52 protein-coding genes, 1 pseudogene and 1 riboswitch (2 of these 54 only partly in view) are annotated in these 57671 nt (G+C 40.8%); of the genes and pseudogenes, 26 read left to right on the top strand and 27 right to left on the bottom strand.

The genetic code is table 11. From position 1 onward, the window contains the following. Positions 1-577: the 3' portion of a DMT family transporter gene (locus R2Q94_RS08330; RefSeq protein WP_316820988.1), read on the top strand. The gene continues 284 nt to the left of window position 1, outside the view; only the last 577 of its 861 coding nucleotides appear in the window; the start codon falls outside the window, past its left edge; it ends in the stop codon at positions 575-577. 73 nt (positions 578-650) lie between these two features. On the opposite strand, the gene R2Q94_RS08325 is transcribed toward R2Q94_RS08330, so the two are convergent. Next, entirely contained in the window at positions 651-1922 is a 1272-nt protein-coding gene (locus tag R2Q94_RS08325; RefSeq protein WP_316820987.1) for an ATP-binding protein, read from the bottom strand. Positions 1923-1984: 62 nt separating this feature from the next. Here R2Q94_RS08325 and R2Q94_RS08320 point away from each other — a divergent pair, with 62 nt between their 5' ends. Next, on the top strand, positions 1985-2116 hold the full coding sequence (locus tag R2Q94_RS08320; protein WP_316820986.1) for a hypothetical protein: 132 nt from the start codon (positions 1985-1987) through the stop codon (positions 2114-2116). 116 nt (positions 2117-2232) lie between these two features. Further along, positions 2233-2772, top strand: a complete 540-nt coding sequence (locus tag R2Q94_RS08315) for a GIN domain-containing protein (protein WP_316820985.1) — start codon at positions 2233-2235, stop codon at positions 2770-2772. 169 nt (positions 2773-2941) lie between these two features. Here the strand turns inward: R2Q94_RS08315 and R2Q94_RS08310 are convergent, their stop codons facing one another. The 7 genes from R2Q94_RS08310 to rpiB all read right to left on the bottom strand — a co-directional run bounded on the left by R2Q94_RS08310 (position 2942) and on the right by rpiB (position 14091). Continuing rightward, positions 2942-4294, bottom strand: coding sequence for a PhoH family protein (locus tag R2Q94_RS08310; RefSeq protein WP_316820984.1), 1353 nt, complete (start codon positions 4292-4294; stop codon positions 2942-2944). Positions 4295-4418: 124 nt separating this feature from the next. Further along, the gene (locus tag R2Q94_RS08305; protein ID WP_316820983.1) at positions 4419-6302 is read right to left on the bottom strand and encodes an alkaline phosphatase; all 1884 of its coding nucleotides are present in this window, start codon (positions 6300-6302) and stop codon (positions 4419-4421) included. Then, positions 6302-7825, bottom strand: coding sequence for a RagB/SusD family nutrient uptake outer membrane protein (locus tag R2Q94_RS08300; protein ID WP_316820982.1), 1524 nt, complete (start codon positions 7823-7825; stop codon positions 6302-6304). The genes R2Q94_RS08305 and R2Q94_RS08300 overlap by 1 nt, the downstream gene beginning before the upstream one ends. A gap of 18 nt (positions 7826-7843) precedes the next feature. Next, positions 7844-11158: a TonB-dependent receptor gene (locus R2Q94_RS08295; protein WP_316820981.1), complete on the bottom strand. Its 3315-nt coding sequence runs from the start codon at positions 11156-11158 to the stop codon at positions 7844-7846. A gap of 176 nt (positions 11159-11334) precedes the next feature. After that, positions 11335-12291, bottom strand: coding sequence for a FecR family protein (locus R2Q94_RS08290; protein WP_316820980.1), 957 nt, complete (start codon positions 12289-12291; stop codon positions 11335-11337). Between the two features lie 78 nt (positions 12292-12369). Beyond that, positions 12370-12924: an RNA polymerase sigma-70 factor gene (locus R2Q94_RS08285; protein ID WP_316820979.1), complete on the bottom strand. Its 555-nt coding sequence runs from the start codon at positions 12922-12924 to the stop codon at positions 12370-12372. Positions 12925-13632: 708 nt separating this feature from the next. After that, positions 13633-14091: a ribose 5-phosphate isomerase B gene (gene rpiB / locus R2Q94_RS08280; protein ID WP_316820978.1), complete on the bottom strand. Its 459-nt coding sequence runs from the start codon at positions 14089-14091 to the stop codon at positions 13633-13635. A gap of 114 nt (positions 14092-14205) precedes the next feature. Between rpiB and R2Q94_RS08275 the strand changes: the two genes are divergently transcribed. Then, positions 14206-14913: a DUF4397 domain-containing protein gene (locus R2Q94_RS08275; RefSeq protein ID WP_316820977.1), complete on the top strand. Its 708-nt coding sequence runs from the start codon at positions 14206-14208 to the stop codon at positions 14911-14913. An 81-nt stretch (positions 14914-14994) separates the two neighbouring features. Here the strand turns inward: R2Q94_RS08275 and R2Q94_RS08270 are convergent, their stop codons facing one another. Beyond that, on the bottom strand, positions 14995-15558 hold the full coding sequence (locus R2Q94_RS08270; RefSeq protein ID WP_316820976.1) for a hypothetical protein: 564 nt from the start codon (positions 15556-15558) through the stop codon (positions 14995-14997). Positions 15559-15584: 26 nt separating this feature from the next. Further along, the gene (locus R2Q94_RS08265; RefSeq protein WP_316820975.1) at positions 15585-16181 is read right to left on the bottom strand and encodes a hypothetical protein; all 597 of its coding nucleotides are present in this window, start codon (positions 16179-16181) and stop codon (positions 15585-15587) included. Between the two features lie 242 nt (positions 16182-16423). On the opposite strand from R2Q94_RS08265, the gene R2Q94_RS08260 reads away from it, so the two are divergent. The 5 genes from R2Q94_RS08260 to R2Q94_RS08240 all read left to right on the top strand — a co-directional run bounded on the left by R2Q94_RS08260 (position 16424) and on the right by R2Q94_RS08240 (position 20661). After that, complete coding sequence (locus R2Q94_RS08260; RefSeq protein WP_316820974.1) at positions 16424-16732, top strand: hypothetical protein; 309 nt, start codon at positions 16424-16426, stop codon at positions 16730-16732. Positions 16733-16741: 9 nt separating this feature from the next. Continuing rightward, entirely contained in the window at positions 16742-17416 is a 675-nt protein-coding gene (locus R2Q94_RS08255; RefSeq protein ID WP_316820973.1) for a response regulator transcription factor, read from the top strand. Continuing rightward, the gene (locus tag R2Q94_RS08250) at positions 17417-18733 is read left to right on the top strand and encodes a HAMP domain-containing sensor histidine kinase (protein ID WP_316820972.1); all 1317 of its coding nucleotides are present in this window, start codon (positions 17417-17419) and stop codon (positions 18731-18733) included. Positions 18734-18979: 246 nt separating this feature from the next. After that, positions 18980-19348 (top strand): BlaI/MecI/CopY family transcriptional regulator, encoded by a 369-nt coding sequence (locus R2Q94_RS08245; protein WP_316820971.1) that lies wholly within the window; start codon positions 18980-18982, stop codon positions 19346-19348. Continuing rightward, positions 19345-20661: a M56 family metallopeptidase gene (locus R2Q94_RS08240; protein ID WP_316820970.1), complete on the top strand. Its 1317-nt coding sequence runs from the start codon at positions 19345-19347 to the stop codon at positions 20659-20661. Before R2Q94_RS08245 ends, R2Q94_RS08240 begins: the two co-directional genes overlap by 4 nt. A gap of 75 nt (positions 20662-20736) precedes the next feature. On the opposite strand, the gene R2Q94_RS08235 is transcribed toward R2Q94_RS08240, so the two are convergent. Together R2Q94_RS08235 and lspA are read right to left on the bottom strand one after the other, a co-directional pair. Then, on the bottom strand, positions 20737-21171 hold the full coding sequence (locus tag R2Q94_RS08235) for a PepSY-like domain-containing protein (protein WP_316820969.1): 435 nt from the start codon (positions 21169-21171) through the stop codon (positions 20737-20739). 173 nt (positions 21172-21344) lie between these two features. After that, on the bottom strand, positions 21345-21869 hold the full coding sequence (lspA, locus tag R2Q94_RS08230; protein WP_316820968.1) for a signal peptidase II: 525 nt from the start codon (positions 21867-21869) through the stop codon (positions 21345-21347). 107 nt (positions 21870-21976) lie between these two features. On the opposite strand from lspA, the gene R2Q94_RS08225 reads away from it, so the two are divergent. Continuing rightward, entirely contained in the window at positions 21977-22459 is a 483-nt protein-coding gene (locus R2Q94_RS08225) for a peroxiredoxin family protein (protein WP_316820967.1), read from the top strand. Between the two features lie 71 nt (positions 22460-22530). On the opposite strand, the gene R2Q94_RS08220 is transcribed toward R2Q94_RS08225, so the two are convergent. Continuing rightward, complete coding sequence (locus tag R2Q94_RS08220; protein WP_410478531.1) at positions 22531-24666, bottom strand: prolyl oligopeptidase family serine peptidase; 2136 nt, start codon at positions 24664-24666, stop codon at positions 22531-22533. A gap of 5 nt (positions 24667-24671) precedes the next feature. Then, positions 24672-25085 (bottom strand): (deoxy)nucleoside triphosphate pyrophosphohydrolase, encoded by a 414-nt coding sequence (locus tag R2Q94_RS08215; protein ID WP_316820966.1) that lies wholly within the window; start codon positions 25083-25085, stop codon positions 24672-24674. 380 nt (positions 25086-25465) lie between these two features. On the opposite strand from R2Q94_RS08215, the gene R2Q94_RS08210 reads away from it, so the two are divergent. Continuing rightward, on the top strand, positions 25466-26299 hold the full coding sequence (locus R2Q94_RS08210) for a DUF6266 family protein (RefSeq protein ID WP_316820965.1): 834 nt from the start codon (positions 25466-25468) through the stop codon (positions 26297-26299). A 108-nt stretch (positions 26300-26407) separates the two neighbouring features. On the opposite strand, the gene R2Q94_RS08205 is transcribed toward R2Q94_RS08210, so the two are convergent. The 6 genes and pseudogenes from R2Q94_RS08205 to R2Q94_RS08180 all read right to left on the bottom strand — a co-directional run bounded on the left by R2Q94_RS08205 (position 26408) and on the right by R2Q94_RS08180 (position 33191). Beyond that, positions 26408-26794 (bottom strand): nuclear transport factor 2 family protein, encoded by a 387-nt coding sequence (locus R2Q94_RS08205; protein WP_316820964.1) that lies wholly within the window; start codon positions 26792-26794, stop codon positions 26408-26410. A 49-nt stretch (positions 26795-26843) separates the two neighbouring features. After that, a pseudogene (locus tag R2Q94_RS08200) lies at positions 26844-29342 on the bottom strand (outer membrane beta-barrel protein). Between the two features lie 67 nt (positions 29343-29409). Next, positions 29410-30963 (bottom strand): M56 family metallopeptidase, encoded by a 1554-nt coding sequence (locus tag R2Q94_RS08195; protein WP_316820963.1) that lies wholly within the window; start codon positions 30961-30963, stop codon positions 29410-29412. A 52-nt stretch (positions 30964-31015) separates the two neighbouring features. Beyond that, positions 31016-31417 (bottom strand): BlaI/MecI/CopY family transcriptional regulator, encoded by a 402-nt coding sequence (locus R2Q94_RS08190; protein ID WP_316820962.1) that lies wholly within the window; start codon positions 31415-31417, stop codon positions 31016-31018. A gap of 189 nt (positions 31418-31606) precedes the next feature. Further along, positions 31607-32410, bottom strand: coding sequence for a DUF3050 domain-containing protein (locus tag R2Q94_RS08185; RefSeq protein ID WP_316820961.1), 804 nt, complete (start codon positions 32408-32410; stop codon positions 31607-31609). A 115-nt stretch (positions 32411-32525) separates the two neighbouring features. Next, positions 32526-33191, bottom strand: coding sequence for a class I SAM-dependent methyltransferase (locus R2Q94_RS08180; protein ID WP_316820960.1), 666 nt, complete (start codon positions 33189-33191; stop codon positions 32526-32528). A gap of 49 nt (positions 33192-33240) precedes the next feature. On the opposite strand from R2Q94_RS08180, the gene R2Q94_RS08175 reads away from it, so the two are divergent. Continuing rightward, entirely contained in the window at positions 33241-33828 is a 588-nt protein-coding gene (locus tag R2Q94_RS08175; RefSeq protein WP_316820959.1) for a DUF3995 domain-containing protein, read from the top strand. On the opposite strand, the gene R2Q94_RS08170 is transcribed toward R2Q94_RS08175, so the two are convergent. Next, positions 33822-35288, bottom strand: coding sequence for a PLP-dependent aminotransferase family protein (locus tag R2Q94_RS08170; protein ID WP_316820958.1), 1467 nt, complete (start codon positions 35286-35288; stop codon positions 33822-33824). The genes R2Q94_RS08175 and R2Q94_RS08170 overlap by 7 nt on opposite strands. A gap of 131 nt (positions 35289-35419) precedes the next feature. Between R2Q94_RS08170 and R2Q94_RS08165 the strand changes: the two genes are divergently transcribed. Next, positions 35420-35908, top strand: a complete 489-nt coding sequence (locus R2Q94_RS08165; RefSeq protein ID WP_316820957.1) for a cupin domain-containing protein — start codon at positions 35420-35422, stop codon at positions 35906-35908. 3 nt (positions 35909-35911) lie between these two features. Next, positions 35912-36793: a dihydrodipicolinate synthase family protein gene (locus tag R2Q94_RS08160; protein ID WP_316820956.1), complete on the top strand. Its 882-nt coding sequence runs from the start codon at positions 35912-35914 to the stop codon at positions 36791-36793. Positions 36794-36802: 9 nt separating this feature from the next. Here R2Q94_RS08160 and R2Q94_RS08155 read toward each other — a convergent pair whose 3' ends face one another. From R2Q94_RS08155 to R2Q94_RS08145, 3 genes are all read right to left on the bottom strand, one after another. Beyond that, complete coding sequence (locus tag R2Q94_RS08155; RefSeq protein WP_316820955.1) at positions 36803-37024, bottom strand: hypothetical protein; 222 nt, start codon at positions 37022-37024, stop codon at positions 36803-36805. Between the two features lie 81 nt (positions 37025-37105). After that, complete coding sequence (locus tag R2Q94_RS08150; RefSeq protein WP_316820954.1) at positions 37106-39478, bottom strand: ABC transporter permease; 2373 nt, start codon at positions 39476-39478, stop codon at positions 37106-37108. A 146-nt stretch (positions 39479-39624) separates the two neighbouring features. Continuing rightward, positions 39625-40785, bottom strand: coding sequence for an MFS transporter (locus R2Q94_RS08145; RefSeq protein WP_316820953.1), 1161 nt, complete (start codon positions 40783-40785; stop codon positions 39625-39627). A 185-nt stretch (positions 40786-40970) separates the two neighbouring features. Here R2Q94_RS08145 and R2Q94_RS08140 point away from each other — a divergent pair, with 185 nt between their 5' ends. Continuing rightward, the gene (locus R2Q94_RS08140; protein WP_316820952.1) at positions 40971-41369 is read left to right on the top strand and encodes a YtxH domain-containing protein; all 399 of its coding nucleotides are present in this window, start codon (positions 40971-40973) and stop codon (positions 41367-41369) included. A gap of 91 nt (positions 41370-41460) precedes the next feature. Here the strand turns inward: R2Q94_RS08140 and R2Q94_RS08135 are convergent, their stop codons facing one another. Continuing rightward, complete coding sequence (locus R2Q94_RS08135; RefSeq protein ID WP_316820951.1) at positions 41461-42615, bottom strand: MFS transporter; 1155 nt, start codon at positions 42613-42615, stop codon at positions 41461-41463. A 197-nt stretch (positions 42616-42812) separates the two neighbouring features. Here R2Q94_RS08135 and R2Q94_RS08130 point away from each other — a divergent pair, with 197 nt between their 5' ends. From R2Q94_RS08130 to R2Q94_RS08080, 11 genes are all read left to right on the top strand, one after another. Then, entirely contained in the window at positions 42813-45566 is a 2754-nt protein-coding gene (locus tag R2Q94_RS08130) for a TonB-dependent receptor (protein WP_316820950.1), read from the top strand. Positions 45567-45577: 11 nt separating this feature from the next. Continuing rightward, entirely contained in the window at positions 45578-46897 is a 1320-nt protein-coding gene (locus tag R2Q94_RS08125) for a DUF4876 domain-containing protein (RefSeq protein ID WP_316820949.1), read from the top strand. A gap of 89 nt (positions 46898-46986) precedes the next feature. Next, positions 46987-48543 (top strand): DUF6850 family outer membrane beta-barrel protein, encoded by a 1557-nt coding sequence (locus R2Q94_RS08120; RefSeq protein WP_316820948.1) that lies wholly within the window; start codon positions 46987-46989, stop codon positions 48541-48543. A gap of 127 nt (positions 48544-48670) precedes the next feature. Further along, positions 48671-48758, top strand: a riboswitch (TPP riboswitch). Between the two features lie 63 nt (positions 48759-48821). Beyond that, on the top strand, positions 48822-49025 hold the full coding sequence (gene thiS, locus R2Q94_RS08115; protein ID WP_316820947.1) for a sulfur carrier protein ThiS: 204 nt from the start codon (positions 48822-48824) through the stop codon (positions 49023-49025). A gap of 51 nt (positions 49026-49076) precedes the next feature. Further along, positions 49077-50960, top strand: coding sequence for a phosphomethylpyrimidine synthase ThiC (gene thiC, locus R2Q94_RS08110; RefSeq protein ID WP_316820946.1), 1884 nt, complete (start codon positions 49077-49079; stop codon positions 50958-50960). Then, positions 50961-51557 (top strand): thiamine phosphate synthase, encoded by a 597-nt coding sequence (locus R2Q94_RS08105; RefSeq protein ID WP_316820945.1) that lies wholly within the window; start codon positions 50961-50963, stop codon positions 51555-51557. It begins immediately after the preceding gene. Beyond that, positions 51539-52318, top strand: a complete 780-nt coding sequence (locus tag R2Q94_RS08100; RefSeq protein ID WP_316820944.1) for a hydroxymethylpyrimidine/phosphomethylpyrimidine kinase — start codon at positions 51539-51541, stop codon at positions 52316-52318. The genes R2Q94_RS08105 and R2Q94_RS08100 overlap by 19 nt, the downstream gene beginning before the upstream one ends. Beyond that, positions 52315-52959 carry a thiamine phosphate synthase gene (locus R2Q94_RS08095; RefSeq protein WP_316820943.1) on the top strand — a complete coding sequence of 215 codons (645 nt, stop codon included), beginning with the start codon at positions 52315-52317 and terminating at the stop codon, positions 52957-52959. Before R2Q94_RS08100 ends, R2Q94_RS08095 begins: the two co-directional genes overlap by 4 nt. A gap of 14 nt (positions 52960-52973) precedes the next feature. Further along, positions 52974-53756 carry a thiazole synthase gene (locus R2Q94_RS08090; protein WP_316820942.1) on the top strand — a complete coding sequence of 261 codons (783 nt, stop codon included), beginning with the start codon at positions 52974-52976 and terminating at the stop codon, positions 53754-53756. Beyond that, positions 53746-54858: a 2-iminoacetate synthase ThiH gene (gene thiH / locus R2Q94_RS08085; RefSeq protein ID WP_316820941.1), complete on the top strand. Its 1113-nt coding sequence runs from the start codon at positions 53746-53748 to the stop codon at positions 54856-54858. Before R2Q94_RS08090 ends, thiH begins: the two co-directional genes overlap by 11 nt. 1 nt (position 54859) lies before the next feature. Next, on the top strand, positions 54860-55906 hold the full coding sequence (locus R2Q94_RS08080) for a HesA/MoeB/ThiF family protein (protein WP_316820940.1): 1047 nt from the start codon (positions 54860-54862) through the stop codon (positions 55904-55906). 56 nt (positions 55907-55962) lie between these two features. Here the strand turns inward: R2Q94_RS08080 and R2Q94_RS08075 are convergent, their stop codons facing one another. Further along, positions 55963-57063, bottom strand: coding sequence for a hypothetical protein (locus R2Q94_RS08075; protein ID WP_316820939.1), 1101 nt, complete (start codon positions 57061-57063; stop codon positions 55963-55965). After that, positions 57057-57671, bottom strand: the 3' portion of a protein-coding gene (locus tag R2Q94_RS08070) for an ABC transporter ATP-binding protein (protein WP_316820938.1). It continues 18 nt past the right edge of the window; the window shows 615 of its 633 coding nt (coding positions 19-633); its start codon lies off the right edge, out of view; its stop codon occupies positions 57057-57059. Before R2Q94_RS08070 ends, R2Q94_RS08075 begins: the two co-directional genes overlap by 7 nt.

Genomic DNA, 57671 nt, shown 5'->3' with positions numbered 1-57671 from the left:
TCTGGGATTGGGAGTAACCCTGGAGTTTATCGGCCCTTTACTACTGGCAGTATTTAACTCCAAACGCGGACTGGATTACCTATGGGTATTGCTGGCTGCTGTTGGTATTGCCTTGATTGCACCCTGGTCCAATCAGGGATTAGACCTTATCGGAGTACTATTGGCCTTATTGGCCGGAGGATTCTGGGCTACCTACATTGTACTGGGCAGCCGGATTTCCAAGATCATGAAAGGTGGAGATGCCGTTTCCGTAGGTATGGTATTTGCCACACTACTTGTAGTTCCTTTCGGTTTTTTCGGCGGTGGATTTCATGAATTAACACCAACCTTGTTATTAATGGGTGGAGCATTGGCCCTTTTATCAAGTGCCATCCCATTCACTTTAGAAATGAGCGCCCTCGGACAAATGCCAGCCCGTACTTTCAGTATCCTGATGAGCATGGAACCAGCAGTCGCTTCTCTCTGCGGATTGATATTCCTACATGAACATCTTTCTCTTTTTGAATACCTTGCCGTTGCTTTGGTGGTTATTGCCAGCGCAGGTGCAACATTAACTTCTAAAAAAGAAGTTTTATAGCTTCTTTCCAATAGCACTTTCCCGGAAAATGTTACTGATCAGCATTTCCGGAAAAGTATCTATCAATCGACGCTTAGGCAAGGCTCAGAAAACTCAGCAATTCCTGTTTTTCTTCTGCTTCCAATTCTACAATTCCTTCTATAATATAAAACAATTGTGCTCTTTCATTGGAGTTCAGCAAGACATGAGTAAGTCTCACAAAAGCTTTCTTTTGATCAATACTTAAGCCGCTAAACAGTTTAGGCTGGAGCTCATACATGAGTTTTAAAGTTTCTACCAACTCCCTTCTCTGGGCAGCTTCTGCTTCCTGAAAAACAGGCAACACCCCCTCCGATTCATACTTTTCTATCAGTTTATTTGAGAATTCTTTCAGGAAAGGCTTCCTTTTATTCCTTAATAACTCGTTGACCTTTTTAATCAGGAACTTATACTCCGGTGCTGATTTTGTACGGGCATATAGTTTTACCTGAGCCTCATGATCTTTACTGCTAAAATCAAAATCGTCAAAAAATTCGCTCTCAATGAAAACACTGTGATAATATTCATCGGCTTTCTTATTCAATGTGGTATAATCCTTATAGACTTCCTCGCCTTTATGATTGATAAAATAGTTTTTCGACAGTTCCTTATGCAAGGATTCTTTCCATTGTATAAATTTAACGGTAAACACGGTATTAGTTTCCGGATATCTAAACACAAGCTGATCTTCCAGATCAACAATATTTTCCTGATAAGTCAGGGCTTCTCCATTGATAATAATAGAAAAACCTCTTTTTCGATGTAATTCCAAAAACCAGCAAAATTCAGCCTGTAAATAAGGAATAATACTTTGCTCCATGGCTTCTTTTGAAAACAATACATGAGCAAATGAAACTGTAGTCCCAGTAGCTTTGCCCTTTACATCCTCATCTAGCATCCTGGCTTCATAATGATTCAATCCACCCGCAGCAACCTGAATACTGGCATTTTTGAACTGGCCGTTTTCTTCATAAATGGTATTCCATTCTGCCGCATGTGCGAAAGTAAAAAAGGTAAGCCTCCCTACCCCATTTTTTCCATGCATGGTTGATTTATGCAAATGAATCCTTTGTTCCATGGCTTTTTCAGATTCATAAAATGGATTGAACTTATCTTTCAATAGAGAAAAATTGATCCCATACCCGTTATCCGAAATCTTCAGACTTTCTATACTTCCTAAGGCGTTATAGGTGTAATCAATCAAAATCGTATCTGCTTTCGCATCAAAACCATTCCATATGTATTCTGCAAGCGCTTGTTTTTCATTGTAGGGCTGCAGCACTTTTTTTATCCCTTTGGAAGTGATGTTTACATTATTGTTGGCCATAACGAGCTAATTAGGTTGAAAATACTTGAAATTCAAATTTAGCAAAAGGATCGTCATCTTCCATGGAAAAAGCTTCAACACAGTACTACAGCAATCCTGATAGAATGAACCAGCTACTCATCGGTTCCAAACAACATGACGAAAGCCTGAAAATCATCGACGAAAATATTTTCATCGATTGGTCGAGAAGTTAAAAGGGTTGGTCGACTGTTCTTTTAAACTGGTCTAAAGCGGCAAAAACCGCCGTAACCTTTCTCATTTGAACTGGTCTTAACTACAAAAAACCTTAAAAAACTTAAAAACAAAAGACATGAAAACTTCCATCAAAACCTTATTCGCTTCAGCTTTAACAGCCATCGTTTTAACCTCTTCAGCTTTTACTACAATAGCTAAAGAAAAATCACCAGCAAGCATTAACGCCACAGTAAAATTCAACAAAGTAGTCGTAACCGGAAATGCCAATGTAATTTTGGTTCAGGGAAATACTGAAGGAATCAATAGTTACAATGAAGTTCAAAACGGAAACACCAGCGTTAAACAAATGGGCTATACCTTGTACATCAACTCTACGGATAAAAGCACAATTTATGTTCATGTGAAAGACTTACAAAGAATCGATGCCGCAGAAACTGCAACCGTAAAAACCCGTGGTAATTTTAACTTAGCCGTACTTCAGATCTTCCTTAAAGACAATGCTAAAGCAAAAGTAACTGCAAATGTGGGTAGCCTTTACACAGAAATAAGCGGACAATCAGACTTAAAATTAAGCGGATCATCCACTGAACACCACCTGGTTAAAAATGATGTATCTAAATTAAACCAAACAGATTTTGTGATCGCAAAACTCTAGAATAAAAGCAATTGAAGCATCCGGAAAATGCCGGATCCAGTAACACAGGGATCATTCGACCAGCCCATAAAACGAAAAACCGTTCTGGAGAAGAGCGGTTTTTTTTATTAAAAAAGAGCTGCAGCAGACCTGCAAAGCAGTCAAAAAAACTAAACATGTGGTGACCTTACTACAATAAATCATTAGCCAAATTAGCCAGTTCACTACGTTCTCCTTTATCCAGGGTGATGTGCGCATATAGCGGATGATTTTTTGCACTTTCAATCAGGTAAGATAATCCATTGCTTTCCGCATCCAGATAGGGTGTGTCAATCTGATAAATATCACCTGTAAATACTATTTTGGTTTCTTCTCCCGCACGTGAAATAATTGTCTTGATTTCATGTGGAGTCAGGTTTTGCGCTTCATCAACAATGAAAAAAATCCGGGTCAGCGTTCTTCCCCTGATGTAAGCCAGGGGCGCAATCAAAATCTTTTCATTATTTACAAATTCGTCTATCCTCGCCTGAGTTTTAGGATCATGATGATACTGTTCCTTAATAAATCGCAGGTTATCCCAAATGGGTGCCATATAGGGATCAATCTTCGATTTTGCATCACCTGGCAAAAATCCGATATCCTTATTGCTTAAAGCTACAATTGGCCGCGTAACATAGATCTGCCGATAATCCTTACGCATTTCCAATGCCGAGGCAATCGCCAGCAAAGTCTTTCCTGTCCCTGCTTTTCCCTGGATGGTCAGCAATTTAACTGCAGGATTCATTAAAGCGTTTATAGCCATGCTCTGTTCTTCATTTCTGGGAGAAATATTGAACACTTTTTGAGGTTTTACTTTAATGAGCTGATCACTTTGAACGTCATGGTAAGCCGCCTGGGTTTTTCTTTTACTTTTCAGCATATAGAAATGATTCCCGGCATCAGCGCTTAAACCAAAGGCTGCTGCCGGAACACTTCCCTCATTTTTCAAAGTATCAAAAAGCTGGGCATCTACATTTGAAAGCGTCGTTTTCCCGGTATATAAAGCTTCTACATTTTTGACCTTACCAGTTTCATAATCTTCAGCATGAAGATCCAGTGATTTCGCTTTTAAGCGCAAACAGATATCCTTAGACACCAACACCACCTTCTTTTCCGGAAATTCTTCCTGTAAACTCAATGCAGCATTCAAAATCCGATGGTCAAATTTACCAGCACCAAAAACAGCCTCAGCATCCTGGCTCGAAGGTTTATGATCCAATACCACTTTAAAATGTCCTTGTTTTATTCCTTTTAATGGAATCCAATGGTTCATGATTTTGTCGCCGGAAGCCTGATCCATCAAGCGGATAAAACTTCTGGCTTCTGCATTTCTGGTTTCATTCCCATTTTTCATATTGTCCAACTCTTCCAATACCTGTATGGGAATCGCTACATCATGCTCCTGAAAGTTATTGAAAGCATTATGATCATACAATATGACCGAAGTATCTAATACAAAGATCTTTTTTTTCGCGGAATTACGTTTTGGGGAAGCTTTAGTCATGATATATAAATTTACCGATTTTTAAAATATCTTCCACAGCTTTCCATTTAAAAAAAACGCCCCAAAAAAGCATTTCACTTTTTGGGGCGTTGCAGTTAAGCTCCTGTTGCTGAGTTTTCCTGGATTATTTTTTAACGTTTATTTTTTTAGCTTTCAGGTCCATTGCTTTGAGGATTTTATGGAACAGCTCATGATTTTGGTAAGTCCCCATAAATGCCCCTGATCCCGGACCATAGGCAAATACCGGCACCATAATATTCGTATGGTCATTGGTACTAAATGATCCTGTAATCATTCCCTTTTCTGAGGAAGCATCCAATAAAGTTAAGCCTCCAGTTTCATGATCAGCGGTTATGATTACCAATGTTTCTTTATTCTCATCAGCAAACTGTAATGCTGCAGCCACCGCTTTATCAAAGTCATGCAGTTCGGTAACCACATAAGGCAAATCATTTACATGACCCCCATAATCTATTTGTGCACCCTCCGCCATGATGAAAAAACCCGGTTTATTTGCCGATAAAATTGTCAGGGTATGCTGTAAGCTGCTCTTGAGTAAGTCACCACGCCCATCCTTTACAGGTCTGGTTGCACTATCCGGTAATAAAACCAATTGTCTGCCTTGTGTTGCTTTAAAGAAATCCCCAACCTGAGTACTCAATTGAAAACCCTGAGCTTTCAATTTGTCCATCAGCTGAGTATCCTGATTTTTCAGAAAACTCTTTTGATTAGAGCCCAATAGAATCTCCGCTTTACTTTGTAATAAATCCGCAGCAATCTCCCCAGACATTGACCGATCCGGCTGATGCGCATAAAAAGCAGCCGGCGTGGCATCCGTTAAATCTCCAACACTGAGAATTCCGCTTTTTATTCCATAACCAGCTAGTGTATCCACCAGATTGGTCAACTTCCTGCCATCAGCTGCAACACCGATATAACGGTTATTCGTTTTCTCTCCAATAGCCATTGCGGAAGCACCAGCTGCAGAATCTGTATTCCCAGCATCCGCGGCAGCAGTTTGTGAAAAACCAATATGAGGAATATTGCTCATGTTTAGCTGTCCGTGGTTGGCAATGTAGCCCGCATGAATCTGCGCCAGCCCCATCCCATCACCAATCAACAGGATCACGTTTTTCACTGGTTTTTGTAAGCCGTCCACTTTATATTCCGGGCTATACACCGGATAAGCCTTAGGATTGGTATAAGTCAGTTTATCTTTATGAAGGTAAAAATCCTTTAATTTCCCCGGCTGATCGGTGTTGATCCAGTCTGCTCCAAGTCTTTCCAACACAATCCAGGTATTTGGACTGTCCTGCGTGCCCCAAAAACGGAAAGGTTTACCCTGAGCATGTGCAGCGTCAATCAGTTTTTTTAAGGTGGAAAGGTCCCCGGGACTGGGGTTTCCTTTTCCATTCCATGGGGTATAGTGCTTCAAATCATCACTGATCATGGCAATTCTTTTCAATTGATCAGGAGCGTAATTCACATTCGGCCTGCCGTCAAATGAAAAGTAAGCTGGATAATTGCCGAAATCCTGGGCTTGAGGCATATCCCCGCTAATGACCAAACGAATGGCATTGGAACTTAAGCTGGCATTGAACACTTCCGGATAGGCAGCAAGGTCTTTGATCAGCTGTGTCAGCACCGCCGGATGGTTTTCTTTGATATCCACCACCAATTGCAATTTCATTTTCGCATCAGCATAAGGCTTGTTGCCATTCTGTCGATAAAATTTAGCCAAAGGTTCCAGATAAAGTGCTTTTAATGTCGCTCCTTCTTTAATTTCTGAAGGATCATGCGCGACATACAACACTCCATTTTTCAGAAATACGTCTGCTTCAATAGCCCCCATGCCCGCGTAGTACGCGGTTAACAAGGGGATATTCTGATGATAATCATTATGACTATGACCAGCGTTATAATTTAAACTGTGTTGCTGGGCCTTTGCATCCATCGCAAATAAAGCTGCTGCAAAGGCCGCTGAACGAATGATATTTTTGATATACATTACCAACCTGGATTTTGAGTAATTACGCCTGCACTATTGTCAATTTCCCTTTGTGGAACCGCCCATACATCATGAACCTCCGGGTTAAATGCTCTGGATGGCCAGATCACATTGCCTTGAGAATCATGTAAAGGCAAGGCATAAATAGCCTGTGCATCACCCCAACGTACTAAATCCCTGTGGCGATCGGCCCATTCACCAGCAAGTTCACTGCGACGTTCTCTTTTCAGATCGGCCAGGTTCATCCCTGATTTCGCCAATAATCCGGCACGAAGCCTGATCTTGTTGAGTTCCGTATCCCCTGCTCCTGCACCTGAACTCATGATCGCAGCTTCCGCCTTGATCAGCAATACTTCTGCATACCGCATTAAAGGAACGTTCAGATCGGTAGTTCCATTGTCACCGTTCGGATTCACATGTGTTGGAATTGGGTTTTCATAAGAGAAAGGCTCCATGTATTTTTTAAATTGATAATCAGAAGTTGCACCACCATCTTTAGTAAAGCTACGCTCTTGACCAAAGTAGAAAAATTTATCTCCGGTTTTTAAAATGGTGGCTTCCCTACGCTGGTCGTTGGCCTCAAACGAATCATACAATTCCTTAGTAGGCAGATAATAACCCCAACCATTGTAAATCCCCCAGCCTTTATTTGTTAACATCACACCAGGCAACTTGCTGCCCCAACCTGTACCACCTCCGTTAGGCGTACATACCACAGACCATATGTATTCTTTGGACCAGTTATTTGCTGCTTTGAAAACATCTGAAAACTTTGTCGTCACCAATTCATGCTGACCAGAATTGATCACCATATCCGCATATTTTACTGCATTCGGATAGTCTTTTTTATACAAATAGACTTTAGACAAGTAAGCCCAGGCAGCAGTTTTATGTGCTTTTCCATAATCTGTAGCTTTCATATCCTTAAAATACGGCAGTTGATCTGCTGCTTTCAAAAATAATTGAATAATGTAATCGTAGTTTTCATTTACATTTTTTGCTCTTGGAATGGCTTTAGATGCATCTGTTTCCAGATCTACGATCGGCACACCTGCTTTTTCATTTCCATAATTTGCAGCCAGTTGAAAATATACCAATGCGGCATTAAAATAAGCATCGCCAATCACTTGTTTCTTCAGATTTTCATCCATCTGAATCGCAGGAACATTCTTAATGATGTCATTGGCACGTTTAATGACTGCATAACGCATAGACCATTGTGTTTCCGTGTATCCCCCGCCCACATAAGTTTTATTGAAGTTCTTAATGTTGTCTGCTTCAGGTTTATTTCTCCCGGTTACCATATCATCACTCGCATTGATGAACCAGAACATTCCCCTACCATAAAAGTTCTCATCATTATACTTCTCATACAAACCATTTTCTGCTTTTATCGCATCTTCAGGTGTCTTCCAGAAATTCTGCGCAGAAGGTGCGCCTTCCGGAACAATGTCCAGTTGTTGTTTACAGGAGCTTAAAACGGCCAGTGCTGCAATGGCCAGATATTTTATATTTTGTTTCATTTTTCTTGCTTTTAAAAATTACAAATTCACACTAAGACCTAACAGGAAGCTTCTTGCCTGAGGGTACCGGCCTACATCCATACCATAGTTGTCCATTCCGATCTCCGGATCAAATCCTGAATAATTGGTGATGGTAAATAAGTTGTTTGCAGTACCATATACACGGATCGCACCTGTTTTTAATTTATTGGTCAACAGTTTTGGTAAGGTATAACCCAGAGTCACATTGCGAATACGCAGATAAGAACCATTTTCGATATAAAAATCAGAAGCATTAAAGTTTCCATTGTCGTCTGAAGTAGAAATGATGGGAACTTTTCCACCTGGATTTTCAGGCGACCAGGCATCCAGAATACCTGTTAGTTTATTGTAGGAAGGTCCGCTGGCGCTGTAAGTAGTTCTTTTCACTGCGTTGAACAATTTATTTCCTTGAACACCCTGAGCAAAAATGTTCAGGTCAAAGTTTTTATAGGCCGCATTAAAGCTGAAACCATAAGAAAAATCAGGATAAGCACTACCGGCAAAATAACGATCGCCTCCATCAATAGAACCACTCTGATCCAGGTCTGCAAATTTAAAATCTCCTGGTTTTGCTTTAGGCTGAATCTTCTCTCCCTTAGCATTGGTATAAGCATCTACCTCCGCCTGAGTCTGGAAAATACCCTGCGTTTTCAATACATAATAGCTGTATAATGGCTGACCTTCTTTAATAAACAGAGGCGCCAATTCATTCCTGAAGTTCTTATTCACCGGGAAACTTTCCGAACCTGGAGCCAGTTTAATCACTTTATTGTTCACTTTTGTTAAGGTTGCACCGATAGAATAAGTAAAGGCTTTTTGTGCATCGCTATTGTAATTGATGCCCAATTCAATCCCATTATCTCTGATTAAACCTGCATTGATCGTTTGTGTTTCTAAACCTGCAGTTCCTGGAAGTTGCTTGGTGAAGATCATTCTATCGGTATTTTTGATAAAGTAATCTGCTGTTAAGCTAAATCTGTTCTTCATCAGACCCAGATCCAGACCAATATTGGTTTGCTTTGATTGTGCCCAGGTCAGGTCAGGATTTTCCAAAACGGTGGATACATATCCATAACCACCTAGGGGTGTCTGGCCAAAATACGTAAGGGTACTGCTCAATAATGGGCTCACATCTGTTGGCGATAAACTACCCAGATTACCCAATACTCCATAACTACCCCTTAGTTTCAATTCGTTTAACCAGGTACTCTCTCTCAAGAAGTTTTCTTTTGTTAATACCCAACCTGCAGAAGCAGAGTAGTAGTTTGCATATTTATTCTCTGCTTTTGGCACCATAGATGTTCCATCACGACGACCGATCAAAGACAACAAGTACTTTTCCTGGTAATTGTAATTCGCTCTTAAGAATAAGGACGATAAGGCCATTCTTTGCATTCTGCTCACTGCTGGTTCAAATACCGTGGCGTTGACCAGGTATCTTTTAGAAGGTGCTTCATCATCAAAACCTTTTCCTACCACATAAAATTCATCATATCTGGTTTTCTGGAAAGAGAAACCACCGGTGAAATCTAAATGGTGACTGCCAAGAATCGTTTTATAGTTCAGAATCTGTTCTGCAAGCAAATCATTTTTCCTGCCTGATCCTTCTTCTAAAGAGTTAATAAGTACTGGTTTTCCAACTTCCGGACGTTTTGGTGTAAAGATTTTTCTATTGCTAAATTCCTTTGTTAAGCTAAAGTTAGATTTGAAAGTCAGCCCCTTTGCCAGGTCTAAAATCACATACGGATTGATCAAAAGCACATTTTCAGGTCTGTTCATATCGATGCGTTTCAATTCTGCCACAGGGTTCACAATGTCGCCGTAATCACCAGCAAATGCACCACCTGGTAAGCCTGCAAAACTGCCATCCGGATTGTATGGTGTACCGTTTGCCGGGTAATAGATGGCCGACAATAATGCGCCGGTATAATCACTGCTGGTATTTGCGCCACGTCCATTTGTACTGCTAAAGGACATGTTCTCACCGATTTTCAACCAGGAGTTTAGTTTATGGTCAGAATTGATTCTGAAATTGTAACGCTGTACTTCTGTATTCAATACAATCCCTTCCGCCTTGCGGTAATTGAAACTCAAATACATACTTGATTTTTCAGAACCTCCAGATAAGCCCAGGTTATAATCCTGTGTTTTTCCGGTTCTGAACACCTCATCCATCCAATTGGTACGGGTAATTCTTCCCTCCGGATATTTTGTCGCATCAAAAGCAGGAAGCAAAGCAGTTTTACCATTTTTTGCGGCAGTTTCTGCAACCATCGCTCTTTGCTCTGCGTTCAATGGGGTTAATTTTTTCCAGGCAGTTTGTACCCCTGCTTTCGCATCAAAATTAATCTCCATCTTACCGCTTTTTCCTTTTTTTGTAGTGATTAAAACTACTCCACCAGATGCTCTGGCACCGTAAATCGCTGCCGCACCATCTTTCAACACAGAAATCGACTCAATATCATTTGGATTCAATACCGGTGTTCCAGGAAAAATTGAACCATCCACTACATATAGTACGCTTTCACCATTGATCCCACCAGAACCGCGAATATTTACACGTGGACCGGAAGTTGGATCACCACCTTCATTGGTCACGATAACTCCAGGTGCTTTTCCTGCCAGTACTTCACCAATGCTGTTCACTGATCTTGAGGACACTTTATCTAAAGAAACCGTACTCACTGCACCTGAAAGCGTAGCTTTCTTTTGGGTACCATAACCCACTACAACCACCTCCGACAACAATGATTTATCTTCCATCATCACCACATGAAGCTCCTGATTCCCTTCCACCTTCAGGGTTTTCGTCTTATAGCCTACCATAGAAAAAGTCAGACTGGCATTTTCAGCAACCGAGATCGTAAACTTCCCATCAGCATCAGTAGTGGTTGCTCTTGGCATACCCAACACCTTTACAGATACACCCGGCATTGGCATACCAATGGAATCTGTAACCTTTCCGGAAACATTGCGATCTGGCCTCGCCGCCGGAACAGGAATCTTTCTCAGGATCACATGGCCGGATTTTTCCTGGAAATTAAAACCCATTAAATGGAGTAAGGAGGAAACAGGTTCATTTTTCAATGCCACACTTTCCTGAATTTGGTGTCGCTGAACTGCATCCGGATTGTAGACAAAATGAAGTCCGGTTCTCGCTTCAATTTCTTTAAGCATCGCAACAGTGCTGCGGTTTGGGCCGACATTAATTGTCACCCTGCTTTTCTCCAATACCTGCGCCATTGTAGGCGAAGCAAAGAGTGCAGCGCAAAAGCTACAGAGTATAGAAAAAGTTAACAATGAATATTTCATGACTTTTAAAAGGGCTGGTGACCTCTTTAATGAGGATTTTTTCATATTTTTAGTTGTTTTTTAACATTGATGTTGTTTTAAAATATTTCGGCTTTGTAATTGTCGTTAGGAAGCCGGTTTAACATTTACCGGTACTGATCTGATCAGTGCCGGTTTATTGATTTGCTTTTATTTCCTCATTTTCTATACACGTTAAAAGTTTTATGATTTTCAGATGCGCTGAATTTCAATTGATGGAGACTGCATATGACCTCCAGAATCTCTTCAGGACTTTGTTTGGTATTAAAGATTCCGGTGCACCTCAATTGCGCTAGTCCAGGACTAGCCAGCGAAATCTGGATATTGTAAGCATATTCCAGTTTATGGATCAGTTCCTCCAGTTCAATGCCATCAAATTTCAGGTCCAGCAGCAACTTAACCGGAGTCTCCTTAATCTTAGCAGATTGATTTACTTTATCGTATGAGATTTCCTGGCCTTTAACCAGTGTACCAAATACCTGATTCGTATTTCCGACAGCAACTTTACCTGTCGCTACCTGAATAGAAATATGGGGCTGTTTTCTATATGATTTTATCCTAAAGGAGGTGCCGAGTACTTTAGTGTACAAGTCATTACTGGTTTTCACCATAAATGGCCGCTTTTCATCATGAGCAATATCGAAGAAGGCTTCTCCTTCAATCAGTGAAATTGTCCTTTCGCGGGTTTTAAACTTTAAAGGATATACTAATTTTGAAAGGGGGGCCATGATGACTTTAGAGCCATCATTAAAAACCACAATCTTCTTTTCACTGGACCTGGTGTTTAGCGTAATTAGTTGTTCTTTAACCGGCTTTAGTTTCTGATAGGACCAATAGCCTGCTCCTATACCCATCAGTAACAATACCGCTGCCGCAACCCTACTCAGCGAAACCAGACCGCTGAACCGATAAATTTTAGGGCCCTTCGGCCGCTTCATTTCCTCCTGCAGATTCAGGAGAATGGCAGCTGCGATTTCAGATTTCCTTCCCTTTGCTAAAACTTCCCTGGCATCGTAAGTTTGATACCATTGTTCTACCTGTGCCGCTTCTTCCGGACTGGCTTCTCCATTTAAATATTTATTGAGCAGCAATTGCGCCTGTTCTTCCTTTGTCATCTACAGCTATGTCAAATGAAAAGAAAAAAGGTACTAACGAATGTTGTTAAGCTTAGGTTAAGTTTAGATGAACACCTATCAAAAGAACAAAAACACTACATAAGAGAGCTTTTTCTTCATGACTTTTAATGCAGAAGAGATTTGATTTTTTACGGTTTGGGCAGAAAGATCCAGTTCTTCAGCAATTTCCCGAATGGATTTTTCTTCTTTCCGGCTCATAGAGAAGATCACTCTCATTTTTTCAGGGAGCTCCCCGATCGCCTCATCCACTTCCTGATGTAATTCTTTAAGCATCATTCCCTGAGCTGCAGACTGTTCAATATCCCCGGAACTCAGCATCAGCAAATCTTCTTTATGTTTTTCTTTGATTTGGGAAGAACGAAAATAATTGATCACTCGGTATTTTACTGCACCCGCAAAATAAGCAGACAATGACCCTTTCAATTGAATTCGTTCGCGGTTTTCCCATAAAGAGATGAAAATCTCCTGGCAGATGTCCTGGGCAATTTCTTCATCACGCAGACGTTTGTATGCGGTATCCAAAACCTCTTCCCAATAGCGCAGGTAAATATCCTCCATTGCTTTATGGTCTCCACACTGTAACAGCGAAAGCAATTCAGTTTCTGATGTCATTTATTGATCCCCCCGGTAATTTCTCCAAATCTACCGCGGTCATATTCCCTTAATGTTAAGGAATCTTTTAGTTAATATTAATGTTGCTAAAAGGTATTATTAGAATCAATAGGAGCTTATTTGCCTGAGAAATAATTCAGACACTGCTTATGATTGAACTGATATCTGCAGTATTTCGGTAAGTAATCCCTAACGAACTAAAAAATCCGCGCAAAAAGAAAACGGAGTCCCTCTTCTAGCGATTTGGTTCTCCGTTTTCACCTTTCTTTTGCCGTAGCATTGGAAAAGCATCAAAATTTCTGTCATTCTAACCTCCTTTGGCGCTCTTAGTATATTTCAACTTTGATTCCTCTGAATATTTACTTTCCTCATCCTTCCGTAGAACAATGAAATAGTTTAATGTTTGTCCCGAATTCAGTGAATATACCTAAACTTAACAGCTTAGGCATTTTAAGCATCATTTTCTCTGTTTCCTTTGAATCTGATCTTTTACTAATCCCTTGAAAGCTTCAGAATCTTTTGCCCTGCGGCACATATTCTTTTTGAAGTCATTCTTTCAAACGGCTAAAGAACTTCCCTTTTGATAGATCTAATTTACATATTATAAATAACTCTTGCAAAGATATTTACATAAAAATGTCAACAGCTTGTCAACAGTTTATTAACAGGTTTTGCACATGTTTATCCACAGTAATTAAGCAGATAAAACTAGGTATTGATTTTCCAGTCTGCCTCCAGCGCTGCAATCTTCTCCAGACGCCTTACATGACGTTCCTCCCCCGAAAACGTAGCTTTTAAAAAGGTAAAGACTATGTCCTTTGCCAACTCCAGGCCAATCACGCGCGCGCCAAGGCACAAGATATTAACATCATCATGCTCCACAGACTGGTGCGCAGAATAGGTATCATGACAGACCCCGGCTCTGATTCCTTTAAATTTATTTGCCGCAATACTCACGCCTACTGCACTTCCGCAAATCAAAATCCCCCGCTCTCCTTCCTGATTTTGGATGGCCTCGGCTACCACAGCTGCATGATCAGGATAATCACTGGGACTAACCGTATGCGTCCCCAGGTCAAGCACCTCATAACCTGCCTCTTCCAATGTGGCTACTAATATCGTTTTGTACGGGAACCCTGCATGGTCCGAACCTAAAATAACTCTCATACCGATGGCACACAAATTTCATTCCCAATTCTAATTTTTCAATTCCCCTTAAATGTTGTAGCGTTTATGCAAAACGGCTCGTTTAAGCTGTCAACAATCAAAACTTGTTTTTATATGAATCTTTCTACAAAAAAATTTACCGGGAGCTTGAATCAGCTGATGACCGGCGCTTTACTCAGCATGAGTACCTTATTTCTAACCGCTTGTTCCACTAAAGAAGCACCAGTTCCGGAATCAGCCTCGATAATGTTAGTCAACACTTCAGCTACTCCAGCAACCTATAACATCTATGTAAACAACGGACTGGCGAATCAGGCGGCACTCCCATTTGGCGGTGCTTTACCTTATTTAAGGCTCAATACCGGTGAGCAGTCCATCAAATTTACCACGGCAAGCAGTTCAGAAAGCCTGATCACTAAAAAAGTTACCCTGGAAAACAATAAGTTATATTCTCTTTTTTTAATTGGAAAGAGCAGCAACCTGGATTATCTGGTGATCAATGATGAAATCAGCAAAAGACCAGCTGATAAAGCGATGATTCGTTTCATTAACCTTTCAGAAGATGCAGCAGCATTAGATCTGAGTGTTAAAGAGGGTGCAGTTCTCGTAGGCGATAAAGCCTACAAAGCAAGCAGCAGCTTTGTGGAAGTGGAAGCCAAAAAGTACATTCTGCAAATCAAGGATAAAGCAAGTGGCCTTGTGAAATCAGAGTTGGAAGAAACTGAGCTTAAAGCAGGAAGCGTTTATACCATTATGAGTCTTGGAATGATGAATCCGACTGGTCTGGAACAAAAAGCGATCATAAAACTGATCAATAATTAATAAAAATCCAATCCATAAAAAAGACCTGTGATCCAAAATGATCACAGGTCTTTTTTTGATATCAGCGCTCGTGTTTTTTAATTAATGACCTCTTCCATGGTCATTTCCGCGTTTTTCACGTTCATTTCCTCTGTCTCTGTTGTCATTGCCGCGTTGGTTCCTGTCATATTCCCTGGCTTGTGGCCTTGGTGCTCTGTTTGGGTATTTATTAACTTGTCCGGGAGGCATTCCATGTGGATGTCCTTTCACTACATAATATTTCCTATCGTTACTGTTTCGGATCACCTGTTGTGTACGTACGTTTTTATACCTCGCGTACTGACGGCGATCGTTATCAAAATTACGGTAAGGATCTCTGGTATTCAGGACTACCTTATATCCATTATACAGGTCATAATTTCTATACCTTGAGGGTAAGGATTTTGAAAAAATCCACCTTCCTCTGTCCAGATACACGAACTGTCGTTTAGGCACATAATAATAACTCTCCACGTCCGGCAAATAATAGTATTCTGCATGGTCGTAACCAACCGGCCCCCACAAAGGTTGTGATCCGATATTGATATTCACACTGATCTGTGCAGCTGCATGGAAGGGTAAAAACCCTATGACTCCAAGCAAACTCATGATAATTAGTTTTTTCATCTCAATTGTATTTTATCATCAAATGATTAGTCTCTATCTCTGCCATGTCCCCTGTTGCCACGGTCATGACCTCTGTCGCCTCCACGACCTTCGTATCTATCGCCTCTGTCTCCACGTCCGTTTCCTCTTCTCTCATAGCGATGGTCATTGTCTCGGTCATATCTTTTATTTCCCTTCCAATTATTATGCCCTCTATCATAACCGCGGTAATAAGGATGACCTTTCACTACATAGTACCTTGAATCATGACTATGTCTGATCACCGGCTGAGTTCTGATGTTTCTATACCTCGCATAACTTACACGGTGATGATGAAAATCACGATAAGGATCTCTGGAATTGATCACCACCTTATAACCACTATACAAGTCGTATCCTCTATATCTTGATGGCAGATTCGATGCATAAATCCAACGGCCGCCATCCCTATAAATAAACTGACGTCTTGGTACACTATAATAACACTCTATATCCGGCAAATAATAACTATCCACATGGTCATAACCTACGGGACCCCATAAAGGCTGAGATCCTATGTTCAAACTGACACTGATTTGTGCCGAAGCCTTAAAGGGCATCCATCCTATTACTCCAAGTAGCCCTAATACAATTAACTTTTTCATAACCCTATATTTAATGTTTCATTTGTGTGTTTGTTGATTCAAATGTCTATAGCGAACATGAAATGAACATGAAATTTCAGAATTATTTTATTTATTCTTCTTTTTCATCTTAATTTCATGTTCAGTCCTCATCTTCGTATCATTCAATACAAGTGGCGCAGATAATAAAACACACACACAATGTTTTAATGAGGGAGGGCTAGTTTGCCTCGGAAGAGGCAAACTTTCCATATATTTACATCATGAGCACTATTAAATCCTTACGTTCATATACCATAGCCCTACTGATATTATGGCTTCCGATTGGTTCTTTTGCCAGCGGGACAACCAGTATGCCCTTGTTTTTCAAAGAGAATACCATGAGTTCAAATGAAAACTCTTATCAGGATAAAAGAGACAAAAGACAGGAAAGAGGTAAGGAAAGAAAGAAACCGGATGTCAAAGAAGTTCCACAATCCAGACGACAAGAAAAGCCGGGTGAAGTAAAACCTGGAAAAAGAGCACCTGAAAAGAGAGAACATCCTTCAAGGGGGGATAGAAGAAGAGACTAAAGAAAGCGCATGAAAGTTCTGATTGTAGAAGATGAAAAAACGCTGGCCTATGAAATGGTAGATTTCCTGAAAAAGGCCTATTATATTTGCGACCTGGCTCATACCATTCATGATGGACTGGAGAAGATACAGAACAATAGTTACGATTTTATCCTGTTGGACCTGGGGCTTCCGGATGGAGATGGACTAAGCCTCTTGCCAAAAGCAAAGAAACACAATCCGGACGCTGCCTATATCATCCTGACTGCCAGAGGAAATCTGGAAGACCGCATCGCCGGACTGGATCTTGGTGCCGATGATTATCTGCCAAAGCCCTTTTCTTTATTGGAACTTCAATCCAGAATGCAAGCCATTGCCCGTCGGAAATTCAATCTCAAAGAAGAATTACTGCCATTGGGCGATTTTCAGGTAGATCTGCAAAAAAGACTCCTGCTATTTCAGGAAAATCAAATCGAACTCTCCAGAAAAGAATTCGATCTGTTGAGTTACCTATTCCTGCACAATAACCGCGTTTTAACCCGAATGCAGCTCAGTGAGCACATCTGGGGTACTTTTGCAGACGACGACTATGATTCCAATTATATAGATGCACACATCAAGAACATCAGAAAAAAATTGAATGCCTGGGCACCAGCCGATTTCCTGGAAACCGTGCGCGGCGTAGGTTACAGAATAAGAAAATAAATGAAATTATCATCTAAGCTCATCCTGTTCATGACCAGTTCCAAGCTGGCTGTGGTTTTGTTGTTTGTATTTTCATTGCCTTTTCTGGTCAACCAGATTGTTTCGGAGTACACCAATTATTCCTTGCGAACTCAGCAAAATAAGGTCATCGATGTTGTACAGAAAAATGGCATAGACCATTACCTTCAAGGCGACGAGAGCTATGGCAGTTATACCATGCTAAAGGAAGAATACATCGCCCTGGAGCCTGCTGCCAAAGATGTACGCATTGATACGATAAAAACTGCACAACGTATCGTAGAAAGGGATACGTTGACCTATAAAATCCTCATTCATACCTTTAAATACGGTCAGAAAAACTACCTACTGGAAATTGGCAAAACACTTTCAAGCATTAATCAATACAATAAAACCCTACAAAAAACAGCACTTTATGTGCTGATGGGCCTCATCGCACTTACCCTGTTGTTCGACCTGATCTTTACCAGAATCCTCATCAGGCCTTTAGGAAGAATTATAAAAAGTAAACTGATCAATAGAAAATTTCCTTTTAAAGATCATTCCCCTCCTGTTCCCACCTCTACTCAGGATTTTAAATACCTGGATGAATCCCTGATTCGATTAATGGATCAGATCAATGAGGCTTTTGAAAAAGAAAGAGAGTTTACAGCCAATGCCTCTCATGAGTTAATGACTCCGATCAGCATCCTTCAAAACAAGATGGAAAACTTATTAGGAGATGAAAATCTCCCAGAAAGTGCAGTGCTGAAAATTATTGAGATGATGAAAACATTGAGCCGTCTCAAGAAAATCTCAAATTCATTGCTATTGATCTCCAGAATTGAGAACCAGCAATTTGTTAAATCAGCAAGTATAAAACCTTCTGATATCATTCATGAAGTATTGGAAGAAATCAATCACCGCTTATTGGATCAGGAGATTGAATTAAAAGTAGCGCTTAAAATCGACCGGCTATTGCCGAATGTGAATCAGGATTTATTGTTCCAACTGTTTTACAACCTCATCAACAATGCCATTAAATACAATGTTTATCAGGGGAGTATCCTGATCACAGATGAAATTACTCCTGAAAAAAAATATTCCATCCTGATCCGGGATACTGGAATCGGTATTGCGGACGAAGACCTTGATTTCATCTTTGATCGCTTTAGAAAAGCCAATTTATCAGAAAATGTAGGTTATGGCCTTGGATTATCTATTGTTAAAAGTATCGCTTTATACCACGATATTGAAATCCATGTCAGCTCAAAAGCACATGAAGGCAGTACCTTTACCTTAATCTTTCCCGACAAATAATTAAGAAGCTCCTCCTCTTTGGATGAATCCATGAATTAATTCTCCATTGGGATGAAATTCAGAATGCCTCGTATTGCCTCATCTAAATTACTCCTCAGCAAATCCAAAAAAAAATTATTGAAATATTTTTAGCTGAAAATCAACTAGTTACAATATAAACTACGTAAATAGTTGCCGAACTATGCAAATAGTTTTGCAACTACAAAAATAGTCGTAACTTTAGTTAAGGATCAAAAACTGAATACAATGAGAGAACTTACAAAGGCAGAAGAACAGGTAATGTTAATTTTATGGGAAATAAAAGAAGGTTTAACCAAGGATGTAATTGAGAAAATGGAGGCACCAAAACCTGCCTACAATACCGTTTCTACAGTGATCCGCGTATTAGAAGGGAAAGGTTTTATAGACCATAGAGCGATTGGAAATACACACATCTATTTCCCTCTGATCACGGAAGCCCAGTATAAACACTTTGCATTTGATAAAGTAATGAACAATTACTTTGAAAATTCTTATGAAAGCCTGGTATCCTTTCTGGTAAAAGAGAAAAACATGGATATAGAAGCTTTGGATGAATTGATACAAATGGCAGAAAAACTTAAAAACAAGAAATGATGAACTGGTTCTACTATCTCCTGGAGGCTAATTTATACCTCAGCATTTTTTATGCTGCTTACCGTCTACTGTTGAGCAATGAAACATTTTATGGCATCAACAGGTTCTTTCTCATTTTAAGTACAATAATGGCATTTCTCCTGCCACTATTACAAATGGGATACCTGAATCAACTGTTTCAAATCGGAATCGGTCAACAGTTCAGCACTGCCTTAGTGGAAGCCGATAGCAATGAATCAGTTTTTTCAACGCTAAACGCAGTCCTTTATCTATTGTATGTTGCCGTAGCGATCGCCTTCAGTGCTAAACTCCTGAAAGATCTTTACCAAATCGTTGCCCTATCCAAAAGGTCGGAGCGCTACCAAAAAGACAAGGTAACTTATGTAAGTCTGACACAACAGCATGCGGCTTTTTCATTTTTCAATCTACTGTTTATACAGCCGGATATCCAGGGAAAAGAAACCATACTTAAACATGAATTGGTACACATTCGTCAACGACACAGCTTTGATATTATATTTTTCGAGATCATACAGATCCTGAACTGGTTTAATCCAATTACATATCTGCTTAAAAAAGACATTAAACTACTGCATGAATACATTGCAGATGAACAAACAACCCTAAAAGAAATCGAAAAATATGACTATGCTTTATTTCTGATCAAGAATTCTTTTGGAATGGAAAGCAAACCTTTGAGTAATCACATCTTTAATCAATCCATACTAAAACAAAGAATCAACATGTTAAACAAAGAAAAATCAACAGGAAGAGCAAGGCTCAAACTCCTGTGTGTATTGCCTATGGCAGCGGCAATGCTGGGTACTTCCACCATGGCTTTCAGCAAAGATTATAGCCTGATAGATTTGTATCCTGAAAAACCAGCTTATTTTTCAGCAATTCAGGAACCTGTAAAAGCTAAGCAACAGAAGAAGACTAATAGTAAAGCGGTTCCGGCAGCTTCCAAAGCTCCTATTGCTCCGCCACCGCCGCCAATAGAACCCAGACCAGTTCCACCTCCTCCTCCACCGGCAAATAATGTTAAATTTCCGCCTCCAATTGTGACCGACAATGTCAGCCCAGCTGCAAAAAAGTCTAAAGCAAAGAAAGCAGTGAAAATTAAATTCGCTCCTCCAATCGTGACCGGGGATGCCAATCAGAATGAAAAACCTCCACTTGTGGTTGAAAAAACAGCCATAACAGTCAGTGGTTTTAAAAGTCCTGTAACCTCCTCTACTAAATCCGTTATCGAGATAAGAGGGATCAAGGATGTTAAAAAAGAGCTAAAGACTGAGCCTACAAAACAGCAGTAAACAGCAAACGTCATCCTGAATAAAATCATGATGACGTTTGCTGTTTGCGGGTAAGTCCCCAATTAAAACAAGACCCTATAATATTCTGTCGACTACACTTCCTTTTGAGTCGAGAACTATTTTCTTTTCTTCCCCAATTTTTTTCAGTTCAACTTTGTAAAGTACCGTTTTTCCTTCCTGAAAACGATCTACATCCTCAATTCTGTAACCAGCATAATTTTTCTTAATCACATTTGAAACTGCTACTGGCAATTCTTTGGCTCTGATTTCTTTCTTATGTTTCAGTATCGCACCTTTGCGGTCCAGCCAAACCTCATGGTCTCTTCTGCCGATGTCAAAATCCGCATTGTATAAATCCCCTTTCATTTCCCATTCTACCTTCGTCGCATTTGGGAATGCTTTCTTTAAGGAATTTCGTACCTCCAAAGGAACGTCTTTTGCAGGAATATCCTGGGCATAAGTCAGGCCCGAGAACAACAGGCCAATTGCTAATAATAGTTTTCTTTTCATGGTAAATGAATTATGTTTTTCGGTATACCACAAAGAAAGCGCCTAAATTTAAAAGAAAATCAAAAACCGTATCTATACAATTGATTTTCAACATAAAATCAGTAAAAAGGTTTAAAAATTTTAATTAAGGGCAAGCTGTTCCATTTGAAACTGTCTGCAAAAGGATACGTTGTTTATAGTTGAGGATGAAGCTTTCGAGCATCGTTCTTTTTGTAGAAAGAATCCAGAATGATCAGGAACATCCCGGCCATAATAGACATATCTGCAACATTAAAAACACCAGTCTGAAACCATATAAAATCAATGTGTAGAAAATCAGTAACAGAGCCATACAGAACCCGATCGTACAGGTTACCGATACCGCCACCGATCACACAACACACACCGACAATCAACACTGAGCTGAGGTCTTTTCGGCTCATGACAAAATAAAGTCCCATAGCCAGAACCACTACCGGCATTAATAAAAGCAAGACAAATTTAAAACCTGAATGGAGCGCATCTCCCATACTTAAAAAAGCGCCTGAATTTTCAACTTTGGTGAGGGTCAAATGATCATTTAAAAACTTTATATTTTCATAATAATCAATATTCGATCTTACCATAGATTTACTGACCTGATCGCAACCCACATTTAACAATATGATCACTAAGATCAGCACCTTACCCGCCAGACCACTAAACTTGCTTCTTTTCATTTTGCTAAACAATTGATAAATTAAGGAATCGTATTTTTTTAATTCATATGACAAGATCTTCAAATGAGAACACGATATTGCCAATATTAATCAATAAAAAAGAACTTATGAAATCACTTTTCTTTTCCTTTCTATTCACTGCATTTTCAATAGGCGTCTTTGCACAGGGTCTGGCACCGGGATCAACGGTTCCTCAGGCGGTTTTTTATAAAGAAAATGCAAGCAGGTTTTCTACCGATCAGATTCCTAAAGGCAAAAAATCACTGATCATGTTCTTCGATGCCACTTGCGAACATTGTCAGAAAGTAGCCGGAAACCTAAGTAAAAACACAAAAGAACTAGCTAATGTAAACTTATATCTGGTTTCTCAGGATGTTTTCCGTTCCATTAATTATTTCGTAGATACCTACGCTAAACCTTTAAAAACAATGACAAACGTAACCACCCTTCAAGATAAGGATTATGTTTTCATTCCACTTTTTCATCCGAAACAATACCCATCCTTATACCTATATGGGCCGGATAAAAAATTGATCCTATTCTCCAGTAATGAAAAAGATGTGCCCAAATTCCTAAATCTGATGAAATAAGGAATTCAAACACATCTGTTATCAATTGAACCTTTAAAGTTATCGGATCATTAATGATCCGGAACTAAGGACTATTTTTTGTAATTAACACCCATATTATAAAACAGGAAAGCCCACCTGTCTGCAATCTCTTCAATTGCCTTGTCGGTTGGTTTTCCTGCACCATGACCTGCATTGGTTTGTATACTGATTAATACTGGTGCATCACCTGCCTGGTCTGCCTGTAAGGTTGCGGCAAATTTAAATGAATGCGCCGGAACCACACGGTCGTCGTGATCAGCTGTAGTAATGAGTGTTGCCGGATATTTAATTCCAGGTTTTAAGGCATGAACTGGTGAGTATTTATAAAGGTACTCAAACATTTCTTTGGAATCTTCTGAGGTCCCATAATCATAACTCCATCCTGCACCTGCAGTAAATTTATGGTAACGCAGCATATCCATTACACCCACCGCTGGAAAAGCAACTTTAAACAAGTCCGGGCGCTGTGCCATTGTAGCTCCAACCAATAAACCACCATTCGAACCACCCATGCTTGCCAGGTAATCTTTAGAGGTATATTTATTCGCAATCAGAAACTCGCCTGCGGCAATAAAGTCGTCAAACACGTTTTGCTTTTGCATTTTGGTTCCTGCAAGATGCCATTTTTCACCATACTCACCACCTCCTCGCAGGTTCGCTACTGCATAAATACCGCCTTGCTCCATCAACACAATGTTGGCCGTACTAAAGGCTGGAGTCAGGCTTACATCAAAACCTCCATAACCATACAGAACCGTAGGATTTTTCCCGTTCATGACGATCCCTTTTTTATAGGTAATGATCATAGGTACTTTGGTTCCGTCTTTTGAGGCATAAAACACCTGTTTCGACTCGTATTGCGCAGGATCAAAATCTACACCTGATTTCTTATAGACCTCTGATTTACCTGTCGGAATCGAATATTTAAAAATCGTAGCCGGATACACATAAGAAGTGAAGGTATAATACAATTCTTTATCCTCCTTTTTACTTCCAAAACCTCCAGCTGTCCCAATTCCCGGCAGTTTGATTTCATGTTCCATTTTACCATTCATATCATACTGCAATACCATAGATACCGCATCTTTAATATAATTTGCGAATAATTTACCGCCACCTGTAGATGGACTCAATACATTTGCCGTTTCTTTGATCAGTTCTTTCCAGTTTTCAACTCCCGGATTAGCAGCATCAACCGTCACAACACGTCCATTTGGCGCGTTTAAATTGGTATAAATGAACAGCTTACTACCAATATTATCAATGATACTGTGGTTCTTATCAAAATTAGCAACCACAGGAACAATTGCTGCATCTTTGGCCTTCAGATCTTTGATATATAACTCATTACCAGAAGTTGAATTTGCGGCAGAAATGATCAAATAACGTTCATCTTCTGTCAAACCTGCCCCGATATAACGTCTTGGTGTCTGCTCTCCTCCAAAAATCAACTGGTCATCTTTTTGCGATGTGCCCAGCTGATGGAAAAACAATTTATGGTATTGGGTTAAGCCCGACAATTGACTTCCCTCCACCGGCTTATCATAACTGCTGTAATAAAACCCGTTATTCCCCTGCCAGGCAATTCCAGAGAATTTTACATCAGTTAAGGTTTCTCCAACTACAGATTTATCACTTGCTTTCATCACAATCACTCTGGTCCAATCCGAGCCTCCATCTGAAACCTGATAGGCGACCATGCTCCCATCTTTTGAAAAACTGATTCCTGCCATTGAGCTGGTTGCATCTTTTGAAAAGGTATTTGGATCCAGAAACACCTCTGGTTCCTGTCCCTCCTTCTGACGATAAAGTACACTCTGGTTCTGTAATCCTGTATTTTTGTAATAATAGGTATAAGCTCCTTCTTTAAAAGGCTGAGAATACTTTTCGTAGTTCATCAGTTTTTTCAGACGCTCCTTAATGTCATTTCTATAAGGAATTTGCGCCAGATAGGCTTTGGTAACTGCATTCTGTGCCTGAACCCATAATTTAGTTTCTTCAGACCGGTCGTCTTCCAACCAGCGGTAAGGATCAGCTACTGTAGTACCAAAATAGGTATCTTTTACATTTTCTTTCTTTGTTTCGGGATAAGTCATAGTTTGTTTTGGAGTATTACTCAGCTGGGCTTCCGCAACGAATGGAAGCATAACGGCGAGAAATATTAACCCTTTACCTGAGATTTTCATAAATTCTATTTATTCGTTATTGATGATAGGTGAATTGATGGATTCAGATACTGATGTACAACAGGAATATCAGCTTCCGCCCAATCGCAATTTAACAAATCTGAAGGCTCCATCCAAGCATAAGCAGCATGCTCTTTCAATAGTAGGCTACCTTCTACAATCCGGCAGACAAAAGGAAGTAATGAAATAGAGAATGCCGGATAATCATGAATTACCTCCTGCCCTTTGGCAATGATTTCGATGGTTAAATCCAGCTCTTCCTTTATTTCTCTGATCAGGCAGGCTTCGGGACGCTCCCCGGGTTCTATCTTACCACCAGGAAATTCCATTTTCAAAGGCATAGACATGGTAGCACTACGCTGAGTCACCAACACAAGTCCCTCTTCATTGATGATAATTGCACAACAAACTTCAATCATAGGCGAAGATAATTAAAGAATGCCGGTACCAGATTCGATTAACAGTAAAAATTCCCCGATATTTAGATTTATCTTAAAATTCCTTCCTGCTCAGTCCAGCTTAAGTCAAATATTTCTGCTCCCTGAAACCTTAGTCATTAGGATATGCGCTGCTACTGAGGTTATAATTAAGTGAATATTACTCGATAGCCCATTGGAGGTTGATAGGGCCTAATATAGCTTATAGCCCAATCAGCCTCTTTAATAAACCCATTAGGTGATTGAATCTTCCTTAAAAAAATATAGCCTCTTTTACTGATCACTATAAAGTTTTTTATTATCTTCATACAGTTCATCTCGAACGATAGTTAACTGAACACTAAACCATTAACGACGCTCATATGGCAATAGCTGTAAACGGCCCACATGGCCACTTCAAAGGAAAAGTAGGCAATCTGGTGTATTATATGCTCAATGGGCAACCGGTAGTCCGCTTGATTGGCCATAAAGGCAATCCCAGTTTACTTCAACTGGCCAATTACCAGAAAATGTCTGTCACCATGAAATTGCTGAGCCGTATGACCGGCTTTATCAAATTGGGATTCGGCTTACAGGCCAAAGGGACAGTGCACAATGCACACAATCTGGCCACCTCCTACCTGAAAAAACACGCTTTAAAGGGTGAATATCCCAATATCAGTGTAGATTATACGAAAGTTAAACTGAGCGAAGGCAGCATGCCTGCAACCCGGGATTTAAAAATCGTTAAGGTAGCAGGCGGATTGGAAATCAGCTGGGATCCGACCCATAGCTATGAATTACAACACAATGATAGCGTGATGGTGATGCTCTGTTTTCCGGAAACCGGAAGAGACCGCGAATACCTGAATATTGCCAGAAGATCTGAAGGAAAGTGTTTTCTGCCATTGTTAGAAGAGCAGCTTAGCCAGCAGATAGAGCCTTATATCGCTTTCATCTCTGCAGATGGAGAAAGTGTATCTGATAGTGTTTACCTGGGTAATTTAAACGGGGAGGTTAAAACTGAGAAAGAAAAAACTGACGAAAAAAAATACCAGCAGGTAAAAGAGCGCTTTGATCAGGTGGCAAGCAGCTATAGAACTCAGATTAAGGACGAATATGGAATGAAACCACGTACAAAAGCCTTTAGAGTGTTAGAAAAAGAATATTTGGCGCTCAAAGAGAAGCTCGAACACCTACCCGGGAAGCCGGTCTAAATAGCACTCATCTAAAAATCCGCTTATCGTTCCATTGGTCAATGGACAATAAACGGATTTAAAATGACTATTAGTGGAAACTACTCCCAGCCTGTTGGCTTAAAATTGTTAATCGAGAGAAACGAATAATTCCGATTGGGTTAACCATACGCCATTAATTTTACGCCACATCGCTGAGTAATTACCTCTAAAAGGCTCAGTTTTATAATTCCAGGTGCCGGTTTCCCAGGCTAGAATACCACTATCGCCAATTACGATACTGGAAGGAATACGTTCGAACAATGGTGGTTTCTTAGCAAACATCTCTTTCCATGTTTTCAATAATTTCGCTTTCCCTGAATACTGCCCTCCTTCTCCGGAAATCACAATGATATCATCCATCCAATATTTGGCTACACCTGCAACATCCTGGTTAGAAATGGACATATTTGAATCCATTCTGGAAAGTCGGATGGCCTCTTCTTCTTGTCTTTTAAAAAATGATACTGAACTCATAAAAAATTAGCTTCGTCTTGTTTGTTGATCCGCTAAGATGGTGAAAATATTAATTTTTCACCCTATTTTGCTCAGCTTCTGCACCTGTATTCTTATGTTTTCTTAATCCGGAAAGTGTTTTTCCAAAACGATAGCTATAACTGAGGACCACATTTCTGGAATCGGAACGGTTACGCCAGCCTGCTTCCGTATTTCTGAGGTTATTGATCCTTCCATTGACAATCCTGGTATAAAAAAGGTCATTACCATTTATTTTTATCGTAGAAGCTGGCGAGAGTTTCTTTTGAATCCCTGCATTAAATCCATACATCCGGCCAATAACGAACTGCGCATCGGTAATTTTGGTCCGGTAAAATCCGCTAAACTCTGAAGTCCAGCTTTCAGACAACTTAAATTGAAAACTATTATTGGTGGAGAAGAAAGTCCCTTTAGTATGTAAAGCACCACTATAAAAATCCTCACTCTTGGCATCTAAATTGGTTAATTCACCATAAAACTGCCAGTTTAATCATGGAAATAAATCCAATCCGGAATTTACACTCAAACTTTTCACTATTTTCCTTCCAATATTTCCGGGTCTGCTGTAATAGATTCCGTCCCGGATCTCAATGGTTTCATTGACCTCGTCCTTCGTATCACTATAGCTCAAAGTGGTGGTAATTTTATTCTTAAAAGTATGCGACAGCTCAATGCTATTGGTAAATGATGGATTTAGGAAAGGATTTCCTTCGTAATAAGTAAACTTGTCGAGGGGAGAAATAAATGGATTTAAGTCCTGGAAATAAGGACGGTCTATTCTCCTGCCATAATTTAACCCGATCTGGTTATTGCCTAAGGTATCCAGCTTGTAAGATATATAGGCCGTAGGAAACAGACTCGTATAGTTTCTATTGAAAGCTGAATCCGGTTTCAAAGGATTCCCCAGCTGATGACCATCAGAATTCGTGTTTTCTGCACGTAATCCAAATTGTATAGACCATTTTCCAGTTTCCCTGCTCAAATTCAAATATCCGGAATTGATGTTCTCTTTATAAATGAAATGGTTACTCTTTTGATAATCCGGACGTGTGACGTTCGCAATTGTGTAGCTATATTCAGCCACATTATCGGTCCTGGTATAACTGGATTTTAAACCAGCCTCCAATTTCCACTTGTCTTTAAAAGGCTTGGTATAATCTGCTTTAAGGGAATAAATTTTAATATTTGCGGGTAATTCTCCAAGGAGGATATCTTCAGATTTTAAACTTTGATCAGGTAAAAAAGAAGAATTAAAGATCCGCTGACGGTTATTTGTTTTGTAGACCAGATAATCCGCATCCAGGGCAATTTGCTGACCAGATTTATCAAAATCATGGCGATAGTTCAGGTTGAGTCCTAAATTTTTAAAACTTTGTTTTTCTTTACTGAGCGCTTTCACCACAGAATCCAGTTCCCGACCTGAATTTAAAAGCTGACTGACATTATCTGTAGTTTGCTGACCAGCTCTATCCATTCCGGTCAGGACCAGGCCCCAGGTACTTTTCTCAGACTGGTAATAGTCCATTCCAATTTTCCCGGTAAACGCATTCCCCTTTCTACGTATATAACTGTTTTGCTCAAAAAATGACTGCGTACTGCCATCATCATTTTTATATCGGCGAAACAAGTCGAGGTCAGTAAAGTAATTCTGGTAATTGTAATTCAGGTTGCTAAAGAAGTTCAGTTTATTCTTCCTGAAGTTGATATTGAAGCTGTTATTAGTCCTGGGCAACTCTCCCTGGGTATAGCCCAGATTTAATCCCCCATTCCAACCCGCCTGATTCGTTTTACGTGTTTTGATATTGATCACACCACCTTTTCCTGCGGCATCGTATTTTGCCGGAGGATTGGTCATCAACTCAATCTGATCCAATGCAGAAGAAGGCAAAGACCTCAGGTAATTCTCCAGATCAGCTCCCGATAAATAGCTGGGTTTACCATCAATAAAAATGGTAACGCTTTGTTTTCCCTTCAGACTGATCAGCCCGTTCTGATCCACGAGTACGCCCGGAGATTTCTCCAATACATCCATTGCGGTAGTTCCGGAATTGGCGATCAAGGCATCTACATTGACCACCGTTCGGTCAATTTTACGTTCAATAAATGCTTTTTTACCTACAACAGCCACCTCTTTGAGCTCTTTTGTTCCTGGTTGGAGTATCAATCCTGGCAGCTGAATCTTCATCTCCGATCCTTTCAGGATAAGCAGGGCAGTCTGTAAATTCTCATAACCCATCGCAGAAATTCTCAATTGATAACTTCCCTCAGTCAAAAGGTCAAAAGAAAAACTTCCATCCTCTCCTGTAAAAGTGCTTTTCAAAAGACTACTATCGCTGGCCAGGATCAGGGCTACGGTGGCCAGGTCAAAAGCCTCTCCTGAGCCCTTCAATACCTTTCCTGAAATCTGTCCTGCGCCCTGTAGTTTCTTGGAAACCGGGGCCGGTTTAATGGAACCCTGGATTTGACCAAAGGCTAAAATTTGGGCTGTACTCAGCCAGGCGACCAAAAATGCCGCAATCAATACTTTCATTTAATTAAGAATTAATTTGAAAAAAGCGCTTTACATAGCGTAAAAACAGATCAAATGAACATTTACATTAATGATTTGACTCAAATTCCTGCTTATAGGAAATGATCCAATCAGGACTTTTGATGTACTTATTAGCATATCTTTTTCGGATTTCCTCCGGAAGTTCTTCTCCTTTCAAAAGAAACTGATCTTTATTCATTTCAAAAGAAAGTGTTTCATATCGCCCCACTAAATGATCTTTGATCAAATCATCCAAAATACGGTCATGAGTTTTCTCGTTATAACGTTTAGCGCTATCATCATCCGAAACAAATCCCCTGGTAATCGTTGATTTTTCGTGTTTAGACTCAGCCCTGTCTATGACCGTCTTTGTCTTTGCAGGTTCAATAATTTTCTTTCCGGCATCTATCAATACCTTTTGGGTGGCAACAGCCATCCTTTCAAGAACTGAATGCTTCTTTACAGTTGATGAGCTTTCCTGCTCAGTTTTAGAAATTTTCTTATTTATCGGCCTGGCGACAATGGTATTTGGTGATTGCTGATTATTTTCCTGAATTGCGGAAGGAACAGGACGTTGGACTGCAGATGAAAAGGCCATACTTAAGCTCAGCACCGCAACAAGAGCCACCGCCATCAGGCGTTGTTCCATTTTACTTAAGGTAGGCCGGTCATTGGAGACCATTCTTTTTACCCGTTTTACCAGTTGGTTAGGATGTTCAGCTATGCCCATTGCATATTCTGGCTTATTCATTTGAAACTCTTCAAAAGAAACCAGGGCCCTGATGTACCCAGCCTTGTTATTTGTATTCAGGACCGCCAGGTCATCACAGCAACTTTCCCTTTCTTCCCTGATCAATCCACTGATCCAGGTCACAGCCGGATTAAAGAAAAACAGCAATTCCATAACACTTTGGAGGATGTTGACCAGGTAATCCCTTCTCTTCACATGTGCGAGTTCATGACAAATGATCGCCTCGACCTCTTCTTTTGAAAGGTTATTGAGTAAACCGATCGGAATCAGGATCAAGGGCTTAAAATAGCCCACTACCATTGGTACATTCACCAGGCCAGATTGTACGATCTTTACCAGCTTAGGGATACCAAATTGAAGCGAAAGTTCCTGAACTTTATGGTCCCAGTATTGTCCGGCCGCAGTAATTTTAGTGTTTCGGATTCTCTTAATGCTGTACAATCCCGTCAACAACTGAATGCTCTTTGCAGAGATCACCAGAAGCCATATCAACACAATTGTAGTGGCATAAGAATTAAAGAAAGACCATATTTTCTGCATCCAGATCCAGGGCTGCTGCACTGTAGCGATCGCCTCATTTTCTCCGCCATTTAAACCTGGTAAAATAAAGGATGGCCAGCGTCCATGAGTTAAAGTAGCGGTGTTATGGCCATTATTTCCAGCGGCATTCCATGTCGCCTCCATTCGCCATTCATAGATAAAGCTGGCAAAAATAGCTACTGAGAATAATACCAGACAAGAAATCAATAAATTGTAACGTAATCTGGCGCTGGATTTACTCGTGAAAATCAGCACAGCTGCAGTGAGGAGGGCAAGAACTAATCCTTGCCAAAGTGAGTGTAATAAAGTTTTAAAAATGATGTTTTCCATTCCTGTGGTTCTTTAAGGATTTACCATTTATTTGAAAGATATACGATACTTTTTAAACGTTTTTTTCCAATTGATTCAACATGGATTTGATCGCCTCCAGATCTTCTTTTGAGGTTTTCTTATTTCCCATCAGCTGCATCATCAACCGACCGGCTGAGCCATTGTACATGGTGTCTATAAACTTGTCTAATAGAAAGTCTTTGGTGGTCTGTTCTTTTTCCATCACATGATAAATATGTTTCATCTGACTTTCATCGCGGCTAAGGATCCCCTTTTCTGCCATGATCTGCATTAACTTCAAAGTAGAAGTGTAATTGACCTCCCTAAATTCATTTAATTTATCATTGACCAGACGAACGGTAGATGGACCTTGCTCCCATAATACCTGCAGGATCTCTAATTCTGCTTTTGTTGGTTCTATTAGCTTCGGGTTTTTAGATTGAATCTCTTCCATAATCTAAAGGTAGGAAACTTTTCGTACGAAACAAGACTTAGGATGATTATTTTTAAAAACTACATGGATTAAAACACTAAAAACCAATGCAATAAAATGAAAAAAGGGCATTAAACTATAGTTTAATGCCCTTTTCCTTCAATTACCATCAGCTGAATACAACTTATATATAATGTATTTTTTTTAAAATTAAATTTTAGCCTTGTTTCTACGACTTAATATGGCCTGATATGCAGCATCCCAAAGTCGGATTCTCTTTCTTAGCGACTCCATACTCATTTCTTCAGCTGCCAACCAATGCGCTTCATTTGTACCACAAAGTTCAGCCGTCATTTCCAATGCCAGATGGCTATGGTGATCTCCATCTACTTCTATATGGCGATCAAGATAGTATTTAAATAAAGAAAGCTGATCCGGAAACTTCTGATTTAAATCGTTGACCATCGTTAGAAACATATTTGGAATCAGATCTTCCCTGCCAAAAGTAAAAGTACTGGCTTGCACATGCGCCTGGTTTTCATGAATTACCTGGAATGTAAAGTCAACAAATTCTCTGGCTTCGGCCGGTGTACCTGCCAACTCATAGGCTGCATCCATAGTTTCAGCTGATTTTAAAGCATCCAGAAACCTTCCGATGGCACTGGTATCTGCTCCACATTGCGCCATTGCGTCCAGATACATCTCAAAATGACTTTTCTTATCCCCTAGTGCATCCAGGTCCGATTCTTCGCCGGCTACAATTTCATTAATTAAAGCGCGGGTATTTCCGGAACCTACCGGGAACCATGGAATACTTGTACAGGTAAGGTTAATTTGCAAGGCTTTCAACAAAGACATAAAGTCCCAGACTGCATAAATATGGTATTCCATAAAGATCCTTAAATCTTCCAGGTCATTGATCAGTCCATACACTTTATGTTGAATGATCTCCTGTCTTAAGGGTTCAATATTGGCCTGAATTTTTTCTAGTGTTGTATTAATTTTGTTTTCCATGGTCGTAAAAAATGCAAATGTATACATTCAGCACGATGGAATATCCTTAGCCGGCAAAAATCATAAAAAATGACACTAGCCTAATTTCAATACGAAATACCGGCCTATTTTGATTCTACTTCCCTGCAGTGATCACGATGATGTCCCTTTTAACTTCCATACCTATATTATTGGTCACAAGCTCTTTCTCTTCCCATACTTTCAGTACTTCAAAACCCACATCTTCCAACAGGTCTTTCACCATTTGTGTATCGTAAAGTTTGAAATCCCATTTGGTAAAAGGCAATTGCTCCATAAAGCTTTTGTCGGCAAAACCAATACAAAAATACCCTCCTGGTTTTAGTGCATTATAAATTTCTTCCAGATAAGCTTTTGGTTTTTTCCAGAAATACAGGGTATTTACAGTGAATATCTTATGAAAACTCTGAGCTGGGAAGTTGACATGAATGCCATCAGACAAAGAAAAATTAGCCTGACCGGTGTTCACCAGTTCCTGGTTAATCCGGATGGCCTCCTCAATCATGGTTTCTGAGATATCGATGCCAGTAAATTGCAGGCCTTTTGCCTGTTCCATGAGCAATTGAAGATGACTGGCATTACCTGGACCTATTTCCAAGACCTGTTGCTGCTTAGCAAGCTTCATGGCATCTATCGTCCGCCTAATCATGTTCTCATTAGAAACTGCCATACGTTCTGCAGTTTTCTTGCCCTCTTCTCCTTTTGGCGAACTCAATTGACTGCCTACTGCTTTCAAATCATCTTCTTTCCATTTTTTATCCATAGTTGAGCTATTTTAAATCTCTGGGCTCAAATTAACCTGATCCGTTAAAATGAATTCTCCACAAGATATAAAACAAGCCTCTAATTTTCTATTGAAAATGAGAATTCCGGGAATCTGGAATGAAAGAAAATATTTTTCTGTGCGAAATAGCGTGAAAACCGAAAGTATTGCGATATTGCGAGCCTTTTTAGCTATAACTATGATGATGTTTTTCCTGGTGGCAATCAATGCATTGATTTTCCTTTTTCTATCCTGTTTACATATCTATTGGGCCTTTGGTGGCAGTTGGGCATTGGAAAATGCGCTTCCAGTATGTAGTAGTGGTGAAAAAGCCTTACAACCAGGTAAAGCAGGAACACTAATTGTGGCGCTTGGACTGGCCATTTTTGCCTTCATTACCGTAGCCAACACCGGATTGATCGGTAGCTTTATTCCCATGAATTATATTCATGTGGCCACCTATTTCATTGCCGGCATCTTTTCTTTACGTGCCATCGGTGATTTCAAATATATCGGAATGATGAAAAGTGTGAAGGGAACAGGATTCGCAAAAGAAGATACCAGAACTTATATTCCTTTATGTCTTTTGATTTCGCTTTTTAGTTTATCCATCCCATTGATGTCTTGCGGTCAGTAACAGGCAGCGGCGATCAGTTTGATACCACGTTCCATCTCTTCTGCTTCTAAAGAAGCATAACCCAGTCGCAATGCATTTAAGGGCTGTTCATCAAAAGAAAACCTTTCTGTAGAAATCACTTGCACCCCGGTCTTCAGCAGCTGTTCGGCAAGTTGAACCGTATTTACCGCTTTCTTAAATACCAGCCAAAAGGCCAAGCCTCCTTCCGGAACTTCGTAATCTGCAAGCCCCTTCATATGGGTTTCCAGAAGTCTGGTCATGATCGCTCTTCTCTCTCTATATATGCCCAGTGCCCGTCTGGCGTGCTTATTGACCAGCCCTTCTTCCATTAATTCCGCCACAGCATTTTCCATTACCGGATCTCCCTGTCGATCAATCGTCATTCTTAAGGCCACCAAAGAATCAATAAAAGACTCCGGCCCAGCCACATAACCCACTCTAACCGCTGGCGCGATCAGTTTACTTAGAGAACTGACATAAATCACATTATGTGCATTCTGGTAACTTGCCAATGGCTGCAATGTCCTTGAACCAAAATGATAATCATGATCGTAATCATCTTCCACAATTGCAAAACCATATTGATTAGAAAGGCGCAACAATTCCAGGCGGCGATCTGCCTTCATACTTCTGGTAGTCGGAAATTGATGATGCGGAGTCACATATACCGCTTTAATGCTTTGTAATTTACATAACTTTTCCAATTCCTTTACATCAATACCTTGTTCATCCAGTTTAACCGGGAGCATCCTTGCACCTGCACGTTTAAACACATCAAATGCAGGTCTGTACCCAGGATTTTCAATAGCTACAAAATCCCCCGGTTTCACTAACACCTGAGCAGTTAAATAAAGTGCCATTTGACTTCCTCTGGTAATACAAATCTGGTTGAGATTAAAATTCAGGGCCCGATCCATGCTCAACATCAATAAAACAGCAGTACGAAGTCGTTCTTCTCCCCGCTCATTGGCATAGCCCAGCATCCTCCATCTTGCTTTCTGCTGGAAAATCCTTTTATAAGCTCTGGCTAACTCATCCAGTGGAGCCAACTTAACATCGGGCAAACCGTCATTAAACACGATTAAAGGCATATCTGTAGGGATATTGATTGGAACTCCTTCATTAAAAGCAGTAAAAGAGAAGTTTTTTAAAGCAGACATGCTATCCTCGTTGATCTGCTTACGCCTTTGTTTTTGTTTGGGTAATTTCTCAGAGACAAAGGTTCCTTTTTTATAAAAAGCTTCCAGCCAACCCTCTGCAATCAATTGCTCATAAGCCAGGACTACCGTCTTTCTATTTACACCTAAATCCTCAGCCAGGATTCTGCTTCCTGGCAAAGACATTCCCGGCTTTAGCCTGCCTTTGATAATTTCTGCAATCAATTGATCCGCAATCTGCTGAAAAACAGACTTCTCTGTACCGAATTCGAGGTTTAATATGGTTTTCCAAGGTCTTAACATCTGGACCATTACTTTAAGTGTAAACTGGATGATTTTAGTCGGCCAAAAATACACAAATTTTGTCTTGTCGAAAGGCCAACTGCCCAAAAGACTTTATCATTAAATCGTGTTTAAAATTAAATCACAAGACCATGAGTACAACAGAAAAAAACACAGCACTATCATCTAAAGATTTTCATCAAACTTTTGCCCGTCCTAATTACAGGCGTCCGGAAAAGTTCATTCATCAGAATGTAGAACAGGCAGGCGTTCATGATCAGTTTTCATTAGAAAGAAAACATCCGGTATTTTTTGTCGACTTACCTACCAGAAATGTAAGTATGACAATTGGCGGCCTTTTACCTGGTCAGCTGACGAACAGGCACCGCCACACTTATGAAACCGTATTGTATGTCATCGAGGGCGAAGGTTATACCGAAATCGAGGACGAAAAAGTAGAGTGGCAGGCAGGCGATGCCGTTTACATTCCGGTCTGGGCATGGCATAGGCATCAAAACAAGAGCGATAAGCAGCCGGCAAAATACATTGCCTGCGAAAATGCACCTCAATTACAGCATTTAGGCGTAGCCCTTCGGGAAGAAGAAGGCAGAGATGAATCGTTTACTCCTCAAAACCTATAAAACATGAGCAAATCCATATTTAAAGGCATTATTGCCTATCCCATTACCCCATTTAACGATCAGGAACAAATAGACATTCCCCTATTCAAAAGGCTATTGGAGCGGATGGTTGTTGCAGGTACGCATGCCATTGCTCCATTGGGAAGTACAGGGGTGATGCCCTACCTCAGTGATGAAGAAAAAGAAGCCCTTACAGAAGCTGCGATCCAACAGGTTTCCGGGAGGGTACCTGTCCTGACAGGCGTATCTAATCTTACCACGGAGCGTACCATTTACCATGCTAAATTTGCAGAAAAAGCAGGTTCAGACGCAGTGATGATCTTACCTATGAGCTATTGGAAGCTCAATGAAAAAGAGATTTTCGCGCATTATGAAGCTGTGGCAAAAGCCATCTCCATTCCGATTATGGCTTATAATAACCCCGCTACAGGAGGAGTAGACATGTCGCCAGCCCTATTGAAAAAACTCATGGAGATTCCAAACGTCACTATGATTAAGGAGAGTTCAGGGGACCTGCAACGGATGCATACCTTACGCAAAGATTTGGGGGATGAAATTGATTTTTTTAACGGCTCCAATCCATTAGCATTGGCTGCATTTGCTGCAGGTGCCACTGGATGGTGTACTGCGGCGAGTAACCTGATCCCGGATCTTAATGTTGCCTTGTATGAAGCCATCATCAGGAACGACTTAAAGACTGCGCAGTCCTTGTTTTACAAACAGCTGGATCTTTTGAAATTCCTTTTGGAAAAAGGCTTGCCAAGGTCTATTAAAGCCGGACTAGAGCTTTTAGGAGAAGATGCTGGACAGCTAAGAGGTCCATTATTGCCATTGGCTCAGGAAGAGACCAGCGCCTTAAAGATTTTACTCCAGGAATGTATTTAATTTAGAAAATCAGGGCTTATTTTTTTCTCTTTCACGAACATGATCTGCAAGATCGTAGCCGGTAGCAGTTGTCCCTTTTTCGTCCATAAACAGTAAAACAATGAGTGAAATGATCGGGATTAGAAAAGAGATGAAAAACCAAAACCAGAAGCTTCTGCCCATGCTATAAGCGAGGACTCCGGCAACCGTCTGAGGGATTAGCAAGACACAAATCAGGAGGATTTCTGGCATATGATGAATGCGATGAACTTTAACAATTCATCGCATTCAAATATAAACAAATTAGTGTTTTCGACAAAGAAACAGCCTTTATCAATCCGTTTTAAGGCATTGAATCGGGTTTACTGTGGCCGCCTTAACCGCTTGAATGGCCACTGTTAACCAGGCGATGAATAAGGCCAGCAATCCGGCAGCAACAAAATACCAGACTTGTAATTCGATCCGGTAAGCAAAAGTATTCAACCAATACCTGGTCATGATGTAACTCATCGGTAAAGCAATCAGAATAGCGGCAATTACAGGTTTGGTGAAATCTTTGGATAAGATCATGATAATACTGGCTTCAGAAGCACCCAAAACCTTCCTTATACCAATCTCTTTCAGCCTTCTTTCGGCCGTAAAAGTAGCCAGTCCGAATAGACCCAGACAGGAAATGATCACCGCCAGGGCGGAGAAATACCTGGACAGTACTGCTACTCTGTTTTCCGCGACATATTGTTCCTGGAAATCCTGATCCAGAAAGCGATAAGTCAATACATAACCTGGATTAAACTCTTTATAGAACTCCTGAATTCCGGCCAGGGTTTCCCGCTCCAACCCGGCTTTCATCTTAATCATTACTCTTGTTAAATCCTTGCTGGCATATTTGAAAAACATTGGTTTGACGGCTTCGTGCATAGATTCATAGTTAAAATCCCTGATCACCCCCACAATCTGAAAATCTTCTCCCCATATTCCAAATGTTTTACCAATCGGATCTTTGATTTTCATCACTTTTATAGCCGCTTCATTCACTAAAACTTTGGAACTATCGGCGCCATATTTATCTGAAAAACTTCTCCCGGCAGCCATTTGCATTCCTAAAGTTTCCACCATATCTGCGCTTATTTTTCCTTTTTGGAACTTTATGATCTCTTTGGGATCCATCCCCTCCCATTTAAAGCTCCCTGTAGTAGCGCTCAGGTCCCCTAAAAAATTTCGATCCATCCCCCCGGCGCTAATCACCCCTGGTATTTTTCTGACCTCTTTAAGGAAAGTCCCGATATTCCCCTGAAGCTTCCCTTCAGTTTCAAAATACATGACATTGTCCTTTTTATATCCTGGACTCTGGGTCTGAACGTATTCAATTTGTTTATAGATCACAAACACCGACACAATCAGGATCACAGAGAGCGTAAACTGAAACACGACCAGCCCTTTTCTGGTCCACAATTCGGCCATGGTTTTTCCCAATTTCCCTTTTAATGCGGCCGCAGGATTAAATCCCGACAAATATAATGCGGGATAACTGCCCGAAAAAAGACCGGTAAATAAAGCGATGGCCAATAATACGATGACCATGTTTAAATCAAAATGAAGCATTAATTCCTTTCCTGTAATGTCGTTAAACTGCGGAAGAAAGAGTTCTACACCCAGTAGAGCCAGGAACAATGACAGTAAGGTTAACAGCATTGATTCCGACATATACTGAAGAATCAATGATTTACGACTCGCGCCCATAACCTTTTTAATTCCCACTTCCTTCATTCTTCTGGAAGCCTTTGCTGTAGATAAATTCATAAAATTGATACAGGCGATCACCAGAATGAAAATCGCAATCAATGAAAACAATTTCACGTAATCGATCCTTCCACCCCTAACCAGGCCGTTTTCATATTTTCCATAGAGGTAAGCATCCGCGGCAGGTCTGATGAACAACCTACGATAAACATGGCCCTTCTTTTCCATGAAATCTTCAATTTTAGCACTAAACTGTGCAGGATCAGTTCCTTTCTTCAATTGCAAAAAAGTATTTGGTCCCAGATTACCCCATTTCAAATAAGTGGAATCACCAAAAAGTACATCCAAGGGAAGTAGAAAATCAAATTTCTCTGAAGAGTTAGCCGGTACGTCCTTAAAAACTCCGGAAATGAGCGCATGGTGTTCGCCATTCATTTCAGAATTACTCCAAACCATCTCCTTTCCCAAAACATCGGTACTACTGAAAAGCTTTTTTGCCAATCCTTCAGAAATGGCGATATTGTTTTTACCAGTGAGTGCCTGATCGATCTTACCAGCAAGCAATGGATAAGAAAAAAGTTTGAAAAAGTCTTTTCCTGCAAATTTACCCGCAGCTTTTATTCCTGGGTTGTTTCCCATGTTCACCTTACTCTCTGCTAACCAAAAAGCAGGAGAAGTGGTTACTGCCAGCTCAACTTCTGGCATATCCTTCTTTAAAGCTTCGGCAAGCAGACCGGAAGTTGCGTCTCTTGTATTGATTCCTGAGGAAGTTTTTTCATTTTCCATTACCTGATAAAGCTGATCAGTGTGGGCATGAAATTTATCCATGTGAACTTCATCCATTACCCATAGGTAAATCAATAAGGCACAACAAAGTCCCGCGGTAAGTCCGAGTAGATTAATTAAAAACGAACTTTTATATCTTTTGAAATTGCGATAAATGAGTAACAGGTGATGTTGAAACATAAGGCGATGTATTTTTATACGCCATAGCCAATCTACATGCCATATCCTGTAATGGAGCTTTTGGAACTAAAATGCGCTATTTCAATTTAGTACCTGTCCATAAGCGGACAGCCGACTGTTCATAACTGAACAGTCGGCTGTGATTTTCATTGTGCGACTGACAATCGTTTAGTTCTTGAAATCAGTAACCATGCAAATATGGCTCCTGTTAAGGCCATCACCGTTCCTACCCAAACCGGGGAGGTATAATCATAACCCGCAGCTAGTGGTAAACCGCCTAAAAAAGCACCTAGCGCATTACCGATGTTGAAGCTGGCCTGGCTCACGGAAGCTGCAATCATTTCTGATCCTTTGGCTGTATTGATCATCAACATTTGTATTGGGGCAGCTACCGCAAAAGCAATTGCACCCGTCAGAAAGGTCATCACCAGTGACATCGTCTGGTTATAAGACACATAATGAACGATAAATAAGGAAATCGCCATGGCAATCAAAAGAGAAACCGAAGCTTTAGCAGGAGAAAATCGGTCGGCCAGTTTACCACCGATAAAATTACCAACCAACATACCTAAACCGGCAAGTACCAGGATATAAGTGATCGAATCCGCTGCAAAACCAGATACATCAGTCAATAATGGCGCAATGTAACTATACCAGGAGAATAATCCACCAGTACCTATGGCAATCATTAAAATGATCAACCAGGCTTCTGGTAATTTGAAAAAGGTCAGCTCTTTTTTCAAATCCCTGTTTTTAGTTGCCGGAAGGTTAGGCATCCATAATTTTAAGGTTAGAAGGGTAATCAAACCTACGATCACAATGATGACGAAGGTATACCTCCAGGAATAATGGTGACCGATGTAAGTACCCAGAGGCACTCCTATTACGTTTGCAATCGTTAAACCTGCAAACATGAGGGAAACGGCCTGTGCTTCTTTTCCTTTTCCGGCGATTTTACTTGCGACTACCGATCCGACACCAAAGAAAGCGCCATGGGGCAATCCTGCCAGAAAACGTGCAGCAAGCATCATGGTATAATCCGGAGAAAAGGCAGATAAAGCATTAAAAGCGGTAAACATGAGCATTAATGCAATGAGAATTTTTTTTGGAGGGTAGCTCCCAGCAATTGCTACCAATAATGGTGCACCCACCACAACCCCTAAGGCATAAGCAGAAATCAGATGCCCTGCTTGTGGAATGCTAATGGCTAAATCTTTGGCAATATCTGGCAAAAGGCCCATCATTACAAATTCAGTAATGCCAATTCCTAGTCCCCCAAGGGTTAAAGTAAGTAAGCTTTTCTTCATATACGACATAAGTTAGTGTAATAAATACACATTGCAAAATTAACTAAATCATTTGCTTTATACCGTCTTCATTCTGTCAAATAGCCCCTGGTTAATTTGTTTTTTTTCAAACACTTTGGAACAACACTTGTTCCTATACCACACAGGTTATCATCCAATTAGATGAAACCACAAAACCTATTCTCATGAAATATAATAATTATCGCAAGGCACTTTCTTCGTTAACCGCTCACAAAACTGATTCGACAATACCTGTAGTAGCACTGTTAGCCGGACTGGCAATTGGTGCAGTAATAGGTGTTTTGTTTGCACCAGAAAAAGGGGCAGACATCCGATCAAAAATATCTGACAAAGCGAAAGATCTTTCAGACACTGCAAAAGACAAATTACACCTGGTAAAAAGCAAAGTACTATCAGAAGCTGATGATTTGGCTGAGCTTAAGGATGAAGCACTGAACAAAGCAAAAAGCAAATCAAAAGAGGCCTTAAATGCTGCTGGTGATATCGTAGACCAATTAAAGTCTAAAGCAAAAGGCCTGGAATCCGATGCAAAATCAACAGCAGAAAGAGTGCTGAATAGTTAATTTACACCTCCCCCTTTATTTCAATTTTCATCAAAAGCCTATTCCTTACCTGGTAAGCGAATGGGCTTTTGGATTTGAGGCAATTCGCTGATTAGTCTGGTTCCTGATTGAGCATTTTCTGGTGGTTGAAAAACATTCTTGTAATCGGGATCAGCATCAATCCGCATAAGGCAAAAATAATAAAGGAAACCCTTAGGTTAAAGGCATGGGCCAGATAACCAATCAATGGCGGACCTAAAAGCATGCCTGTGATCGAATAAGTGGCAATAATAGAAATGGCCATCCCGGGAGAGTATTTTTTTGAAGCCCCTGCCAATGCATAGGACATCGGAATAATCGATGCAGTTCCAAAACCGACCAAAGAAAAACCAATCATTGCGAGCCAGAAAACCGGAAAGATAATCGCCAGACTAATTCCTGAAACGATAAATGCCGCACTCATGATATAGGTTTTGGGCATGCCTATTTTACCAATAATGATATCTGATAAAAATCTGGAGGCCGCCATAAAGGTCATAAAAATCAGGTAGCCATAAGTGAATATCTCCACTTTAATCACTTCCTGGAAATAAATTCCACTCCAATCAAACATCCCCCCTTCGCAGATGGCACAGAGGAAAACCACAACGCCCAGGTAAAATATGTAGGGGTCTGGCTTGCTTAAAATCAGTTTATTCCCGGTTTTAGCACGATCTCCATTTAAAAGGAACTGATAAGAATAGAGGGTAATTCCTAGCATGGCAACCGCAACCATCGTAAAATGGAGCTGGATGGATACATTGATCGCCAATAGAAATGTAGAGAGTGCAATGCCCGCTATTCCTCCGATACTCCAGTATCCATGAAAAGAACCTATAATTTTTTTATCAAATTGCTTTTGAAGCGTCAGCGCCTGGGTGTTTACAGAAATATTAAAGATCCTGGTGGTAAAAGCAAAAAGGATGACTGCGCCTACCAGACTATAAATATTGTGTGCGAAGCCTATTAAGGCCAAAGAAAAGGCATTTAAAGCATATCCACCAGCCAATGGCACCTTGCTGTTAAACCTGGAAATCAACCAGCCGGAAATGGGTAAACCGAGTAATGATCCTATGGGCAAAGCCAATAAAACACTGCCCAACTCCGCCTCGTTCAGATCAAAGGCCATCTTTATCGTTGGAATTCTAGATGCCCAAGTGGCGAAACTAAAGCCCGACATGAAAAAGAAAAGACTCAAAAAGAAACGATGTTTTTGCTTAGAAATCATTAGATGGTAGAATTACATTACAAAAGTAAGCAATCATTCTGGACGAATTGAGTGATTTTCAGGACTTCATAAAGATTTCAACCGGTCTTAGCTAGAATTATTCTAAATAAGTTGTTTTATAAGTGTAAAAAGTACACTTTTGCAGCGGGGATTAGAATCAGTCTAAATTGAAATTACTTTATACAACACTGCTATTAATGGCTTCAACAGCCATTTTTGCACAAAAAAAATCTGTCATTACCGGAAAAGTACTGGACGAATTGCAAAAACCAATTGATTTTGCAAACGTCAGATTAGTAGAAACCAACCAATATACCGTAACTAAAAAAGACGGAACTTTTACGATTCTGGTCTCCGAGGTAAATGATCAACTGATCAATCTGGAGTTCAGTTATATTGGTTATAAGAAACAGAACAAAGCAGTTTTGATCAATAAAGATAAAATTGACTTAGGGGTCATCACCCTGAAAATACTGGATCTGAGTTTAAAGGAAATCTCTATTAGTGCAAAAAGTAACGGGGAAGGCTCTTCTAACTCTTCCCTGATCATTGACCGGGACATGATTGAACAAATTCCGGCATTGAGTTTAAACGATTTGCTGAACCTGATTCCAAATCGAAAAATCAGTCCGCCTTCCTTACAAAATGTACAAAACCTTACCCTAAGAGGCACTTATGCAGACCGTACCAGGGGAAAAGATCCGTTTGCATTAAATAATTCTTTTGGGGTAGCCATCATAATCGATGGACAAGCCATCAGCAATAATGCCAACATGCAAAGCTATAACCCCGGACTAACAGGTATGTCCGGATCTAATATTTTAAGTCCATCTTCCTGGGGATTAAGCGGAGGTAGAAATACTTCTTACTCTGGCGACTATGCTTTCGGAGGTATTGACCTTCGTCAGATTCCAGCAGATAACATTGAAAGTATAGAAGTGATTGCGGGTGTCCCTTCTGCAAAATATGGCGATCTTTCTGATGGTGCGGTCATCGTAGAGCGACAGGCTGGTTCCGGCCCTGCCTATCTCCGCATGCAACTCAGAGACAATGCCACTTCTTACAGCTTTTCCAAAGGCATGAAACTGGGACAGGATCTAGGCACTATAAACCTGGGTGTAAATTACGTCAATTCTTTCTCCGACAACAGGGAGAAGCTGAAAGCCTACCAAAGGATCAATACCAATACCATGTGGACCAACTCTTTTGGCCGGGAAAAACAATTCAAAAACACTTTCAGTTTTGATTATGGCAGAAACCTGGATGGCATTAAACTGGATCCAGATGATCCGGCAGCCACCAAGACCCGATTTGACAGCTGGAATTTGGGTATTGGCAACCGAACTAGCTATCGTTTAAATGGCGATTTTCTTAAAAATATTGTCTTAAATGTAAAATACTCAGAAGGACATCAGCAAACCTACAGAGAAGAACTTAAAAATGTGGCTTATGTTATCTACTCGGATGCTACTCAGACAGGGATTACAGAAGGTCATTTTGATTCTGGTATTTATGACGCCCTTTCATTGGTAGATGGCCGTCCGGTAAATCTTTCTACAAGATTAGATTTCAATGCTGAGTTTAACACTGGTAAAACTATTCATTATCTTTCTTTTGGAACAAGCTATAATTACAGTAAGAATAAGGGATTAGGTCGCATGTCCGATCCTTCCAGACCACGTTCAGGCACCTCCATAAACCCAACCTCAGGAACTTCTCTTTACAAATCTACTGGTTCTGAAAGGTATTATGATTTCAAACTCGCTTTGGCACAACAGGATCTCGGTTTTTATGCAGAAGACCTGTTCAAACTGAAAATTGCGAATAGGAACCTGAATGTACGTACTGGTTTTAGACTGGATTTCCAGAATGGCTTTGCCTCAGTCGCTCCAAGAACAAACATCAATTATGAGGTAAGTAATAACTTAAGACTGGGTGTAGCCTACGGTATCGGATTTAAAGCACCTGGTTTAGCACAACGTTATCCGGGGCCTACCTTTATGGAAGTTCCACTCCTGATCAGCTACAATGGAAATGTTAAAGAAAGTATTTATTTGCTGTACCTGGATCGTTATGAGCCAACTCATAAAAACCTAAAATCATCTCAAAACCAGACCCTGGAATTTACCTCGCAATTAAAACTGAATCAGTTTAAACTATCGATGTCGGCTTTCCATAAAATCGCTACCAATGGTATTAACACTGTAGAACAACTGAAGGTAGTATCCTTACCGGAATATACGGCGACCTATGTCCCCGGACAACAACCTACTGTGACAACGGTTGGGATGAAAAAACAATTATTATCGTACTATTCATTTGAAAACAGCTTAAATTCCAATAGCTCCGGACTTGAATTCATGTTGAGTACTCCGGCGATCAAGGCCATCTCTACCTCATTTAACCTAAGCACAGGAATTTTCAGAACAAAAACTAAAGACCAGTCGAACGTCCAGTACAATGATGTCGCAAACACCAATACCAATCCAAACTATGGCCGTATTGGTATTTACAGACGCAATACACCCATTACCTATCAAAGCAACGCCCGCATTTCTGCCACTACACATATTCCTAAAATCAGCCTTATTGCTGAATTTACGGCAGAGTTTGCCTTACTTCAAAAAACCATTGTTCCGGCCAATGCGGGTATCCCCCTTGCCTATTTAAACAATGGACTTGAATACCATACCATTAGTGATTTCAATCCAAAGGATCCTTTATATGGTCATTTGCTTGTTCCAAAAAATGCCTATGAAGAAGGAAACATCCCGCGTATTCTCCCTAATTACCACCTCAGCATTGGTAAAGAAATAAAAAAGAGATTCAAATTTTCCTTCAATGTGTACAATGTATTCAATTATCAACCTACTTACATGACTTCAGGTGGAACTCTGGTATATCCTAACCCCAGTCCAACTTTCGGTACAGAATTATCATTAAAACTCTAACATATATACTCATGAAAAAACTATTACTTGGCCTATGCTTTGCAACCAGTCTGCTGGCTTGTAAAAAAGACAAAACCCCTGGAACACAACCTACAGATCTGGAAATAAAACTCGCATTTGAGCTTGGCTCAGCATACACTTTACCTCTTGAAAAAATCAAGGTTAAAATTACCAATACCCAGACTGCAGCAAGTCAGGAGTTATTGACGGACGCTTCAGGAGCTGTGGCTTTCAAATCAGTTTCTGCCGGGATCTACGACATTGATGCAATCTTAACAATTTCTGCAGAGGAGTATACCCGAATTACTGGAATCCCAACAGAAAATCCCGTGACGTTTAATGCTTCTGAAAAAGGAACGCAGATTAATGCCACACTTACTGGAGGACTGGAATTAAAGCTCATTGCCGGTACTCCCGGAGAATGGTTGATCAAACAAATTTATTATGCAGGCTCGAACACCACCAATGGAGCAGTATTTAGAGATCAGTTCCTTGAATTCCACAACAATACTGATCATGTGATGTATGCTGACAGCCTTTATTTTTCACAGATTTATGGTAGAGTATCCAGTATTTCTCCAAATATGAACTACACTTCTACCGGACAGATGGATTGGAGCAAATCACCTAACATGGATCAAAGTATCAATGCGAACAAGGATTATGTTTATGCAAAAACCCTATATATGATTCCAGGTAATGGAAAGCAATATCCGGTTCAACCTGGAAAAAGCATTGTGGTTGCACAAACGGCATTAAATCACAAAGCACCTTTCACCGGAAACGATGGCAAAGTGGTTACAGTAAGGGACCCGGAATTAACCATCGACCTAAGCGGCGCGGATTTCGAGGTGTTTTTAGGAGATGTCATTGGAAAACCTTTTTCATCGGACATCAACAATCCTCAGGTTCCGAATGTGGAAGTTCTGTCTTATTCAGGTAATGACATGATTTTAGACGCAAACGGAAAAGACAGCTATGTAATTTTTAAAGTTGATGGCAGCCAAAGAGTGAAAGAATGGCCACAATACAATGAACCGTCGAAGATTGCGCCATCACCAACATCAAAAAAATATTACCAGATTCCGGTAAAATATCTGATTGATGGTGTTGAAATCCAGCCGCATATTCCAGATAGCCGTTTTCCAAAAAAACTGAGTCCTAATATTGACGCTGGATTTACCTTCAATCCAAAAGGAAATTACACTTCACAGTCGGTCATCAGAAAAACGGCAAAATCTATAAATGGCCGGATTGTATTAAAAGACACCAACAACTCTACTGAAGATTTTGACTATTTGGATAAAGCCCAGCCTAGAGGCTTCAAATAGACTGCGCTGATCATTCAAAGCTTCGTCACAAATAACGGTTATGAATCGGGTAAAACCCGCTCATAACCGTTTAACATTCCATTTCTCTGATGAAAAAAATATACTTTATTGTACTGTTCCTGCAACTTTGCCTGGTGTTAGTTGCTGATGCGCAAAAGACAGATTCCATCACCAGCCGGCAATCCAGGAATTTTGCCATTGATTCAGCTGCGTATAGCTATTACAATTTTGCAAAAAATAAGAGTTTCTTCACGGCCACTATGCCTGATGGCTTTAACACCTTAAGCATAGGACATCAATTGACAAAAGGCAGGTTTATGCCTTATCAGGAAAGTACCAAAACAAATGACACCTATTTTGCTACGGAAGGTAAAACTACGCTATCAGGTGTTTCCTTATGGGGTGCTCTGAGCTACCATAAAGTACGGGAGGATAGTACCAGTTGGGCACATCAAACCAGAAACAATACCACTGCTCCAATGTATTTTGGTTCTGCCAGAAACGTTAATTACGAACGATCTGTCTATCAGTTTAATGCGATGGCGCAGCGCAATATGATCGGAAACAACCTTCCTTTTTCGCTAGGATTAGATTACCGGATCGGCGATCACTATTCGACAAATGACCCCAGGGCAAAACTAAATGACTATCAATTCAATATGCAGGCAAGTATAGGCTATCGCATCACTAATGGCCTAAAACTGGGAATGGCTGGAAGGTATGGTTACGGTCAGGAAGGAACAGATGTTGCTTACAAGAATCCACTCCATGCGGGCAACATGAGTACACCTGAATATGTGACCCATATCATCAATGGTTATGGTGACCCAAAACCTATTGAAAACAATCGGGTTTTTCGCAATGAGCAAAGTAGAAAGGGAATTGATCTATACCTCAGCTATGAAAAATCTGATTTTGGAACATTGGCAATGTCAGCCTCCTATCTTATGGAAAGCCAAAAATTCATCAATAAATTCCCCGATGCAAAAAATGGAGAATTCTACAATGATTATGATCTGAACACTTATCAGTTTAACCTGATCTGGAAAAAGAAACTGGAAAAATATTTACTATCGGTCCTGATCAACTACGACAATCTGGGAGGCAAGGATTTCAATTATGTAGCTCAGGCCAACAATTACCTTTACAGCCGGGAGCAGTGGGGATTAAAGGCCATCCTGAGTAAACCAGGAACAACAAGCTTCAATTATATATTGGAATTGAAGAAGGACGGAGAAGAACGTCAGGATGGGATAAGGGGAAATCTGGTTTCCTATAACGCTATAAAACCTGGACTGGGAATTGGTTTCAACCAACTGCTTCCAGGAAATCAGAGCTTCGGATTGAATTTGAGGGCTGTATATTCTAAAAATCTGAATGCTCAGTTTATTGTACCCATTATTTCTGAAGGCCCTTTTACAAGAACAGTGATATACCACGATTATGTGTACAATACTGCAGATTATTTAAGTGGCTCCTTGCAGGCGGACTATAATTTCCCTAGCTACAGACAGATTCAAACAGGGATTAAGCTAGGTCTTACCTATAATGAAGCCTTAAAGTATAAAAGTCTGGACAGAACCCTAATTGCAAGTCCGGGTAAGCAACGTTTTGCAACAAATGTATCCCTGAACTTCTATTTTTAAAGCCGCTCATTATTTTTTTTTGCGGTGTTAAACATCAAGAAACCCTTCAGCTGCATAACTGAAGGGTTTCATTTTTTAGGGATTTTAGGGCAGGATTTTGTTTTTCAAAAAAATAACCTAGTTTTACAAAAAACTTTAGGGGTGCCTTGCGCTGAGAAATACCCTTTGAACCTGATGTAGTTAGTACTACCGAAGGGAAAAGTAGAAGCAAATCCGTTTGCCGTCTTTTCATGCCTTTAAAAAAGGTCATGCCTATAGTTTTTCCTATTTATCAAAAAATGGAAATAACTGTAAATCAACAAAACTATCCGATCAGCGAAACTTGTTCCGTAGAACAATTGCTTTTAAACGTGCTTCAAATTCCCGTTCAGGGGATTGCTGTAGCCATCAACCAAACCATCATTGCGAAGACTGAATGGCCAGTCAGGCTATTGCAGAATGGCGATCGGCTAACCGTAATTAAAGCCACCCAAGGCGGATAGTTCCATGATTTCTACAAAACCCTATCATTTTCCTTACCAAGAAAAAAAAACATGAAACACGAAAAGACTCCAGACGAGCAAGTCATCAGCCGCACACCTTTTCCGGCCTCAAAAAAAATCTTTGTTCCCGGACAGCTTCATGACATCCAGGTAGCGATGCGTGAAATCACTTTAAGTGACACAAAAATTCATAATGGCTTTGGCGCCACTGAGCCCAACCCAGCGGTCACCATTTATGACACCAGCGGCCCGTATACAGATCCGAACGTAGAAATCGATGTCAAAAAAGGGCTTCCACGACTGAGGGAAAACTGGATTACCGGAAGAGCAGATGTAGATCAATTGGATCAGATTTCTTCCGATTATGGGCAGGAGCGACTGGCAAATGAAAAACTGGATAAACTCCGATTCTCACACTTAAACAAACCTTACAAAGCCAGGGCCGGAATGAATGTTTCCCAAATGCATTATGCGAAAAAAGGAATCATCACTGCGGAGATGGAGTATATTGCAATCAGAGAAAATCAAAGGATTGACCTCCTGAACGAGCAACTGGGCGCGCAATATGGCCTGATGGCCCAGCAACATCAGGGCTATAGTTTTGGGGCAAATACACCGAAAGGATACATCACACCGGAATTTGTCCGCTCAGAGGTGGCTTCCGGCAGGGCAGTTATCCCATGCAACATCAATCACCCGGAATTGGAACCCATGATCATTGGTCGGAATTTCCTCGTTAAGATCAATGCCAACATCGGAAACTCTGCGGTGACCTCTTCTATTGAGGAGGAAGTAGAAAAGGCCGTATGGGCTTGCAGATGGGGCGCAGACACCATCATGGACCTGAGTACAGGAAAGAACATTCATGAAACCCGTGAATGGATCCTCCGCAACTCCCCTGTTCCGATTGGTACAGTTCCGATTTACCAGGCCTTAGAAAAAGTAAATGGCAAAGCCGAAGACCTGACCTGGGAGATTTTCAGAGATACCCTGATCGAACAGGCAGAACAAGGTGTGGATTATTTCACGATTCATGCCGGCGTATTGCTGCGGTATATCCCGATGACCGCTAAAAGAGTGACTGGAATTGTTTCCCGTGGGGGATCAATTATGGCCAAATGGTGCCTTGCCCACCATAAAGAAAGTTTCCTATACACCCATTTCGAGGAAATCTGTGAAATCATGAAAGCTTATGATGTCGCCTTTTCACTTGGAGATGGCTTACGTCCGGGTTGTATTGCCGATGCCAATGATGAAGCACAGTTTGCAGAACTGGAAACTTTAGGCGAATTGACAAAAATCGCCTGGAAGCACGACATCCAAACCATCATCGAAGGTCCTGGTCATGTGCCCATGCACCTGATCAAAGAAAACATGGAGAAGCAACTGGAACATTGTTCAGAAGCACCATTCTATACCCTAGGTCCTTTGACAACAGACATTGCCCCTGGCTATGACCACATCACTTCAGCAATTGGTGCAGCAATGATTGGCTGGTTTGGTACCGCCATGCTTTGCTATGTGACCCCGAAAGAACACCTGGGCCTGCCGAATAAAAAAGATGTGAAAGATGGAGTAATCACTTACAAAATTGCAGCACATGCAGCAGATCTGGCCAAAGGACACCCAGGTGCGCAATACCGTGACAATGCATTGAGTAAGGCAAGATTTGAATTCAGATGGGAAGATCAGTTTAATCTTTCTCTGGATCCGGATACCGCAAAAGAGTTTCATGATGAGACCCTTCCTGCAGATGGTGCTAAAATCGCTCATTTCTGCTCGATGTGTGGTCCGAACTTCTGTTCAATGAAAATCACACAGGATGTAAGAGACTATGCCGCGAAACAAGGTCTGGAAGAAACCGAAGCTTTAAATCAAGGGATGGCTGAAAAATCTAAAGAGTTTGCAGAAAAAGGAAGTGAAATTTATTTGTAATTGGAACTGATTGTCATTTCAAAACCCAACTTTTTTAAGGGGGAAGCGCAACTGATCAATGGTCTGTTCGACCAGGGGATGCAGCGCTTTCACCTGAGAAAAGAGGGAGCAGAGCGGAGGCTTTACCGGCAACTGCTTGCTGCGATTGAGCCCGGATACCTGGAGCGCATTGCCCTTCACCAATTCCATGAACTGGCTCCTGACTTTGGCATCCAAAGGCTTCATTTCAAGGAGCAGCAACGTCTGGCTTTAGGGAAGACGCAGTTATTGGAAAAAGAAGCATTCACCTTAAGTACATCTATACATTCAACAAAACTAACAACTGGTTTACAAATATTTAAATATACATTTATCAGCCCTGTTTTCAGGAGTATCTCCAAAGAAAACTACCCAGGATTAATTAAGGAGGGCTTTCAATTGCCCCTTATGGCCTGCACTAAACTCATCGCCCTGGGTGGGATCAACTCCTCGAGAATCCCTCAGCTCCGACAGATGAATTTTGAAGGAGCGGCAGTATTGGGTGCTATCTGGAATGAACCGGAACAGGCTTTGAAAAATTTTAAACAATTACAATCCGCATGTCAGACTACCGCATAAAAAACCGGACAGACGAAAGACCTTATGTCATCAGTATTGCAGGATTTGATCCTTCGGCCGGGGCAGGTCTGCTCTCCGACCTGAAATGTTTCGAAGCACATCGGGTTTATGGATTTGGGGTCTGCAGCACACTGACGATTCAAACTGACACCGAATTTCTGAAAAACGAATGGCTGGAAACTGATCAGATCATCGCTCAGTTGCAGCCCTTAATTGAGAAGTTCCCGATCGAGGCAGTTAAAATCGGTCTGATCAAAAATCTGGAAAGCCTTTCAGCGGTTTGTGAACATTTGAATTCATTTGATCCGAAGATTAAAATCATCCTGGACCCTATTTTAAAGGCCAGTGCCGGACACAACTTCCACGACTGGAGTCTTGAGCTGGATAATTTTAAAACGCTCTTAAAACGGCTCTATTTGATTACACCCAATTATCTGGAGATGCAGGAACTGAAAGGCAGCGAAGAAATGGACTTAATTTGTCGGAACTGGTCGGAAGATTGTGCGATTTTACTCAAGGGCGGACACCACCCTTTGAGCCCTGGCACAGATTACCTCTTCCATAAAAACGAGCGTCTGGAATTCAAATCGGGAACCGCTGCTGTCTTTCCAAAACATGGCTCGGGTTGTGTCCTCTCTTCAGCGATCACCGCCCGCCTTGCCCTGGGTCATTCAGTTCCGGAATCCTGCCTGCTGGCCAAGCAATATATTGAGCAATTTTTAAACAGTAACCAGAGCCTTTTAGGCTATCACAACCTATGATCGACAGACTACATTACATCTCCCAATCCAATGCTGAAATCAGTCATTTGGAAGCCATCGAGCAGGTGCTGCATGCCGGCGGAAAATGGATCCAGCTCCGGGTAAAAAACGAAGCCGAAACGGAGGTCCTGGATACCGCTAAAGCTGCAAATGCACTCTGCAAAAAATTTGCAAGCAAATTAATCATCAATGATTTTCCTGTTGTCTGCAAGGCGATTGAAGCCCACGGAACACATCTAGGATTAAATGACATGAACATCATAAATGCCAGATTATTAGTTGGTAATAATAAAATTATTGGCGGTACCGCAAATACCTTTGAAGACATTCAAAAAAGAGCTGCAGAAGCTGCGAATTACATCGGATTAGGCCCTTACCGATTTACGCATACAAAAAAGAACCTCAGTCCGATTTTAGGTCTGGAAGGTTATAAAAAGATCATGGAAAAAGTAAGAAATGCCAACATCAACATCCCCATTATCGCCATTGGCGGCATTACTCCGGAGGACCTTCCTGAGCTCCTGAAAACCGGCATCTACGGCCTGGCACTTTCCAGTACTTTAACCCACAAAAAGGACACTTCTTTAGTGATCAAACAGCTCTATCAGGAGTTAGAAAAACACCCTTTCCCTACCTTTTAAAATACAAGTAAATCATGTTAAAAATAGCAGACAAAACCTTTCATTCCCGCTTGTTTACAGGCACCGGAAAATTCAATTCCAATACAACCATGGAAGCTGCCCTGTTGGCCTCAGGATCGGAATTGGTTACTGTTGCTTTAAAGCGGGTGGATTTAAAACAACATTCCGACGAGCAGGCAGATCAGCTCCTCAAATACCTCAACCACCCTCAATTCAACCTGCTGCCCAATACCTCTGGGGTAAGAAACGCTAAAGAAGCGGTTTTTGCTGCTCAACTGGCAAGGGAAGCCCTGGAAACCAATTGGATTAAACTGGAAATTCACCCAGACCCCAAATACCTGATGCCGGATCCAATTGAAACCTTAAAGGCCACAGAGGAACTGGCTAAACTAGGCTTCGTAGTCTTACCTTACATCCATGCGGACCCTGTACTGTGTAAACGTCTGGAGGATGTAGGAACGGCTGCAGTAATGCCTTTAGGCTCACCTATAGGGAGCAATAAGGGCTTAAAAACTATAGACTTCCTGGAAATCATCATTAGTCAGAGTCGGGTTCCTGTAGTGATCGATGCCGGAATAGGCTCAGCCTCTGATGCCGCCAAAGCCATGGAAATCGGCGCTGACGCAGTATTGGTGAATACTGCAATTGCCGTTTCCGGGGACCCTGTTCGCATGGCAGAAGCCTTTAAAATGGCTGTTGAAGCAGGTAGAATGGCCTACCTCGCCAAATTAGGCCAGATCAACTCACAGGCTGTTGCCAGTAGCCCATTAACCGCTTTTCTTGAAGATGAGATTTAACGATATTTTTCAGCAACAGAACTGGGAAGAGACCAGCAGGAGCATTTACGCTAAGAATAGTGTGGATGTAGAACAGGCTTTAAATAGTCATAAAAGGACATTGGAAGACTTCAAAGCCCTGATCTCCCCCGCTGCAGCTCCTTATCTGGAAAGAATGGCAAAATTGAGTCAGGAGCTTACTTTAAAGCGATTCGGCAACACCATACAGATGTATGTACCGCTGTATCTGAGCAATGAATGCAACAATATCTGTACGTATTGCGGTTTCAGTTATGACAACAAAGTAAAGCGGAAGACCTTATCGGCTATTGAAATCATGGAAGAAGTAGCCGCAATCAAGGCAATGGGCTACCACCATGTACTGCTGGTCACCGGAGAGGCCAATCAAACCGTCCATACAGATTACTTTAAAAAGGTACTGGAATTAATCCGGCCACATTTCGCTCATATTTCCATGGAAGTACAGCCTTTAGAGCGCTCAGATTACCAGGAATTGACTCCCTATGGACTGAATACTGTGTTGGTTTATCAGGAAACCTATCATGAAGAAGACTATAAGAAACACCATCCAAAGGGGAAAAAGTCCAATTTCCAATACCGCTTAGACACCCCGGACCGTCTGGGTGAAGCCGGAATTCATAAAATGGGTTTAGGTGTATTGATTGGATTGGAAGACTGGAGGACGGACTCTTTTTTCACGGCGATGCATCTTGACTACCTGGAAAAGAAGTACTGGAAAAGCAAATACAGCATCTCCTTTCCACGATTAAGGCCATTTAGCGGTGGATTAGAACCAAAAGTAGCCATGAATGACCGCGAATTAGTGCAACTGATCTGTGCCTACCGAATTTTCAATGAAGAAGTAGAGTTGTCCATTTCTACTAGAGAGTCGGTCATTTTTCGTGACCACATCATCAAACTCGGGATTACCTCCATCAGTGCGGGCTCAAAAACGAACCCCGGAGGCTATGCGGTGGAGCCACAATCTCTGGAACAATTCGAAATATCTGATGAAAGAACCGCACCTGAGATCGCAGAAATGATTCATAAACAAGGTTATGAAGCTGTATGGAAGGATTGGGACTTGAGTTTAATGAAGTAATATGATGGAAAACAAAGCACTTAAAAGGTATCACAGGCAGATCTTACTGGAAGAATTAGGCATCTCCGGGCAACAAAAACTACAAAAAGCTGCTGTATTAATTATTGGAGCTGGTGGATTAGGATGCCCCCTCCTATTCTACCTTGGCGCTGCGGGTATCGGCAAAATTGGAATTATTGATGGGGACAACATCGCAGAAAGCAACCTACATCGGCAGATCCTTTTTCAACAACAGGACATTGGTGTAAATAAAGCGGAAAAGGCTGTGGAGCGGTTAAAATTACTGAATCCTGAATTACAACTCCAGGCTTACCCTTTCTACTTATCCCCTGAAAATGCCACAGATTTGCTCGGGGAGTATGACCTTGTCATCGATGGTTCAGACAACTTCCCTACGCGTTACCTGGTCAACGACACTTGCGTTTCCCTTGGTAAAACCCTGGTATTTGGGTCTATTTTCCGCTTTGAAGGACAGGTTTCCGTATTTAACTATCATGGAGGTCCCAATTACCGCAGCTGTTATCCTGAGCCACCGAAGCAGGAGAATAGTCCTAATTGTGGAGATGCAGGCGTGATTGGGCCTTTACCGGGTATTATTGGCAGCATCATGGCCAATGAAGCCATTAAAATAATCTGCGGATTTGGGGATAGTCTTTCCGGAAAACTACTTATCTTCAATGCACTAAACAACGACATGCAACTCTTTAACATTCAACCAAAGCATCCCCAGGATGATCAGCCTCAAAATACAAAAAAAACAATTGTGTATCAGGAGATTTTCCCAAGTGAACTTCTGGAATGGGAAGAAAACCATATTCCTTTTTGTTTGATTGATGTACGCGAAGCTCATGAATTTGAGATGGATAATATCGGAGGCATTCACATTTCCCTTTACGAACTTGAAGAGAAAATTGACACTTTAGCCTTTCAAAACCGATTGGTTTTTTGCTGTACTTCAGGCGCAAAAAGCAGAATGGCCACAAAGATCATTGGCAATAAAAGAGAAGAAAATCTATTTATTATCAGTCTTTTAAACAGAGATAAATAAAGTTTAAATTCAACAAGAATCCGATGAGTCGGATTCTTTATAAAAGGGGATGCTGGTCATATCTGATGAGCATCTCTAAGGTCAATTCGATCATAAAAAAAGGAAAAATAAAGGAAGTAAGCAGCTATTGACAGCATACTAAAGAACAATGTATAGCCCGACAGGATCACAAACATACTGATAAAAAAGAACCCCAATAGCCATTTAAAATAGCGATCCAGATCTAGTTTGATCCAATACAAGATCATTCTTAAGCTCATCAATCCGGCTAAACCAAACCACAATCCGACCAGAAAAGGCTGAATCTGTCCTTGCGTCTGGTAGAAATAAAAGACGATCTCAGGCAAAAAAATCAGCATAAAAACCAGGAGGACATGGGTCATTCTTGTACTCAGTTTTATTGGAAGACTCCTGCTAAACGAAAGCTGATCTGTTTCCTGTCTGAGCATCGCATGAATCAGCATACTATGAGAAAGTACTGCTGCCAGAATTCCGATCAAAGCCACCCTGGGCTCTCTATAGAGATCAGAAAAGACCCACATCACTGTCGTAAACAAGGAAAAAGAAAGGACTTTACTCAGGAAAAACATAACTGGCTGTTCCGTTAGCAAATAAAAAAAAGGCCATGTCCAGTAAGGTTTCTTCAATTGGGGGAAAGGGAAGATAAAATAAACCTCTACCGGAACATGGCTATAATTAATGGTCCGAAACATAAATCCGGATACCACAGTCAAAATCAGTATTATAAAGCTAATTGTAGCTAAGACTCCAATGATGTGGCCTTCAGTCAGGCCTACATAAACCATTGGAATGGCATATCCCAGGATTGGCAAAAACAATACCAGATATACTTTCAACCAGAGTTGAAATTGCTGTTTTCCAGTGGTTATTGTCAATAGTGAGACAAAATGATACTGCTCCGATTTTATAAGTTTCCTGATGAAAAACAGGCATTTTAACAGATAAAGTGTCCAAAAACAAAAGACTAAGGCCAGAACTAATGGAGAGGAATACACCATCAACATTAGTGTTTTATGGTAACTCAACAATTGTGAAGACTCCACTACCCCAAAAGCCAGATAAAAACCAAAAAGAAAGAGCCCAGCATGGCTTGCATAGAATTCTTTACTTAAGGTTTTTAAAATCAGCTTTAACATGGTTGCAGTTCAGCGTTTACAATCTGGAACGCCTGTTTGATTGGCAAACAGCTCATTTCCAACTCCTGATGAGAGGAAAGTAAAAATGAACAGCCTTTTTCAGCATATGATTTTATGAGCCGATACAGCAGTGCTGTAGCATTGGCATCAATGGTAATCAGCGGTTCATCCAGGATATAGAGCTGTACATCGCCAACAAAAGCACAGATTAGAGAAAGCTTTTTAACCATCCCACTGGAATAACTTCCAACTTTCTGATCCATAAATGGACTCATCCCTAAAGCTTCAACTAATGAAGCAGTATTCTCCCGACTCGCTTTTCGAACTTCAATATGGTAATTTAACAACTCATTTCCGGTCACAAAAGGCGGATACTGCGGTTCTGCCTCAGCATAACTGATCATAGATCGATAGGTAACCGGCTGACTCCTAATACTAATACCATTTAAACTCAGCATTCCTTCAAAGGGAGTCTGACCGGCAATCACTTTAAACAATGTGGTTTTTCCGGTACCATTTCCTCCTTTAAGCCAGTAAATACCATGATCAAGGCTCCATTTCTCAAAAGAAAGTACCTCATGATCTCCATACTTTTTATTGATATGCTG

Origin of the sequence: Pedobacter gandavensis (genome assembly GCF_032678465.1) — a bacterium.
GTDB lineage: Bacteria > Bacteroidota > Bacteroidia > Sphingobacteriales > Sphingobacteriaceae > Pedobacter > Pedobacter gandavensis_B.
Note: the sequence above shows the minus strand (reverse complement) of the source record. Positions and strands in the feature narration are given on the sequence as shown.

Coding starts and splice junctions, on each gene's coding strand:
- R2Q94_RS08130 (WP_316820950.1), top strand. CDS start 42,813: ATGGCTTCAACAGCCATTTTTGCACAAAAAAAATCTGTCATTACCGGA.
- R2Q94_RS08155 (WP_316820955.1), bottom strand. CDS start 37,024: ATGCCAGAAATCCTCCTGATTTGTGTCTTGCTAATCCCTCAGACGGTT.
- R2Q94_RS08190 (WP_316820962.1), bottom strand. CDS start 31,417: ATGGAAGAGATTCAATCTAAAAACCCGAAGCTAATAGAACCAACAAAA.
- R2Q94_RS08165 (WP_316820957.1), top strand. CDS start 35,420: ATGAGTACAACAGAAAAAAACACAGCACTATCATCTAAAGATTTTCAT.
- lspA (WP_316820968.1), bottom strand. CDS start 21,869: ATGAAAAGAAGCAAGTTTAGTGGTCTGGCGGGTAAGGTGCTGATCTTA.
- R2Q94_RS08265 (WP_316820975.1), bottom strand. CDS start 16,181: ATGAAAAAGTTAATTGTATTAGGGCTACTTGGAGTAATAGGATGGATG.
- R2Q94_RS08305 (WP_316820983.1), bottom strand. CDS start 6,302: ATGTATATCAAAAATATCATTCGTTCAGCGGCCTTTGCAGCAGCTTTA.
- R2Q94_RS08095 (WP_316820943.1), top strand. CDS start 52,315: ATGATCGACAGACTACATTACATCTCCCAATCCAATGCTGAAATCAGT.
- thiH (WP_316820941.1), top strand. CDS start 53,746: ATGAGATTTAACGATATTTTTCAGCAACAGAACTGGGAAGAGACCAGC.
- R2Q94_RS08245 (WP_316820971.1), top strand. CDS start 18,980: ATGAGAGAACTTACAAAGGCAGAAGAACAGGTAATGTTAATTTTATGG.
- R2Q94_RS08250 (WP_316820972.1), top strand. CDS start 17,417: ATGAAATTATCATCTAAGCTCATCCTGTTCATGACCAGTTCCAAGCTG.
- rpiB (WP_316820978.1), bottom strand. CDS start 14,091: ATGAGAGTTATTTTAGGTTCGGACCATGCAGGGTTCCCGTACAAAACG.
- R2Q94_RS08075 (WP_316820939.1), bottom strand. CDS start 57,063: ATGTTAAAGCTGATTTTAAAAACCTTAAGTAAAGAATTCTATGCAAGC.
- R2Q94_RS08235 (WP_316820969.1), bottom strand. CDS start 21,171: ATGAAAAGAAAACTATTATTAGCAATTGGCCTGTTGTTCTCGGGCCTG.
- R2Q94_RS08135 (WP_316820951.1), bottom strand. CDS start 42,615: ATGATTTCTAAGCAAAAACATCGTTTCTTTTTGAGTCTTTTCTTTTTC.
- R2Q94_RS08205 (WP_316820964.1), bottom strand. CDS start 26,794: ATGAGTTCAGTATCATTTTTTAAAAGACAAGAAGAAGAGGCCATCCGA.
- R2Q94_RS08295 (WP_316820981.1), bottom strand. CDS start 11,158: ATGAAATATTCATTGTTAACTTTTTCTATACTCTGTAGCTTTTGCGCT.
- R2Q94_RS08275 (WP_316820977.1), top strand. CDS start 14,206: ATGAATCTTTCTACAAAAAAATTTACCGGGAGCTTGAATCAGCTGATG.
- R2Q94_RS08260 (WP_316820974.1), top strand. CDS start 16,424: ATGAGCACTATTAAATCCTTACGTTCATATACCATAGCCCTACTGATA.
- R2Q94_RS08090 (WP_316820942.1), top strand. CDS start 52,974: ATGTTAAAAATAGCAGACAAAACCTTTCATTCCCGCTTGTTTACAGGC.
- R2Q94_RS08240 (WP_316820970.1), top strand. CDS start 19,345: ATGATGAACTGGTTCTACTATCTCCTGGAGGCTAATTTATACCTCAGC.
- R2Q94_RS08150 (WP_316820954.1), bottom strand. CDS start 39,478: ATGTTTCAACATCACCTGTTACTCATTTATCGCAATTTCAAAAGATAT.
- R2Q94_RS08215 (WP_316820966.1), bottom strand. CDS start 25,085: ATGATTGAAGTTTGTTGTGCAATTATCATCAATGAAGAGGGACTTGTG.
- R2Q94_RS08320 (WP_316820986.1), top strand. CDS start 1,985: ATGGAAAAAGCTTCAACACAGTACTACAGCAATCCTGATAGAATGAAC.
- thiC (WP_316820946.1), top strand. CDS start 49,077: ATGAAACACGAAAAGACTCCAGACGAGCAAGTCATCAGCCGCACACCT.
- R2Q94_RS08220 (WP_410478531.1), bottom strand. CDS start 24,666: ATGAAAATCTCAGGTAAAGGGTTAATATTTCTCGCCGTTATGCTTCCA.
- R2Q94_RS08290 (WP_316820980.1), bottom strand. CDS start 12,291: ATGACAAAGGAAGAACAGGCGCAATTGCTGCTCAATAAATATTTAAAT.
- R2Q94_RS08080 (WP_316820940.1), top strand. CDS start 54,860: ATGATGGAAAACAAAGCACTTAAAAGGTATCACAGGCAGATCTTACTG.
- R2Q94_RS08180 (WP_316820960.1), bottom strand. CDS start 33,191: ATGGATAAAAAATGGAAAGAAGATGATTTGAAAGCAGTAGGCAGTCAA.
- R2Q94_RS08100 (WP_316820944.1), top strand. CDS start 51,539: ATGTCAGACTACCGCATAAAAAACCGGACAGACGAAAGACCTTATGTC.
- R2Q94_RS08195 (WP_316820963.1), bottom strand. CDS start 30,963: ATGGAAAACATCATTTTTAAAACTTTATTACACTCACTTTGGCAAGGA.
- R2Q94_RS08285 (WP_316820979.1), bottom strand. CDS start 12,924: ATGACATCAGAAACTGAATTGCTTTCGCTGTTACAGTGTGGAGACCAT.
- R2Q94_RS08210 (WP_316820965.1), top strand. CDS start 25,466: ATGGCAATAGCTGTAAACGGCCCACATGGCCACTTCAAAGGAAAAGTA.
- R2Q94_RS08310 (WP_316820984.1), bottom strand. CDS start 4,294: ATGACTAAAGCTTCCCCAAAACGTAATTCCGCGAAAAAAAAGATCTTT.
- R2Q94_RS08325 (WP_316820987.1), bottom strand. CDS start 1,922: ATGGCCAACAATAATGTAAACATCACTTCCAAAGGGATAAAAAAAGTG.
- R2Q94_RS08185 (WP_316820961.1), bottom strand. CDS start 32,410: ATGGAAAACAAAATTAATACAACACTAGAAAAAATTCAGGCCAATATT.
- R2Q94_RS08125 (WP_316820949.1), top strand. CDS start 45,578: ATGAAAAAACTATTACTTGGCCTATGCTTTGCAACCAGTCTGCTGGCT.
- R2Q94_RS08175 (WP_316820959.1), top strand. CDS start 33,241: ATGAATTCTCCACAAGATATAAAACAAGCCTCTAATTTTCTATTGAAA.
- R2Q94_RS08120 (WP_316820948.1), top strand. CDS start 46,987: ATGAAAAAAATATACTTTATTGTACTGTTCCTGCAACTTTGCCTGGTG.
- R2Q94_RS08145 (WP_316820953.1), bottom strand. CDS start 40,785: ATGAAGAAAAGCTTACTTACTTTAACCCTTGGGGGACTAGGAATTGGC.
- R2Q94_RS08160 (WP_316820956.1), top strand. CDS start 35,912: ATGAGCAAATCCATATTTAAAGGCATTATTGCCTATCCCATTACCCCA.
- R2Q94_RS08140 (WP_316820952.1), top strand. CDS start 40,971: ATGAAATATAATAATTATCGCAAGGCACTTTCTTCGTTAACCGCTCAC.
- R2Q94_RS08170 (WP_316820958.1), bottom strand. CDS start 35,288: ATGTTAAGACCTTGGAAAACCATATTAAACCTCGAATTCGGTACAGAG.
- R2Q94_RS08225 (WP_316820967.1), top strand. CDS start 21,977: ATGAAATCACTTTTCTTTTCCTTTCTATTCACTGCATTTTCAATAGGC.
- R2Q94_RS08255 (WP_316820973.1), top strand. CDS start 16,742: ATGAAAGTTCTGATTGTAGAAGATGAAAAAACGCTGGCCTATGAAATG.
- R2Q94_RS08315 (WP_316820985.1), top strand. CDS start 2,233: ATGAAAACTTCCATCAAAACCTTATTCGCTTCAGCTTTAACAGCCATC.
- R2Q94_RS08300 (WP_316820982.1), bottom strand. CDS start 7,825: ATGAAACAAAATATAAAATATCTGGCCATTGCAGCACTGGCCGTTTTA.
- thiS (WP_316820947.1), top strand. CDS start 48,822: ATGGAAATAACTGTAAATCAACAAAACTATCCGATCAGCGAAACTTGT.
- R2Q94_RS08270 (WP_316820976.1), bottom strand. CDS start 15,558: ATGAAAAAACTAATTATCATGAGTTTGCTTGGAGTCATAGGGTTTTTA.